This is a genomic window from Vibrio floridensis (genome assembly GCF_021852965.1).
GTDB lineage: Bacteria > Pseudomonadota > Gammaproteobacteria > Enterobacterales > Vibrionaceae > Vibrio > Vibrio floridensis.
Genome location: NZ_JAKGCY010000010.1, coordinates 115,344 through 158,620, shown reverse-complemented (window position 1 = coordinate 158,620; position 43,277 = coordinate 115,344). Strand labels below are relative to the sequence as shown.

Genomic DNA, 43,277 nt, shown 5'->3' with positions numbered 1-43,277 from the left:
GGTTGAAAGCACCGGTCTTGAAAACCGGCGTACGTTAATAGCGTACCTAGGGTTCAAATCCCTATCTCTCCGCCACTACATAGAAAGCCTGCAAAGTAATTTGCAGGCTTTCGTCATTTCTGACATTTGATAAATAATACTAATCTAAGAAAATATGATCTGATTGAGGCCATTCACGATAGGACTTAGTCGCTATGGACAGCCTCAATAATATCGATTTTAAAAAGCTCGCAAGCCAGCAGAAATCTATTTAGATGAAAATGAGGCTGCTGGCCTTTGCTCATTTCAAAGATAGACGCTTTCGCACCCAAATCGCCAAGTTTCTTAAGGTGAAACGAACCAGTGTTAATAATTGGGTTCAGACTTTTCTTGAAGAAGAATTAGAGGGCCTGAAGGAAAAACCAAGAGCTGGATGACCTACCGGTGCCTATATCGTGAAAGAATTTGCTCAGCACTACCACCCTGACTTTATCTATTACCTGCTCGATCACATGGGCTTTTCATGGATAACTTCCCGCTCAAACCACGCTAAGCAATCTCAAACAATACAAGGCGATTGAAAAATTAAATTTCGAAACGATCCTTAAGGCCCCAGGACATATCGCTTTAGAGAATGTTGATGCTTGGTTTCGAGATGTAGCCAGATTTGGCTACAAAACAACACGGTTATGCTCCTGGAGTAGCAGAGTGTACTAAGATTTATTCGGCTATCTTAGGCAGTTTATTCAAGCTCCAACTCGCAAAATACTCTGACAGCGAGCGTATATCATAGTCTGTTTTAATAAAGAAAATGCCGCAAAAAGCGGCATTATTGGATGTTGAGTGAGTTGATTAGGCTGTAGCTGTTTCTAAATTATCTCGTGCTCTGGTGATATATCCTTTCATCAACATCGCCACAGCTAATGCGATGACAAATGTACCGCCAAAGATGTAAAGCGTAAGCTCGTAGCTTCCTGTCACTGATCTTAGGTACGCAGCGATTTGCGGTCCTGCCAAGCCAGCAGCGGCCCATGCAGTAAGGATGTAACCGTGAATAGCACCAAGTTGTTTGGTGCCAAATAGGTCGCCAATAAAGGCGGGCAGAGTAGCGAAACCGCCACCATAGCAAGTCATTATGGTGAACAGCACCACTTGGAAGAGTAGAACGCTACTGATATTTGGCAAAGTCGCAAACAAGACGATTTGCAGCAAAAAGAACGTGATATAAGTATTGGCACGTCCTAATGAATCAGACAGCGTTGCCCATCCCAAGCGCCCGATTCCATTAAATACCGCCATTAGACCAACAACAGCCGCCGCTTCAGTCGCACTTAGTCCAATCGTTTCCTGCGCTAGCGGGGATGCGGAATAGATCACCCCAATACCACAGGAAATATTAATAAACATCATTATCCACAACCAGTAAAAAGGGACTGTCTTAACGGCTTCATTCGCGGTTTGTTGAGTCAGATCTTGCACTACGCGTTTAGTTCCGGCTGCTACGGCTTCTTTCATACCTTCAGGCATCCAACCTACAGGTGGTCGCTCTAGGTAAAGAGCAGAAAGTGCCATCACTGCCATGTAAACGAGACCTGAAGAGTAAAAGGTAAACGGAATAGAAAAGTTTTCCATTAAGTAGCCAAATACCGGGCCACCGATCATTGCACCGAAGCCAAAGCCCATAATGGCGAGACCTGTCGCAAAACCACGTCTATCCGGGAACCATTTGACTAGGGTTGAGACCGGTGTGATATAACCGATCCCCAAGCCAATCCCTCCAAAGACGCCGTAGCCTAGCCAGAGCAAGTAAATATTGCCAATAGAGGTACCAAAGCCAGCGATCAACAACCCTATTCCCCAAAATGTTGCGGCTAGCAATCCTGCTTTTCTTGGGCCATGTCGCTCAACAAAATGTCCCATGATCGCTGCAGAAAGCCCTAAAAAGAAAATAGCGAGACTGAAAGTGCTTGCAACGGCGGAACGGTCCCAGTTAAAGGTCTGTTCCAAAGGGAGATTGAATACGCTCCATGCGTAGACAGAGCCAATAGAACCGTGAATACCCACGGCTGAAGCGGCAATTAACCACCTATTTTTCATATCGAAGTCCTGATTAGATTAATAAATCAGATAAATATGTTAGTTATATAAATGTTAGTATGGTTGATTTGCGTCAATTTCAATTGATGATATATATTGTTACACATTCTTTTTGCTTAGATATTTAGAGAAAATAAACCATTGGTGGCTATGAAATACTAAAAAGATCGAATGTTTATTTTTTGGGGATTTGTATTATTTCATTAAAAACAAATAGATAATTTGCTTTTGGTTGATTGGTTTTAATTTTGAAATTATTTTCCAACTGTTGAATAGAAATTAATTTCATATTTAATTGTTAATGAGAAAAAACTCGAGCGACATTTGATTTATTCATTTTTTTAACATGAGGCTATAGAAGAATAGTACGATTTATGGTGTTGAAAATCATATTTTTAGTATTTAATTCTGCTAGTGTCATATATTCGATGTGTTCATTTAAAATTAATCGTTGTTTTTTTATTATTGTTCTGTCTGTGTGATGTTTAATCTAAATACATTTAGTAACAGTTAGAATGTTGCAGTGTGAGTTGGCGGATTTTTGGTTACATCAGTTGCTCTCTCAGAAACGACAGAGCCTCACAGCTGGAGGCTCTTGTAGATGTTAACCTGTGTTTTAAAACGCTTGTGGAGCGAAGCCCGTCATGGTTTCAAGACGAAGTTCTTTACCCATTTTTGTCATAGGGTGAACGATAACAAGCCCTTTCACTCGTTTTTTGAGTTTGCCAATGTCTGCCTGTTCTTCTTTTGTTATTTCACGTGAGAATGGGAGATCGAGGATGCTTTTACGCTCTTTATTCATTTCGTACTGTTGCTTGTGCTTTAACTGAGAAAGCTTTTTAGACAGCTGATCGACTTCATCGGTGAACTTTGTGATCATTTCCTGATCGCCGCGAGATCGAGCTGCATCAAGCTTACGTTGAAAGGTATCTAAGCGGTTGTGCAGTTGTTGGATGTCGGATTTAATACTCATGACGATAGTCTCAATGATAAATGGGCGTGAAGTATATCACAGTACAAAAAGTGGTATCTATAGCCAAATTTGCGCGGAAGATGTCGACACTTTCCATCGATTTAGCTTGGTAAAGAGCTTTAGCGGAACTGGGCGCGAAATTCGGAAGGGGTCATGGATTTTACCTTCTTAAACTGACGATTAAAATTTGAGAGATTGAGAAACCCTGTTTCTTCCGCGATCAACTGAATTGGCAGTTCGCTTCTCACCAACTGTTCGCATGCTTTACCAATACGATACTGTTTGAGATGTTCCGAGAAACTACACCCATAGTGCTTTTCAAATAAACGGTAAGCAGAACTCTCACTCATATGAAGTGTAAGGCACAGGTCGTCGATGCGGATTGATTTGGCAAAGTTGTTCTCAATAAATTGTTTCGCCAGTAGAAGGCGTTTGTTTGTCGATTCGTGCTCGCTGCTTGTTTTTAGTTGGTAAGGTGCATGAGAGACTCGCTTGAACAGCGTATCTTCAGCAAGCATTAGAAGAGCCTCGATGACGCCAAGTGCTTGAAATTTTCTGCTCTTTTGAGAGAGAGAACTTAGTAGTTGCGCTGCCATTAAAGAGCTTTGCTCACTAAAGCGTAAACCGTATTTTGATTCTCGTAGCATACGCAGTAAGGAGTGTGCTTCAGGTATGGTTTTAATCACGTCTTCGATCCATTGGTGACTAAACCAAATGATGATAGTTCTATGGGGGGAGTGATGTGCATGGTTGACCGTCCCTGTGACCATGTGTGGTAAGCCAGGTCCGTAAAGCAACAACGTGTTGTGTGTTGCTCTTTCAATGGCATCTCCCGCAAAGTACTTTCTATCGAAGATGCTCTCTGGATCTGAATATAAAACCAGCTCATATTCAGCGTGATAGTGCCACGGACAGGCAAAATCAGCGATTGGTCCATCACAACGATATTCTTTCACCAGCCAGGTAAAATTACTTTCGCTGAGGATATTTTCTATAAAAGGTTTCATACAGAGCTCCGTAGAGAGACACAATTCGCTCAAATTCAGAGTTACAAATGACTGAATAGTATTACTGATAGGCGGATTGACACCACTTTATTCAGCTTATAGTCGTTAGACTAGCCCTTAAAATGTATTCTTTGAAGTCAGCTGGAAAACCACATGTATCGTGATCGTACCGCAGTTTTATTTGTTCTCACCGCGACAATAATCGGGTTGTGTGGAGCGTTCTTCTACCCGTTAACGAGCTTGTTTCTCGTTGAAAAACTCAATGCGACACCTGTGATGCTGAGTTTGTATATGGTGGTAGCGGTAGTCAGTTCGGTCGTTGTATCGCAATTTATTGCCGTGAAATCTGATCGCGGTTGGAAGCGAAAAAGCATTCTTATTCTTTCGGTAAGTTGCCAATTGGTCACGATCAGCAGTTTTATCTTTATTGATGAATATTTTGTCGCCGTTGCGGTGGTCGCTTTGTTGGGGAGCATTAGTGGCGCTGCATTTGGTCAGCTTTTTGCCCTCGGTAGAGAATATGGCGATCGCCACGTGGCGGATAGTGCCAGTTTCGTCTCGACCATGCGGGCCGGTATTGCGATTGCGTGGGTGTTTGGTCCTCCGCTGGCATTTTTGCTCAAAGCGAGTTACGGTTTTGAAGCCTCCTTTTCCGTTGCCGCGATCATCATTGCGACATCAGTGTTCGTGATATCTATCGGTATACCTAATGTAGAGCGCAAACAAAGTCAGCCAATAGAGTCTACAAGGCCAAAGAAAAAAGGGATAAGTTCGCTCAATCCGTTGGTGGCTATTTATTGCCTTATTATTGTGCTGGCGTTTGCTGCCAACAATCTTTACATCGTTTCGATGCCGTTGTATCTATCTCAAGAGCTGAAAGTTGACGCAAACTGGCTTGGTGTTCTGTTTGGTGTCGCTGCGTTGTGCGAGATTCCGGTGATGTTGTGGGCTGGAAAGTTAGCCAAGAGATGGAGCGCATTAGCCGTTATGAAAGTGGGTATTGCTTCAGGTGTGCTTTTCTACGCCGTGATGTTAGTGGCTGCCGACTACACACATCTCATCGCTGCTCAGCTACTCAATGGTATTTTTATCGGTACGTGCGCAACGCTGGGGATGGTTGTCATGCAGGATATGATGAAAGACAAGTTAGGTACTGCTTCAACTTTGTTTTCCAACATGTTGCAGCTAAGTATGCTGGTGTCGAGTTTGTCGGTCGGCGTGGTTGGTGAACTATTTAATTACTACAGCAGTTTTTACGTGAGTTTGTTTGGTGTCTCTTTAGCACTGATTTTACTGATCTGCTGCCAAACTAGACTCTCTGCTTCGGCTAAGCTTGTACCCAACTCAAATTAGCCCTTAGAGAATCAATGGTAGTATTGCCGATAAATGGAGTCAGTGATGCCGGAGATTTTCATCTCCATCAGCTCTTTTTGAAAACGAAACGCGAGGCAATCCGAGGCGATCACTGTAGGGAAGTTGATAACGCTTTGTGGCTGACGGCCATCAAAGCTTAGATTAGGCACTTCCGAATAGTGGGAAGAGTATCGGGAAAAACCCAAATAGATGGGTTGGATGCCTCCGCAACAGTCTGGATGTACTTTCACATCTTGAGGTTGTTCTTGTTTTAGATAGTAGAGCAGAGATTCTCGATTATAGATGTAAAAGTCCCCCCGCTTTTTACGCAGTAGTTCGAAGGCGTCTGCAATGGTCATTTCCGGTGCGGAGTAGATAGAGACGCCTTTCAACCCAGTAGCAAAGCCGGGAGATCCCAAAGCTTGTACAACGGTGTAGCCATCAAGCTGTGATAATGCCGTTATGTCGGGAAAATCCACACGTGACACCCCTATTTCTCCCCCCGGAAAACCATTTTCAATGAAATAGGTATAACGTGCTCGTGTTTCGTTGTAATTGAAAGCGGGATAGAAGTCGATATCGCCAGCCTCTAGTAGTTTAAGAATGCGGTTTTTGGGGCCCCTAATGATCTTGAGCTTACAGCCTATGCGTTCTGCGGCTACCGAATAAAAGTCTAAATAAAGGCCACTGTTATCGGGTGACTCTGCAATGAGCGGTAAGCGTTCATTGGTTCTATATCCCATGGTTAGCGTGCAAGACAATGCGACCTGGGAAAACATCCATAAAACCATGGTGCAAACCAGCCAACGATATAAATTAAAGAAAACAAAGGAGTAGGGAAATGTGCGTTGGTGTGTCATTGGCATTTTCCAGCAAATCTCACTGACTATGCATAAAGCATAGCGCATACTTGATGTTTTCTACCACGCAGTTGTCCGTTCTTTTGCTCGTCCGGTATAGTGTTGGAAACGCTTTTCTTAAATGGTGAATGATGCGATTACTGTTGATGCTATTGATACTCTGCATTGGCTCTGGCTGCTTTGCAAGCGAGCAAGTTGACTGGGTAAAAGTGGATAAATCAAAACGGAGACTTTACCTCATGTCGGGTGAGGAAGTGATACGTGAGTATCGAATTGCGTTGGGTAAGCAGCCAAAGGGGCATAAGCTTCAAGAAGGGGATCAACGCACCCCAGAAGGGATTTACACGCTGGATTATGTGACAGAAGAGTCTGCCTTTTATCGATCTGTACACATCAGCTACCCGAATCCGTTTGATAGCTTGCAGGCAAAGGAAAAAGGGTTTTCTCCTGGTGGTGACATCAAGGTGCATGGCCTGCGTGATGGTGAACAGCGAGATCCACGATTTGTGCAAAGCTTTGATTGGACGAACGGCTGTATTGCGCTCACCAACCAAGAGATGGATGAGTTTATCCGTTTAGTTAAGATGGGCACCCCGATCCATATTGAGTGGTGATTTTTCTGGTTGTCTCATTTGCATTGCGAATGCCTGTGCTCCCGTCTTCAACCCCTATCGCCAACAATCTGATTTTCTTTGTGATTAATGGCCATTAAATTCTCATTTATTGGGAATTTATTGGCCTACTGTGTCGCGATATTGGCGGCGTTTTGGCATTATGTTTTTGCTCAATAAATATCCTGCTTATGCTGGGAAATAATAACCAACGAAGAGAACCTTCTTCAAACAAGTAAAAGAGTAAAACTTTTGAATTCTGAACGTAAAGCTGCCAGCATTTTAATTCTTGCAACGATCCTTTCTGCCTTTGGGTGGATATTTTCTAAAGAGACCATACAAGGGCTACCGCCATTTGGTTTTATTGGCCTGCGCTTTTTAATCGCTGCACTCTGCTTGCTCCCTTTTTGTTATCGCTCTCTGTTTAAAGCCAGTTGGGGGGATATTCGCTCCGCAGCGTTAGTGGGATTACTCTTAGCCACGGCCCTGATGAGTTGGATTCACGCTATTTCCATCAGCGACACCTTGGGGGAAGGGGCATTTATCCTCAGCCTCTCCATGTTGATGGTGCCATTTGTTGCTTGGGTGCTGTTTAAGCAAAGACCCAAACGCATTTTCTGGGTCTCTTTGCCGATTGCCGCGTCGGGGTTGGCTTTCCTCTCTTTGGCGGATGGTTGGCAGAGCTCGGTCAGTCAGTTGTGGTTTCTGTTTAATGCGGTCGTTTTGGCTTTGCACTTCAATATCAATAGCAAATATTCGCAAACACTCCCCATCTTGGTTTTAACCTGTATTCAACTGTTTGTGACGGGATTGATTGGTTTGTCGGCCAGTGTGCTCTTCGAAAGCGTGCCGACTCAGATAGATCCTACTATCTGGGCTTGGTTTGCGGCGAGTACTATTCTTGCTACTGCCTTGCGATACGTGATGCAGACAATGGCGCAAAAGCAGATCAATCCTGGTAATGCGGCGCTTATCATGATCCTCGAACCTGTTTGGACTGTGATACTGAGCGTACTGTGGTACAGCGAATCTCTATCCTCAAACAAGTTGATCGGCTGTGGTTTAATTCTATTCTCGCTCATCTTGTACCGAACCGATGGTAAGCTAAGCTTGTTAGTGAAGAGTCGAAAATCTGTATAGAGAGAGCGAAAATTCGCCAATTTATCGACTCATATGTCGTTAAGAGAATGGAAGCTAGATGTTTCAACTTAATTATGTCTTATTGGCCAAATAAAATGGAAGTTAGCGGCTTAATCAGCATAAAATTGTGATCTAAGTTGTACTATGTCAGGGAATGGATGATGAAAATCGGGGTAATTGGCGCTGGCTCAGTGGGTGTGGGCATTTGTAACTATCTTCTCACGATGGGAAGTGTCAGTGAATTGGTGCTACTGGACCAGAACTTAGAGCGTGCAGAAGGGGAAGTGTTCGATTTTCGCCATACGGCTGCGCTCACTTTTTCAAAAAATACGCATATTCTCCCTACAAAAAATTATCTCGATCTCTTGGCGGCAGATATCGTTGTGATTACCGCTGGAGCACAAATTAAGCAAGGACAAACTCGCATCGACATCGCAGAAATCAACGCAAAAATTGGCGTTGATATTGCTAAACAGGTGGAACGAGTTGCACCGAACGCCATCTTAATCGTGGTTTCTAACCCTTGTGATTTGGTCAGCCACTTCATCATAAAAAATACGACATTTAAACCAAGTAAGGTGATCAGTAGTGGTTGTGTGATTGATACAGCTCGTCTGATGACGATCGTTGCCAACCGAGTGCAGTTAGACCCTAAAAATGTTTTCGGTTACGTATTGGGTGAACATGGCAGCCACTGCTTTACACCAAAGAGTCTGATTTCCATCGCAGGGCAACCCGCAGACTACTATTGCGATACCAACCATATTAAACGTATCGATGCTGACGAACTGCTTGAGTCGGTAAAACAAGCGGGATACGAAATATTTAAACGCAAACACAACACCACACATGGCATTTCTGCCAGTGTCTTTCGCATCATCCAAGCGATTATGATCAACGAGAAGTCGGTCCTACCGGTTGGGACTATGCTCACTGGCCAGTATGGCCTTCATGATGTACTGATAAGTTTGCCGACGGTAATCGGCCGTCAAGGTGTAGAGAAAGTGCTGCTTCACCCGTTTAGCCCAGAAGAAGCGGCGAGACTGCATGAGATAGCCAATGCGGTAAGTGCCGTTGTTGATCAAGTAGCTGAAGCGACAGGTTTGAATGCCTAAGCTTTCTTAAAGCATGTTGGAGAACGCCAGCAAATTTGCTGGCGTTTTCGATCTTATGAAAAAGAAAGGAATTGGCAATTTGTATGTTTGGATTGCAGGACAAGTTGTGGATGAAATCTTCATTTTTTGCTCAACTTAACGAGTGTTTTTGAGCACAAAAAAGTCGTGCTAGCACAAGCATTTTCCTCTCAGCCCTTGGTTATCAACCCTGTTTTTTCCGATAACAAATTTTTATCTTAATGAATAATTAATTTTTCTTTCAAATCATTAACAATTGCCTAATTATGCGCGTGACCCCCAGCATGGTGCTGGTATTGTTTGGACAGCAAACTATGAAGTTATTAGTCAAAGGATTGGTTCTGAGCGCGCTCGCTTTTACCTCAGCTTCTCAAGCTGATAATGAGGTAATTAACGTTTATGCTTGGGGAAGTTACTTACCAGAAGCCTCTTTAAAAGCATTCGAAAAGCAAGAAGGTGTCACGATTAATTATTCAACATTTGAAAATAATGAATCGATGTATACCAAACTCAAACTATTGAAAGGCTCGGGTTACGACGTCGTTTTTGCTTCCGCCTATTTTATTGAAAAAATGGGGCGTGAAGGCTTACTTGCAAAATTGGATCACAGCAAAATTCCTAACATGCAAGACACAATGGACGGTCTGCTCGGTCAAGCTCACGATCCTAAGAATGACTACTCTCTTCCTTACATCTGGGGGATTACCGGAATCAGCTACAACGAAAGCATGGTTGACGCACCTGTCACCCGTTGGGCAGATTTGTGGGACAAGAAATACGCACAGCAAGTAATGTTGATTGACGATATTCGTGATGTGTTTGGCATGGCGCTAAAACTGAATGGTTACAGCATCAACACGAAGAATGAAGAAGAGATCAAAAAAGCATACGACTCTTTGGTGGCGTTAAAAGGCAACGTGTTGTTGTATAACTCAGATGCTCCGCAAGTACCGTACGTTTCAGGTGAAGCTTCAGTTGGTATGCAGTGGAATGGTAACGCTTACCAAGGCCAGGTTGAGATGCCAGAGCTGAAGTTTGTGATGCCGGAAGAAGGCGCGGTGATGTGGATGGATAACTTTACCATTCCATCAGGTAGCAAACATAAAGAGATCGCGCATAAGTTTATCAACTTTATGTACCAGCCAGAGCATCAAGCAGAGATCGTAAATAGCTTGGGATATGCCTCTGCAACGAAAGCTGGACGTGCACTATTACCGGATGAACTGAGAAACAACCCAACGATTTTCCCAGCAGATGAGGATGTGAAGAAGGGTGAGTTCATTAACGACGTAGGCCCAGAAGCGTTGGCCATTTACGAGAAATACTGGCAGCGTTTAAGAGCACAATAAGCCATTATTTACTAAGGAGCGCAATGCGCTCCTTTATTATTGAGCACTATTCGCCTTGTTCTCACCCCCCTCATCAGCCAGATGAACTCTAGCACTTACCCTTTACCCAAATTTACATGCTGGCGACGTTGATTTACGTTAGGATTGTTACTCTAAAATAACCTTATAATTTAAGTGGATTTGGTTATGGACAGAGTAAAACAATCGATAGGGATAGCCGTCGTCATCGTGACGCTTTTGTGGTTGCAAGCCGAACCTTCGCTTTTCTCTTCACAAAATGTGTTTCAATGGCGCTCAGCCTTCGTTCAATACTCCGGCATCTTGGCACTTATGATGTTCTCTGTCGCTATGGTGCTCGCGTTGCGCCTTCCGACCATTGAGCGTTGGACTCAGGGAATCGACAAAGGGTATCGGATCCACAAATGGTTGGGTATTGCGGGTTTATCGCTCGGTGTGTTTCATTGGTTTACCTACCATTTACCTAAATGGTTAATCTCTCTCGACCTGCTGGAAAAACCGGTTCGCTTCGATGGCAGTGGCCCACATGGCCAGCTTTCTGAATGGGGCGTTTGGTTAAAACAAGCGAAACCTGTCGCTATGGCGATGGGGGAATGGGGATTTTATCTGCTGATTGTCTTAGTCGTGGTGTCGTTATGGTCGGCCGTGAAGTACAAATCCTTCCGCTTGAGTCATCAATTGATGCTAGTCGCTTACCTGTTCATTGCCGCGCACGCTTTTATTTTGCTGAAAAAAGCCTATCTGGGCACGCCTATTTATTGGGTCACGTTATTGTTTTTAAGCGTGGGAAGCTTGGCTGCGCTCTACAGTTTATTTGGATTGATAGGTAAGAAAGTACGCTATGCTGCCCAAGTGACTCGAATCCATTATTGCCCGAATAGCCAAACGTTGGATCTGACTGTCGCAGTTGAAAACCGATGGAAAGGACACAAAGCAGGTCAGTTTGTTTATCTACGTTTTGCTGGTGAAGAGCCTCATCCCTTTACCATTGCCAGTGCGGCGCAAGGCAATCAACTGCGTTTTCTTATTAAAGAACTGGGCGATTTTACCACCGGTTTACGCGATCGAATCCGCGTTGGTGAGCGGCTTGAAATCGAAGGGCCTTACGGTCAGTTTGATTTCTCGGCAAATAAAGCGCAGATCTGGATTGGTGGTGGCGTTGGGATTGCCCCGTTTATGGCTGGTTTAGACGCCTTAGCGGCAATAGAACATTCCCGGCGCGTGCATCTTTTCTTCTGTTGCCAGAAAGTGGATCCGCAGATGTGTGAAGAACTTAAGCGTAAAGCGCACACCGCTCACGCTTCACTGACCATTATCGATGCGAGCGTGGACCCATTATTGACTGCGGAAGACATTGCTAAGCAATGCGGTGACCTGCGCGACTATGATTTCTACTTCTGCGGGCCTGTGGCGTTCTCGCATGCCTTAAAGCAAGCGCTAAAACTTTATCGGGTCGATATCCATCAGCGCTTCCACGAAGAGTGGTTTGTGATGCGCTAACAAGAGAAAACGCAGCTTGAAATGGCTGCGTTTGTTGATTTAAACGGTGCTGATATTGAAGAAACCACGCGTCGTTTCCATTGGGGTAAATAACGAAACGTCTAGGAAACAAGGGAAGAGAGCATCTCTTCCCTAAATGACACAGATTAACACCGATTTATTGGTGTAGATTTAGATGGGTTTTAGAATAAAACGGTAAGGTGAATATCGAAGCCACTGCCATCAAAAGTCTCGCCTGTTGAGGAAACTTCATACTCGATATTGGTGTATTTTGCACCAACCGCGATTTGGCCAAGAGCCCCAGGCGCAAACGCGTATTCATATTGCACCACCAAGCCGGCTGCATCATCGAATTCTACTTCGCCGCTGCAGATCCCGCTTACATTACACTCATAGCTAACCGCGGTGTGATAGGTAAACCCGGCACCCAATTTGTGGTTGCTTAAGCTCTTGAAAACTGTGAACTCAACAGGAACTCGGCTGAATGAGATATCACCGTTTGACGCATCAATGGTGTCAAATTTGTAACCTAGGGTGCCACGCAACAAGAAATCTTGTGGAAGCGCTAAATCCGCCCCGCCAAAAATAGAGATACCTTCGTTCGCTTTTATATCATCGCTATCGCCATTGACGAAAACGCCTTCACCCAGTTTATCGCCTCCAAAGCCATATCCAATGCCGACTACTCCTGTCAATACATTCGCACTTGCATACGAAGAGGCCAATAAGCCCAACAGAAAAACTTTAGATAATGCCAACTTTTTCACACAAATTTCCTTATTGATATTTAACGTATTTTTAATAACTATGCGATTGAAATAATAGGTATATTTTATGTGCATAGAGACAGGCGAAAATACCACAATACTCATTTGTTGCATTTATGATTTATCAAATACTTATCAATTGTCACAAAGATATTCTTATTGATTATTTTGTTTTTATTCATTGATTTAGAGCTTCATTATTTAGTTTTTTGTTGTGTGTTGATTCATGAGTTGCACTTGACATCTCGTTTGTTCAATTGTTAACCTCTCGCCATCCTTTCTTGCGGAGATAACGCCTACATGAACATCTAACTTCCCTATATTCCGATGATCTTTATTCATTCGGCTCTTGGAGTTAGTCGGCGTTATTGCGTTTCTGTTGTACATCTTGTTTTCCTATGCTTCGATTTTCGTGTAGGTGCCTTTGAGGCATAACACGAGAGGACATGCGTAATTATGCTTACTGACTTCTTACCTTTCTTTGAATCGTAAGGGGGTCTCTATGCCCGTTATTCACGCTCAGCAACTGAGCTATCAATTAAACAGCGGTGAATGGTTATTTCACCATCTTGATTTTCAACTTGCCGAGGGACGAACGGCATTGGTGGGCCGAAATGGTGTGGGTAAGTCTGTTCTGCTGCAATTGCTGGTGGGGCAAAGAGCGCCCACGTCAGGGCACGTGGTTGCTCATGGACGAATTGGCTACTACTCGCAACAAGCATCCGATCAAAAGCCACAAGGCTCTATTGCACAATACCTTGGTATCAGCAAAAAACTGAATGCCCTCAAGCAAATAGAAAAGGGCAGTGTGGATCCACTCCATTTTGAACAGCTGGAAGAAGATTGGCAGATTGAGCACACCACGCAAGCTTTGCTTGATGAGCTCAGGATCACGCAACCACTTGATGCCAGTTGCCAGCAACTTAGCGGTGGACAGCTTGCGATGCTTACTTTAAAGCGCTTGTTTTTGGGGGACAATGAGGTGTTGATCCTCGATGAGCCGAGCAACCATCTCGACCACATTGGTAAACAATGGTTGATTGAGCAAATTAGGCACGAGTCGCGGCCAATCTTGTTGGTGAGCCATGACCGCGCTTTGTTGATGGCGGTTGATCGAGTAGTGCGTTTGACGTCAGAAGGGTTGCACTGGTTTGATGGTCACTATGCACAATATCAGCAGCAATGGCAGGCGCAACAAGAGGCGGTGACTCGCAAGCTCAATCACCTTCAACGTGAACAAAAAGCGATACAACGCGAGATACAAAAGAGCAAAGAGAAAGCGCAGAAGCGAGAAAGCCAAGGTAAGAAAAAGCGTGCGTCTGGTAGCCAACCCAAAATATTGACAGACGGCATGAAAAACAGCGCTGAAAATAGCCGTGCGAGTGCCAATATCAAGGTGCAAAATCAACTTAAGCGAAATCAGCATCTGCAACACAATTTAAAGCAGAAGTTGGTGCTAGAAGAAGAGCCAAAGTTGTACTTGTCTGAAACGCATGAGCACAAAAAGAGGACGTTACTGAATGTGACGGATTATCGAACGCAAGGGCTCACGCACACACCTCTCTCGTTTCAGCTCAAACAAGGAGAGCGCTGCCGTTTGTTTGGTGCCAATGGCGTGGGGAAAAGTCGGCTACTGAAAGCGCTGACAGGTCTTCACGAGGAATACAGTGGTGAGATTTGCCGTTATGCGCCTGCGGTTTATCTTGACCAACATTACCAAATCATCAATCTTCAGCTCTCTTTGCTGGAAAATCTCACCCACTTTTGCTCAGGGATAACCAGCAATGAGGCTCGTCTGCTGCTTGCTGGGATCGGTTTTCGTCGAGATAGCGTTGATCGGCAAGCGGCACATCTAAGCGGCGGTGAGAAAATGAAATTGGCGATGTTGATGGTAAGCCATGTACCCAACCAGTCTCTGCTACTGTTGGATGAACCAGACAATCATCTCGATTTGGAATCCAAACAGGCATTGGCTCACGCGCTGGCCCACTACCAAGGCGCACTCATTTTGGTGAGTCACGACGATCATTTTGTCGCTGAGGCGCAAATTACGCGGAGTTGGCATTTGTAACAAAAAGCCAGCCACCTGAGGTGGCTGGCGTTATCTTTACCCCGTAAATGTGGGCAGCATGTTGGCCATGGCCAGCATATGGAAGATGGCGGTTAACACACCAAAACCCAGTACCAGAACGAGGACTGACATGCCTCCTGGTACCACAAAGCCTTGATAGCCATTCTCCATCGAACGAGATTTGTAGGCGAGCAGTACTGGGATAATACAAGCCCAGACGGTGGCCGCCGCGCCAGCATAACCAATGGCAATAATGAAGCCAAACGGGAACAGTAGCGACAAGATCAACGGTGGAAGAAACGTCACCAGCCAAGTTTTGCTTCTGCCACGTTTGCAGTTGCCAAACTTAAACAGATCAGCCAAGAAATCAAACACCCCTAATCCAACGCCAATGAAAGAGGAGAGAATCGCCGCCATCGAGAATGCGTTGATCGCTTGCGAGACCTTCTCTGATTCAATCACCGAACCCAGCGCTTTGAGCAACACATCGACATTGCCACCTTGTTCGATCACCGAGCCAAACTCTGAGCGAGGTAAGTTGCCGAAGATGCTCAGTAACCATAAGAAATAGAGGCTAAGCGCAATAATCGTTCCGCCAAGAATGGCGTATTTGGCTTTTCGTTCTTCGCCGTAATAAGAGCGCATAGAAGAGACGGAATGGTGATAACCAAAAGAGGTTAGAGCAACGGGAAGCATCGCCATGGCGTAGGGAGCGTAATCGGCATTCTCATTGATGGTATCGAATAAAACGGAGGTTTTGACGTTGATCGCTAACCCAGAAACGCCAAAGATAAAACTGAGAACCATAAAGACAATGAGAATGACCGAGATACGGTCAACCGCGCGTGTTGAATGCCAAACAAAGGCCGAAAATACCGCAACGAACAAGATAGAGGCCACTTTACTGTCTATTTGCAGAACATCTTGCAAGATAAGACCAGAAGAAGTGATGTAAGCGTACAGCAAAATGCCACCCACAAAGTAAACCATCAAATTGTTGAACCAGTTTACTTTGCTGCCGAGCATATCTTTGGTGACAGTATTGAAGGAGACCCGCAGTTCGTAGTGTTTAAACGCTTCGAGCAGTAGCCAACCAGATAGCGTCATGACGACCATGGTAAGAGTGAGAGCCAATAGAGACCAGAGCGTCCACGCGCCAGCCCCTGCACTGGGGAGGCCGAGCATTCCAGCGCCGACACAGACGCTGGCAATAATGCACGCTCCCCCAATTAACGAGGGTTGCTTTGACATGATAATAATCCTTGAGTTTCACGTTATTGTTTAATTTATCGTTATCTTTTTTTGGCCAAAAAAACGCAGCCACGGTAGGGCTGCGTTTTGGCGAGTGTTATGCGTCGATTTCTTTCAGTCGCGCGGTAAAGTGACGAAGGACCTGCGGCTCATAGGTGAACTCGAGTCCTTTGACGTTTGCCGCATTCGCTTTGACTTTACCAAATGCTTCGATGATGAAATCCATGTGCGTTTGAGTATACGTGGCGCGTGGAATGGTTAAGCGCAGTAACTCTGCAGGACACGGGTGCTGCTTGCCTGTCGCGGGATCGCGCCCGAGTAGCAGCGAGCCGATTTCGACCGCGCGGATACCCGCGACTTTATAAAGCTCGCACGCTAAAGCATGGGCAGGGAACTGATCGGCAGGAATATGAGGAAGCAGTTTACCCGCATCAACAAAGGCCGCGTGCCCACCAGCTTGCTGGCAAACCACACCAATGCTTTCGAGGCCATTGACCAAATATTCCACCTGGTTAATTCGGTAGGCTAGCCAGTCTTGGCGCATACCATCGTATAGACCCACTGCTAAGCGCTCCATCGCACCGCCTTCTAAGCCACCATAAGTGGGGAAGCCTTCTTGAACCACACACAAGGTGCGGCATTCAGTATAAACATCAAGGAAGCTTTCATCTTTGAAGCAAAGCAGACCGCCCATTTGTACCATGGCGTCTTTCTTCGCTGACATGGCCAAACCATCAGCGTATTTGTAGCTTTCGCGGGTGATTTCCTCGATGCTCCAGTTTTGATAATCCTTTTCGCGTTGCTGAATGAAATAGGCGTTTTCGGCAAAACGGGCAGAGTCCATGATCACTGGGATATCGTAACGTTTAGCAATCTCGTACACCGCTTTTAAGTTGGCAAGTGACACCGGTTGGCCGCCAGCAGAGTTACAGGTAATGGTGCTGACGATGTATGGCACATTGGCTGGGCCCGCTTCGAGAATCGCCTCTTCCAGCTTTTCTAAATCAAAATTGCCTTTAAAGTCGGCTTTCACGCCAGTATCAAAGGCTTCCTCGGTGTAGACGTTTTTCGCCACACAGCAGTTAATTTGCGTGTGACCTTGGGTGGTATCGAAGAAGTAGTTTGACAAGGCGACCATCTTAGAGCGATCCAATCCCTTTTCGATTTCACGTTTTTTGATCAACACAGGAATGTAGATCTGCTCTGCACCACGGCCTTGGTGTGTCGGAATGGTGAATTCGTAACCAAAAATGTCTTTTACGGCGTTGGCCAATGCATGATAACTGCGGCTGCCACTGTACGCTTCATCACCACGGAACATCGCCGCTTGCATATCTTGAGTGATGGCCCCTGTGCCACTGTCGGTCAGCAAGTCGATAAAGACATCTTCACTATCCAGTAGGAAAGGGTTCATGCCCGCTTTTAAAATTGCTTCTTCGCGATACTCGCGAGTGGTGCGTTTTACTGGCTCAATAACGCGAATACGAAAGGGTTCTGGAAGATGCTTAAAATTATCCATAATAGTTTCCTGAAATTTTAAATATACTTATTACCTCAAGAATAGTTTGTTAATTCTCGAGTGTTTTAAATTGATTGAAAATACCAGTGTATAAACGCGAAATATCATATTAAGCGCCAGGCTAATAACTGGTAAGAACAAGTGGATAAATTAAAATTCAATGACTAGAAAGTGTACTAATAAACTAGTATGCGAGTTTTATTGCATTAAGTAATATCTAATGTATTGAAAATTAATTTAATTGTAGGAATTAAGCAGGAAAGAAGAACGCGATTTTATAATCGAGTGTAAACCAGAGACTAGAAGTGTTGTGTGTGGTCATAATATTCACCTAATTGAAATGAACCATTTCAGACTCATAGTCATTATGTATGAAAAAATTCCCCCGTCATCATTGTGATTATAAAAGTGAGAGATCTTAGACAAAATAAAAGTAATAAAGGGGTTAGTTAAGATAAAATCTTTCGTTGCCTTACCTAATTTAGTCGGTAAATAAATGAAAAATATAAACAAGATCGCCAGACACTTAGTCTGGCAAACTGGTCAACCCAAGAGATCACTTTGGATGAGGTAAAGCAATCATGTGTTGTAATATGTAGGAATTCATCGCATAGGTTGCCAACTAAAGCTCTTTCCATTACTCAACGTAGCTAGTAGCGTGTGGGGCGTTATGGTGTGTCCGTGTGTTAACCTAAATGGTTGTGTGCTGAAATTGGCGATCAAGATTGACCCGTCACTAAAACGTGTTTGTTGCACTTGGCCTTGCTTATCCAGCCAGCGAAAATCAATCAAGGCTTTATCCCACAACTGCTCATGCAAGGGCAAAAACCCTTGTTGATAGTGCTTAAGTTGCTCGATACGCGCGGAGTTTTTACGCGTTTCATCACGGCTTAAATGCACCATCGCCGGAGTGTTAAACAGCATGGCACGCAAATCACGCACGGCTTTGACATTGGAAAACTTTAAACTATCGCTGTGCCAGTGGTGGCTACTGATCAGCTCATCATGAAACACCACTTGATAGAGCGGCACTTTGTACTCTGGGGCAAACAGTAAGCTGCGATAGGGCTCTTTAACTTGCGCTGATTTAAAGAAAAAATCCGGCTTTTCATCGGGATACCACTTGCCCAAATAATAGGGTGACTGTTTGTCACTCTTCATCGCTTTGTCTGTCCAGCCAAAGCCGACCGTTTCCATACCATGAGCAAACACCAGCCCTTGAGTGGTCAGGGCATTGCCATCTTCCGATCCCAAAATCAGCGTCGGCGTGTTTGCAATATCCTGCATTCGGGTGTTAAAGGCGGCTAGCATCGCGGTTTCGTTGCTGCGCGAGCGGTAATCTTCCCGCGCCATGGCGGTGCCATCCACATCGAGAAACAGGCTGTTAAAGCGCCCGAAATGGAGAATATCTTGCACGCGCTGTTTAACGTAACCGAGTTCACAGGCGGGATTGAGATAAAAGCCGTTACCGCGAAAGCCCAGTTGTAACGTGCCATCGGCTTTTTCAATCGCGCAGTTTTCGCGCATGCGATCCGGCAGCTGCGCGGTCAGCCAACTGTCGTTGATGCCTTTTTCAATCGCGGTGTTGTATGAGTCATACACGCCAATCAAATAGCCGGCTTGTTTGGCGCTATCGACCACTTGCGGCTGATAAAAGGCTGGCATCCAGTTATCAAGACCTAGCCAGAGTTTGCTTAATCCTGCTTGCTGAAGGGTGCTGATCATGGGTTGCGCTAACCCTTGTCCCCATTGATCGCTTGGTTTGAGGTATGCGCCAGCGTGTTCAGTCAGCCACGCTTTGCGCTGCTGCGCGGCTTGGTACTGCGCTTGAATCGACAATGGGTCGGCGTTGAGCTTTTGGTTTAAGGCTTGGCTTATCTCTCCGACCAGTAATTTTTTCTGATACTGATTAAGCCAGTCTGGGCCTTTTTTTAGGCTCGCCAATTCCTTTTGTAATTCTGGTGAAGGGGTAAACTCAGAGCGCCAAAACCAATCGCGCAGTCCCCACCAATCCACCACATCTTGCACTGCGATTAAATCACGCCCGAATAGATAGACGTGGCTTGCGCCAATCATTTTTTCGATCTGCGGATTTGCCTTGCGTTTTTCCGCAAGTGAAACACGCAGCCCCGCGGCTTCGCGCCAGTCGCGATACGCTTTGGCTCCGGCCAGCATCTCATCGCCCACGGTGATGCGCACGCTAAAAGGCTCACTTTGGTTCAGCAGGGTAAACCAGTGCTCCGCTTGTAAGTCCAACTTATTTTGCTGCTCACTAAAGTGCAGCTGGTTATTGGTGGCGTTGAGCAGTTGATAGCTGATGAAGCGTTCGCCCTGCTGCGCGCTCCAGAACGGCATTTTGAGATCTTGCGTGGTATTGGCGCCCGAATGATTGTCTATCAAATAGCGTGTCCAAGTCGGGTTATCGGTCGGCACTCGCATTCCTTCGTCAAACGGCAGTAACAGCGTTTGGGTCGATGCTTCACTGAGATCAAACCAGCGCAGTGCTTGAGGTGCTTGGCGTTCAATCCCACGAGCACTTGGCCAGCGAAAATCGATGTTCAACCCTTGTTGCAACTGCGCAGACACTTGCACGCCACTTGGCTTGAGTGTCCATGAGGCTTGCTCGGCGCTTTGGGTTACTTGCGTTGCCTGTTGCGTCTGCCCGTCAATCTGTAGGCTGCCTTGGTTGATGGCGAAAGTTTGCGAGTCTTGCTTGAGGCTGATGGCCAGTGTGTCGGGGTCAATCTGCCAGTGCTGATCGCCCTGTTCTAAGGTCAACGCAAAGCTCTGCGCGCTCACCAGCAGCAGTAGCCCCAGTGGGGAAAAGGTCAATTTCATATCGGTCTCCTATCGAGTAACCCAGATATTTAACCTTGTCTATCGATGAGTTTTGTCACCAGTATGTCTTTCCCACTTTGCCTGAACAAAGTGAAAGGTGGTTTAGTCAATCGGTATCGTCAGGCGCTGCATTTGCTCCACGCGAATGGTGCCTTGGTATTCACTTTGGATAACGCTGAGGCTACGCCAGCGCGCTTGAGAAGGGGCGGTGGGTGGGGCAGGAGGCTGATCACGGTTGACGGTTTGTGAGTGTAGCAGAGTAAAGTTTTGATCAAAAAATTGCCAACGAGCTAGTGACGATGCGCAGCCCGAAGGCGTGGCGGGGAAGCGGATAGTGAGATCGGCCGTGCTGGATTGTTCAATCCACGGTGTGTTGGAAGGAGCCGAAATCAACAGCGCCATGCGCTGCTCGCCCAGCGTGAGCCAATAGACACCTGCGGCATACGGCGAAAGCAGATCGCGACTTTCCACTTCGGCGTAATCGGCCGGCGCAAGCTCTGCCGCTAACAAGGTTGCACCTTGCGCAGAAGCCAGACGCACCGCCAGCGGCTGGGTGAGGTTTTCGGCGCTCAGCCTCACTTGGTAGCCTTGAAAGGTCTGATTGAACTTATGAATAAACGTCACCGCAATCGCGAGATCGTTAGGCGATGTGCTTGGAAGTGCTTGTCCGCATTGGGTTTGACTGAGAATGGCCTCTTTAATTAGTTGCCAAAAAGGCTCGGCTACGGGCGTGGTAGACAGTGTGTGGATGAGCTCGTGCCACGCTTGCGTGGGATGCCCATCAACCAATAGCTGGTAACTGCTTTGCAGCGGTGTGGTGCGAAACCAAGGATGGGTGGGGCTTGGCGGCGTTTCCGCTAGCGCGGCGCCGCTTACTAACGCGCTGAGCATACCAAGTCGCACAATGTGATTGCGAAAAGAGGCGCAGATCATACGGCGGCTCCTTTGAGGCGATAACCGACGCCGCGCAGTGTCTCGATATCCAGTTGCGGCAGTTTTTGTCGCAAATGCAAAATGTGGTTATCCACGGTGCGCGTGGTCGGGAATGATTGATAACCCCAAATAAGATTGAGCAGTTCATCACGGTGATAAACGCGCCCCGGATTTTGCAATAGCATCAACAGCAGTTGAAACTCTTTCGGTTTGAGCTCAACCGGCGTTTGGTTATGCAGCACAGATCGATTAGCCACATCGACCACAATATCCGCGTAGCTGAGTACGCTACTGCCGAGCGGGCGCAGTTGCGCTTCGATGCGTGCCAGCAACTCTTGGTGGGAAAAGGGCTTGAGCACATAATCTTTCGCGCCAGCTTTGAGCCCTTCAATCCGTTGTTCCACTTCAATTTTGGCGGTCAGTACGATCACCGGCAGGGCTTTGAGCATCAACCAGTGCGGCAGATGTTTCAGGCTGTCACCATCGTGCAATTGCCGATCCAAAATCACCAGATCGGTACTGAACCAGTGCTTTTCGACCTGTTGGCTCTGCGTTATCCATTCGCATGCATAACCATGGTCATGCAGATAATCGCGCAGACCTTGGCCGAGTAAGGTGTCATCTTCAATCAGCAAAATACGCTTCATAGCGGCAGCTCCAAAATACAACGGGTTGGATGACGACGGATAACCAGTTTGCCGCCCATTTGGGTGATGAGTTTTCGCACCAACTGTAAGCCAACGCCCATGTTATCTGTGTTTGGGCGAGAGTGAGTGTCTTGATGCCTCGAAAGTCGTTTGCACAGACGTTGGTAGAAAGAGGGAAATTCACCGCAATCTTCCACTTCAATGCGCAGTGTTTGTGCAACCACACTCACCGTCAGGCGAATGGGCGGCACGCCATGCTGCTTGGCATTGCTGAGTAAGTTGGTGACGCACAGCCCAAGCCAGTAATAAGGTAGTGCCAGTATTGAGTCGTGTTTGAGATGAAGCTCAACCTCAAAGCCCTCGATACAATGCTCGATGAAGTCACTCAACTGCGCTGGATGGCGCGCCATGCTGTCGTGGCTTGGGCTCAAGTAGTGGCGACTTGTCTCGCTCAACTGCGTCAGCCGTTGATGGTCGGCCATTAATCGCCATAAGCTCTCGTGCGCCTGAGGGGATAATTGATCAAATTGGTTGCGTAGTGATTCGACGGTCAACCCTAAACTGGTGATGGGCGTGCGCAGTTCGTGAGTCAGCAGTTGCAAAATAAAGCGCCGCTCGCGCCCTTCTTGATAGCGCAGCCAAAGTGAACGAAGCGCCGCGCCAAATGCAAGCAACACGCCGATAACCAAACCGCTATACAGCAGCGCATGATTGCTAACGCGCTGATTAAAGCAGAGGTTGCTGTAACGCTCATCACAACGCTTTTGTGCTTGATAAGGCTCCAGCGTGAATGGTAATGGTGCGGTGAGTGCGTGCCACTGCACGCTCGAAAGCACATGCCAGCCCGCTTCACTGCTTAGCCACAGCTCATCATTTGGCGCAAGATAGAGACGAAAACCATTGAGCAGTGCATCCACCCCTGCACCGCCCGGTCGTTGCCACAAGGCATGCAGCGGATGATAGCGGCTCGCCAAAGTAAAACGTGTTGGATGCGTCGAAGCAAAGCTTGCCTGTTCTGAATCCGGTAAGTGTTCAATATAGCGATCTGCGTAGCTGCCTCCCGCCGGATGTTGCCACGCAACACGTTGAAACCACTCTGCGCCGAGCGGCGTTTGGCGACATAACGCCAACTCAAATTCGACAGCCTTCGCCAAATACAGCGAAGAGGAGTTTCGCGGTTGGCACTGCTTGGCCATGGTGGCTAAATCCGCGATGTCTTGCCAAGTATATTGAGTAAAATCAGGATATTGACTGTGGCTGCTGAGCAGCGGAAATGGGTATTGATTGAGGGTTTGGCTAGTCACCAGTGGCGAGCTTTGCTGCTCAAGTGCTGCGCGATAAAAAATCGACCATCGCTGAGTCTCAGATAGATCAACATTGGCCAGTGCGGGCACAGTCCATAAGCCATACATTATGAGGGTTAACCAACGGTAAGTCAGCATCAAGGTCATGATCTAAACACTTAGAATTGGGTTCATGCCAATAGTAGTGTCTCAAGACGGATATTTGTAATCTCTATGTCAACAAATGTGTTGTTCAGAGCAAAACGAGCGGCAGATTTTTCGCTTTAGGTAGGAGGCCCACCGCTCGATTGGTTAAAAGTAAAACGATGCGCTTATAACTCGATGCTTTTCACCATACCCGCTTCGGCGTGACCAGGGATGTTACAGGCAAACTCGACTTTGTTATCACCATGGAAATGCCACAACAGCTGTTTGGCTTTGCCTGGTTGAACCGTCACAGTACTGCCGCTGTCATGTGCATGGCTACCCATTTGTTTCATCATTTCACGGTGTTTTAGCTGCTCTGCCGCGGAGCCAATTGAAAACTCATGGTCAATTTTGCCTGTGTTCATCACAACGAACTGCACCACGTCGTTTGGCTCAATCGTCACTTCTTTTTTGAAGGTGATTTTCATGTCATCACTCAACATCACGTGCACCACTTTATCAGGCTTCGCCCCTTTTGCTGGCATGCCAACGTCAGACATGCCTTCCATACCCATCATTGATGAGTGATCCATTTTCATGCTGCCTTCTTTCATGTTGCCGTGATCCATTTTGCTGTGGTCCACTTTTCCATGATCCATCTTTGAATGGTCCATTTTGGAGTGATCCATGGTGTTGGCCAATGCCGCGGTGGCAGAGAAAGTCAGTGCGGCTGCAATCAGTGTTTTTGTCATCTTGTTCATGGTGGTTTCCTTTTTAAGTCGTGTTCTTTTGTTTTCTGTTGTTGATTGTTTTGCTAAGGGGCAGTAAGCAAGCACTGCCCCTGATTTTTTATTCGGTTTTGGTCAATTCGGCGCTCTTCCATAACTTAAAGATGGCAGGGAGAACCAACAGCGTTAGCAGAAGTGCTGAAGCCATGCCACCAATCATTGGGGCCGCGATACGCTGCATCACTTCAGAGCCCGTGCCTTCACCGTACATGATTGGGATAAGGCCAATGATCACCGTTAGCACTGTCATCATGACTGGGCGCACACGTAAGCCAGCGCCTTCGCGGATCGCGTCGGTGAGATCTTGTGCAACGAGTGACAGTTTGTGTTCTTCAGCGTGAAGCTTTTTGTAATGCCACGCTTGGTTTAGGTAGACGAGCATGATGACGCCGATTTCCACCGCTACTCCGGCCAGTGCGATAAAGCCGACCCCCACCGCAATGGAGAAGTTGTAACCGAGGTAATGCATCAGCCACAGTCCGCCCACCATCGCCAGAGGGAGCGTCGCCATGATGATCAGTACTTCGCCAACGCGACGGAAGCTGAAGTACAACAGCAGCATGATGATGGCCAGCGTAATTGGCACCACGACACTGAGTCGCTCTTTAGCACGTTCCATATATTCATACTGACCAGACCAAGCGAGTGAATAGCCTGCGGGAAGTTCAAGCTGCTCTGCCACCACGGTTTGCGCTTCTTGTACGTAAGACCCCAAATCGCGACCATCAATATCGACAAACACCCAGCCGTTTGGACGCGCGTTTTCGGTTTTGATCATCGGTGGGCCATCTTCATAGCGAATGTCTGCCACATCGGCGAGTGCAATGCGTGCTCCGTTGGGCGTTACCAGTGGTAGGTTTTGCAGTTTGACCACGGAATCACGGTAGTCTTGCGGATAACGCACATTGATGGGGTAACGCTCCAGACCTTCAATGGTTTCTCCTACGTTCATGCCGCCAACCGCGGTGGAAATCACTTGTTGAACATCTTTAATGCTCAAACCGTAACGTGCTGCTGCTTTACGTTTGATGTCGATGGTGACATAACGTCCACCCGCAACACGCTCAGCGTAAACAGAGGCGGTGCCTTGCACGCCTTTGAGGATCGGTTCGAGTTGTGAGCCGATCTGCTCGATCACTTTCAAGTCAGGACCGGCGATCTTAATGCCGATCGGTGTTTTGATGCCTGTGGCAAGCATGTCGATGCGGGTTTTGATGGGCATCACCCATGCGTTGGTTAAGCCCGGGAACTGAACAAGGTTATCAAACTCCTTGCGAAGTGATTCTGTCGTCACGCCTTCACGCCATTGGTCGCGCGGTTTGAGCTGGATAACCGTCTCGATCATCGTCAGTGGCGCGGGATCGGTTGCGGTATCGGCACGGCCAATTTTTCCCCACACCGTTTCCACTTCCGGTACGGTTTTGATCAGCTTGTTGGTTTGTTGCAAGAGCTCACGCGCTTTACCGATGGAAATGCCCGGATAAGTGGTTGGCATGTACATCAAGTCGCCTTCATCCAATGGCGGGATAAATTCACTGCCCAATTTACTGGTTGGATAGTAAGCCGAGGCCATCAGTCCCAACGCCAGCACGATCATCGATTTTGGGTACTTAAGACTTAAGCTCAGCAGTGGGCGATAGAGCGAAACCAATCCTTTGTTGACCGGGTTTTTGTGTTCAGGCAGTACGTTACCACGAATAAAGTACCCCATGAGCACGGGTACAAGTGTAATCGCTAGACCCGCTGCCGCCGCCATTGCGTAGGTTTTGGTGAAGGCAAGTGGCGAGAACATCTTGCCTTCTTGGCCTTCCAGTGCGAACACGGGAACAAAGCTTAACGTAATGATAAGCAGTGAGAAGAACAGCGGTGCGCCGACTTCTTCGGCCGCTTTACCAATCACTTGCCAGCGGTTTTTATCCGTAAGCGGTGTGCGTTCAATGTGCTTGTGGACGTTTTCGATCATTACGATCGCCCCATCCACCATGGCCCCAATCGCAATGGCGATGCCACCGAGAGACATGATGTTGGCGTTAATTCCTTGCCAGTGCATGACAATAAAGGCAGAGAGAATACCGACAGGGAGACTCAGTGCGATGACCAAGGATGAACGGATGTGGAACAAGAACAGCGCACAGACCACTGCCACCACAATGAACTCTTCGGCGAGTTTTTTCCAAAGATTTTCAACCGCCGCATTGATCAGGGTCGAGCGATCGTAAGTCGACACGATTTCCACGCCTTCTGGTAGGCTGCGTTGCAGGTCTGCCAATTTTGCTTTGACGTTGTCGATCACTTGGCTGGCGTTCTCGCCAAAACGCATCACGATCACGCCACCCACAGCTTCCCCTTCACCATTAAATTCAGAGATGCCGCGGCGCATTTGTGGGCCAATGTTGATATCGGCAATGTCACCGAGGAGCAGTGGTGTGCCTTTATCGGTCACTTTAAGCGGTAGGGACTGAATATCCTCAACGCTGCTGAGATAGCCCGTGGTGCGCACCATGTGCTCGGCTTCTGCCACCTCAATCACGGAGGCGCCCGTTTCTTGGTTGCCGTTCTGAATCGCCATGTTGACTTGCTGCAACGTTAAATTGTAAGCACGCAATTTCGCAGGATCGATCTGCACTTGGTATTGTTTGACCATGCCGCCAACGGTGGCGACTTCCGACACTCCTTCGACGGTTTGCAGCTCATACTTTAGGAACCAGTCTTGTAGGCTTCGTAGCTGAGCCAAATCATGCTTACCTGTTTTGTCTTGCAGTACGTAGCTGTAGATCCAGCCTACACCTGTCGCATCGGGGCCGAGTGTCGGCTTGGCATTGGGTGGCAGTTTTGGCGCCACTTGGCTTAAATACTCCAAAACGCGAGAGCGCGCCCAATACATGTCGGTTTTATCGTTGAAGATGATGTAGACGTAGGAATCACCAAAAAACGAGTAACCGCGCACCGTTTCTGCCCCCGGCACCGCTAACATGGCGGTGGTGAGTGGGTAGGTAACTTGATCTTCCACGACCTGCGGCGCTTGACCTGGGTAACTGGTTTTGATGATCACCTGGACATCGGAAAGGTCGGGTAGGGCGTCAACGGGCGTGTTTTTAACGCTGTACAGCCCGCCCAGAGTAAGAAATAGCGTGGCTATCAACACCAGAAAACGGTTGTTGAGAGACCAACGAATGATCGCTGCTATCATTATTGACCTCCCATCACTTCAAGCTGTTTCAACTGGTAGTCAGAGCCTTCTTTGGCGACTAGAAAGCGCACTTTTTGCCCCTCCTCAAATCCCGACAAGTTGATTTCGTCACCCACAGAGAAGTTGATTTCGCCTGCTTGCCAGTTCCACTCTGTAACGGGAAGGTGACTCAGCGTGACCATGCCAAAATCCGCCATCAACATGGAGATATCCCCACTGAGCCAAACTTCAGACGCAATGACGCTGTTGTCTGCCTTGATAGCGACGATTTGGTATTGGCCGTCGTCGGTTTTTTGCATTTCGAATTCGATGGCTTGTCCTTTGGCAAGACCCGTTAAATCCACCCCTTGCGCGGCGTTGAAATTCATCGTCATGCCGGGCCAGTTCCACTCTGGTACAGGCTGGTGGTTAATGGTTAACATGCCGTGTTCGACCATAAGATCGGTGATTTCACCTTTGGCCCACGCGGTTTCTGCTGGCGCTTCAACACCATTAATACGAGAGAGGTCAGCGCTTTGGCTCGATTCCGAATCAAGCATAAAGTGCGCAGAGGTGACAATGCGATCCCCTTGGTTTAAGCCTTGGAGCACTTCCACTTTGTCATCGGCTTCTCGGCCAGTTTCGATGCGTGCTGAGCGGTATTTGCCCTCACCTTCCGCCAAAACCACGCGCGTCATGCCACCTGAGCGGATCACCGAAGATTTTGGTACAGTGAGCACTTCGGAGTCGCTGACGGGCTGCAAGGTAATGTTGGCGAACATGTTTGGTTTGAGTTCGCCATTTGGGTTGGCAAACTTAAGACGCATGCGCAATGTGCGTGTTTTCGGATCAAGAATTGGGTAAACGTAGTCGACCTCACCTTGCCAAGCTTTGCCGGGCAGTGCATCCAACGTCATGCTCGCTTGGCTACCATTAGTTAACCAGTGTGCTTGTCGCTCGAACACTTCCGCATCTACCCACACTTCATTAAGAGGGCCGGCACTGATGACCGCTTGTGCGGGTGACAAGTAGCCACCCTCGCGAATGTTGAGACTGGCGATAACGCCATTAGCGAGCGCTTTGATCTCGATGGTTTGTGATGCTTTACCACGACGAATCACTTGGTTGATCTGTTCGCGGTCGACGCCCAAAGAAAGTAATCGCTCAGTCGCGCCTTTAACCAGCCCATCACGGCCAGTGCGTTTGGCATTGAGCAGCTCTTCTTGCGCTTTGACTAGTTCAGGAGAGTACAAGGTAAAGAGAACCTCGCCCTTTTTCACCTGCTCACCCACGGCGTTGATATACAGTTTTTCCACCCAACCGGACACGCGCACGTTGGTCTGCCACAGCTGACTTTCGTCAAACGCTATGTAACCCACGGTTTCGATGCGTGGTGATAGCTTGGCCAGTTCGACTGCGGCCGTTTTTACCCCTAGGTTGTTTTCAACTGAAGGGTCGATCTTCACCGTTCCGGGCTTGTCGTTTGCCCCAGCGAGATCGTCGGCATAGACGGGAATGAGATCCATCCCCATAGGTGACTTGCCGGGTTTATCGCGTTTGTAATTTGGGTCCATTGGCGCAACCCAATACAGCGGCTCATTACTTGCTTTGATGTCGGTAGCAGCCATGGCACTCATGTCATGACCATTGAAATATTGGTTAGCCGTAAAACCGAGTGCACCGCCAATCAGTAGGGCAACCGTTGCGATTTGTAGTGATTTCATTCTGTAATTCCTTGGCAAATTAGCGACGGTTCACGTCAATATCAGCGAGTTCGGGTTGGGCGACGGTATAGGTGAAGCCGCCAAGCAACATCGCAAGATTACTGTTCACTTGATTGAGGTCGGTGAGAAGGCGCTGCGACTCCAACTCCACTGCCAACTCATCTCTGGTTGCAGCGATCACGTCGTTAAATTGTGCAGTGCTGTTTTGGTAGCCCCGTTCAACGGCTTTGGTGCGCGCTTTGGCTTGTTCAAGTAAGGTATTTTGGTAGCGTTCAAGGCGCTGTTCGAGATTGCTTCTATCCACCAATAACGCGTTCACTTTGGCGTTCATCTGTGCCAGGAGGAGATCTTTTTGCGACTGAGCCGCACCCACTTGATATTGGGCCGCAGCGTGCGCTCGGTCTTGACGATTTCCGGTAAACAGTGGGATATCCATTGTGAGATACGCGCTAACCAGATCGGAGGCGGGTTCCCCCTTCATATTGTTGGCTTGGCGGTAGGCATACATCACTTCGACACCAAATTGAGGGGTGTAAGATTGCTCGGCAAGTTCTACTTGCGTTTGGCTGACCGCAATATTGGCATTGGCCATTTGCACCATCGGATGTTGGGCCAATAGGGCGAAGTGCTGAGTCGTGGATGACGCCGACAATAAATGCTCTAACGTATCCCAATTGAGTTGGTTACTCGCTTTGAGATCGCGTTGTTGATACAGCCATTCGCTGCCGAGCCATTCGGACATTTGTGACAGAATGCGGTGTTGCATCTGCTGGTTGGCTTGCAGCTTTTCTTCTAATTGGCTGACTTGCAACTGTGCATTGAGCAGGTCCTGGGCTTCACTCTTACCAATCGAATAGTTGGTGCTAATGAAACTTTCTAGCTCACGCATTAAGCGCTGATTTTCAAGCAAAACGCGCTCTGCTTGCTGTTGATAGCCGAGCTCCAGCCAGAGTTGGGTGATGCCATTAGCTACTTCGCGCTCTCGCGCTGCCACTTGCAAAGCCATGCCATCTGCTTGTTGTGATGCCTTTTTACTTTGCAACTCAAGAGTAGAACCACGTTCAAATTGCTGCATTAGGCCGACAGAAATGTTGGTCATTGGGTCTTCGTCGAACTTAAAGCTATCGACAGGTAAACCACCAAAGCCCACTTTCAGTTTGGGATCCATCAAGGTAGAGGCTGCAACGCCACGTTCCCGCATGGCTTGTGATTGGGCAAAAATCTGCTTGCGGCTGGCGTCATTCGCCAGAGCCTGTTCAATCAGCAGGGTTAAAGGATCGCTCTGTGAGAGCAACTGACCTGTTGTGGCAGTTGAAGACTGCGCCATCACTGGAGTTGCAACCAGAGCGGAAACGCTGATACACAGCGCCAATAAGCTTGGTTTCATTTTTATAATCCAATCTGCACGTCAAAAAGCGACGTGAAAATACACACCACAGCTCGTTAGAGCTTGTGATACGACATATTGATGATCGGATTAGGCTATTGGGGGCCGATAGAGAGATTGCTGTCTTTCAATAGACCAAGCCGTTGATTCACGAGGGATCAGCGCCATGTGATAAGAGACAGGTAAGGAGTGCGCAGTTTGAGGCAAAAACGCAAAGACACTGACACAAGCCGCAGTACAGCAATTGTGTATCGATGGGGCGTCTGTGGCGCAGTGGTTGGTTGGCGTCTTAGCTGCTTGATTGCTTTCGGCTTGAGAGTTTGCCGATTGATGGCTTCCAGAGTGCATCGCGTGGGGATCAATCACCTTCACGCTCATACCACAATCGGATGTCATTGTGCTTTGAGACTGCACTGCGCTTAGCATCTGAAAAGTCATTAAAGGCGCGCTGGAGGCAAAACTTGAGCTCAGCATGGCAAACATACTGATAAAGGTTATCCAGAATATGCGAAGAGAAGAGAAACGCATGTCGTGCCTTTAATGAAAAACTTAGCGCCACTCTAAAGCTTTACCCTAGGGTAAGGTCAAGCGTAGATTACTTAAAGTTTGATATCACAGGGTTTGTGAACCAGTGCAGACGTGCCACGGTTTTGCTGCTAACTTATTGGTCAGACCAGAGGCTTAAGGAAAGAGCCTTATCAGCGCTGTAAACAGGCGCGAATGCAATAAAAAGGATATTTTGTGCAATTACATACGATTAAAGGCTATATCCAAATCATGTACTTGGCGGAGTACGCGGACAAACTGCTGCTGCTTGACGGTGCAAGTCGAGCGGATATTCCTTATCTGCGCCGTTTCATTGAACAGGACTTAGGGCGTTCTTTTTGTGATTTGAAAGTGGTTGTGGTGACACACATGCATCCAGATCATGCGGGTGGTGCGCATCGATTACGTCAGTTGACGGGATGCCAAGTCGTGGCGGCAAATCGAGATCTCGATTGGTATCATGGTGTTGATGGCTGGTTGATGCATCTGGCTGACTTGCTGTTGGCAGCGTGGATGGCAAATCGGTTAAAAAAGCCATGGCGCAATCTATGGTATTCACGTGCGTTAAATCCGGATCACAAGCTCAATGATGGTGAATGCATTCCGGAGTTTCCTGAGTGGGTTGTGCTTGAAACGCCCGGTCATACCGATCGAGATTTGTCGGTGTATCATGCAGAAAAGGGGATTCTGTATGTGGCGGATTTGATGGTTGAAGTGAAAAAAAAACTCATCGCGCCATTTCCCATTTTCCATCCCAACCAATATCGCGCTTCATTAAAGCGAGTTTTTCACATGCAGCCGACAACCTTGCTGTTAGCGCATGGCGGAGAGCGTAAGTTTGATCTCGCCGCATACCAACATATTTTGGACACCACCCCCCAGCGCCCAGTGACTCACTGGCGAGTGACAAAAATCAAGCTACGTGGTTTGTGGCGTTCGCTTTGGAAAAAGAGCCAATAAAAAACGGAGAGCCGAAGCTCTCCGTGGAATGAGATAACAAATCTCGTTAGTTGGCCAAAATGTGTGACTGGCTTGGGTCAACCAATACGCGATCAGCCATGCCTTGGCGACCCAACAGCATCATGTAAGTCATGTCTTGGCGATTACTCAAGGTAATGTCAATTGGCCACTCTTGATCAGCGAGACGAAGAGTCGTTGTGATCACACAGCGATGTTCATACGTGCCGTTTGATGATTTGACCTTTCTATTGCCTTTCAATCTAGCGATGCAGCGTACCGTTTTTGCTAGATTGTAAACATCTGGGTGAAGATCGAACTCAACGTACTGTTTGCCGTTCTTCTTTATACAGATCAAATTATCCACGTGCAGAGAAGAAGTCTGCGCGCCAGTGTCAATACGTGTCTCTAGGTGAGTAATCCCTAACTCTGGTAAGCAGACAGCTTCAGTATTTCCGATGATCAGTTTCTGAGTCATAGTCATTATCCAAGCTTGCTTCGCAATTTTAAGAATAGTGGAAGTCTGGCTTCCACCGCGTCATTAACCTCTACCTTTGGTACGGTTTGAATTTGGTTTGGCGTTCTTCTCGATAAATTCGTAAATCATTCCAGCGATGTCTTTTTTCGTCGCTTGTTCAATGCCTTCTAAGCCAGGAGAAGAGTTGACTTCCATAACCACAGGGCCATTTTTAGATTGAAGAATATCAACACCACACAAGTTTAGCCCCATCACTTTCGCCGCATTAATGGCGGTTGCGCGCTCTTCTTTGCTCAAACGAATCAATTGCGCGCTGCCACCACGGTGTAAGTTAGAACGGAACTCGCCTTCTTTCGCTTGACGTTTCATCGCGGCAATCACTTTGTTGCCCACAACAAAACAGCGAATGTCTGCACCTTTGGCTTCTTCAATGAACTCTTGTACCATAATGTTAGCTTTTAAGCCCATGAAGGCTTCAATGACACTTTCTGCCGCTTTATTGGTCTCAGCCAATACTACGCCAATGCCTTGCGTGCCTTCCAGTAACTTAATCACCAAAGGTGCGCCGCCCACATTGCGGATCACGTCTTGGATATTGTCTGGGTGGTGTGCAAAACCAGTACGCGGTAAGCCAATACCTTTGCGAGAGAGCAGCTGCAAAGAGCGCAGTTTGTCACGAGAGCGACTGATGGCGACCGATTCATTAATACAGAAGGTGCCCATCATTTCAAACTGACGTACCACCGCCGTGCCGTAAAAAGTCACGGACGCACCGATACGAGGAATAATGGCATCATACTCTGGCAACTCTTCACCCTTATAGCGGATCTTAGGGTTGTTACTCGTAATATCCATATAGCAGTGCAATGTGTCGATTACATCGACCACATGTCCACGTGCTTCACCAGCCTGTTTGAGGCGCATGGTGGAATACAGATTCTCATTACGAGAAAGAATAGCAATACGCATGGCATTTCCTTAGTAAGTCAGTACCAGTTATAAATAATTGTAGGATAAAGCGAACAGGTTTAAATGATGTGACATGAGCCTAATAAATAGGTTAACCCGCCGCTAATACGATTCAGGAGTGTGGTAGAACACCACATCGTTTAGAGGTGCGCACCTTAGTTTTTTTTATTACTTGATGAAAACGAAAAAAAGTCATCGTCAAGACAAAAAAAATCTATCGCTATTACGCCCTTGCTGTATCGAAGTGTCAAGAGCTGAAATCAAAAACTTTGTTTAATGTCTAGGGTTTAGATTGAGGGAAATATAGACATCCAGCCATCTATCTTGAGATCTGTGTCGCATAAATGGCGGTTGTTATTAATAAATGAGATTTTATTGGCGGGCTTATAAAATAAAACCCCGCCTGGTTTCCCAAGCGGGGTCTATTCTCTTTCGCAGCAATCCAGCTACTGATAGTGCTCCCTGCATCTATCCATGATATTGGTTAAATCCTTTAACCTAATCCTTTGTCCATCGCCTTCCTAGCGGTGTCCTTCCTGGCCTGTCATCCTGACGGGCGTAACTCTATCCCAGAGTGTCACTTCCTTGCTGATAACTCGTCCTAAGTCATCAAATCTTCATCCTGAAGATACCCAATCCGTTAGGCTTTGTTCCTGTTCCCGCCAACATCCTGTTGACGAAGACAGTATTGAATTTTTGCGGATGGACAGCAATTGGCTAACAAGGTTTTTTTTTCTGTAGTTTTAATGGATTAATTTATTAATTCAATAAATACATGCGCTTATGTATTTCCCTTCTCTTTTCTCTTGTCGATAAAAAGTAAAAGGCTTACATCCTTTGTAAGAGATCTCTCACAAGTGTAGTGGCAAATATCTCTATTCATTCAATGCGACCGCGAGGGATTTTTTAACCGACTTCACAATTCTGTTGGCATGGGTGTGAGCTCGTCCTAATCACAATGAAAAAAAGGGATGCTTGTTAAAGCATCCCAAACTAGCGGGCAGTGGTGCCCAGCTCTATGCCGCCGAGTTGGCGTTACTCAGCACATTTTGATGCCATCATGTTCAATGGCGCTCCTTGTTCGTTAAACTGTAAACTCCACACATAAAGACCTTCATCCATGATGGTAATGGTAGTGTCTTTGCCATAGCCACCGTAGCTGAGTGCACTCTCTTGGCCAAGCATCAAACTCTGTCCCGTTGCGGTAAACTGTGGTTCCCAAGTTTTTGTGGCATATTGCATGCGGTAGCTACCGGGTTTCTCCGTGGTCACGACTTGATAGACGCCGCTGCCTTTGTAGTCGAATTGACGATGCGTTTGGTGTTGCCAGCCGGAATCGCTGAAATCGCCGACCACATAAAGAGTTTGCTTCATTGGGCCTGATTCATTGACGCTAGGGTTGTCACATTGCGCCATAAACCCCTCACCCACGCCACTGGTTGAAGCCGCTGTTTTTTTCGTTGGGCCTGCAGCAGAAGGCAGATTGACTTTGAGGAAGCGTGCTTCTAATGGGGCCAAAGTAATCTGATATTGACCGTCGGTCAGTGTGATTTCTTCGTCATTGATGAGGTCTGTTAAGCTGCCCTCAGAGCCGGCTTGGATGGCATCGAGCGATACGTGTTGCAAGTTCTTACTGATGTTTGCCACGTAGATGATGGCTTCATCATCGGTGCTTTTGTGGTCTGAATAGATTTTCGCATCCGCGAGCAGATTCACTCGTTTTCCTTTGGAGAGTGCAGGATGTGCTGCTCTCATCTCCATCAAACGTTTGACGTAGTGTTTGAGCTCTTGCTCGTTGGCATTCAGGGTCGCGGTCACGCCTTCAATTTTGCCACTTGAGCGCGCCACGTGATCATCGCATAAGCCTTTGACCGCACAATCTAGTTCCACTTTTGCTGCGAAGTTATCGACTTGGTCACCGATTTCGTCACCGTAATAGAAAGTGATAGGGCCGGTATACGCGGCTTGAAAAGCAAACACCGCTTTGTGTCGTAGCCAATACTCTTCGTCTTGTGGCTGAGCAATATTGCCACGCTGTAGGAGGTCGCCAAAGCGAACCAGGTCGTGGTTGCCGATCATCAGATTCGGTTGGGCATGCTCAGGATAAAGCCCATGGAGATTCATGCCTTCTGCTAGCCATTGTCCCGATTTACCGCCAACACCCGCTTCATTCACACCAAAAGTCTCTACCAAACGGTAGCGGACCGGAAAATCAAACGCGGAGCAAAGGGCCGGACTTTCATTGCTGCCATAGCCGGTTTCAATGATGCGGTTTTCTCCCGCCCAGATTTCCGCCACCATGTATCCAAGCGGATTGACGGTTTCGCCTTTGCTGTTGGTGTACGTCACGGCTTTAGAAGCGTTATCTACCGTTTTGCGAATCTCCACCCAAGCCTCTTTTGGTACTTGATAGGCTTGGTCTAAACGCCAACCATCAATCTTCAACTCTTTGATCCAAAATTCGGCCACTTCTTGATAGAAGGCGAGGCTCTCTGGATAGTCGACCGGGTTGTTGCTTCCTGCAGGCAGCTTGCCTGTGGGGGATGCCGCTACATTGCCTTTGTGATGACCAAATACGCCATCAAAGAACACGTACAAGCCACGGGCATGCGCTTCTTCGACCAAACGTTTAGCGTCTTGCATCGTGCCAAAACGCGGATCGACCTCGAAGTAATTGGTGGCAAAGTAGCCAGTGGCATCAAGGCGATCTGCCCAATGGTCTTGCCCTGCTTTAGGCTCGGAATTGAAAATCGGTGTCAGCCAAATGGCGTTCATCCCTAGTGACTGGATGTAATCAAGAGAATCAATGATGCCTTGAATATCGCCTTGGTGATGACTGGTTCCATAACCAGTGCCATGGCCAATTTGATCATCGCCGTTGACAAAGCTCTCCACCATCACCTGATAGATACGTAAGTCATCGGCTTGCTCCGTTGCGAATATGTCGCAGCGGTATGGGTTGTCGATAACCGGTATCTCAATGTTAGAGGAAGTATTACAACCAATGAGTAAAGCGGTGGTTATAGCCAATGGGAGCGTTGTCAGTGCCAGTTTCACGTTGATTTCCTTGTTAGATTTTTATCCAAGTATTGATGAATAATTAATTAATATAATCAGCCTCTTAACGTGAAATTGAGGAGGAGATAAAAGGATGAGAGATCGGAATCACAACGATTGGCCACTTTTGTTATACAAAGCATCTAGCCGGTCACGAAATGGGCAGGTGTATAAAAAAACACCTTCTAAAAAAGAAGGTGTTTTTGTCGTCAGTGTCACAAAGGTGTTTTTTTGAGCACTGGCTGCAATCTTATTATCGGCTGCGGTTGTGGTATCGCGCAGCTTCCGCCACTTCGACCGGCACGATGGTTTGGCCAATCGGTGCCAGTGAGATCACCGCCAGTTTGAGATGTTGCAGCGCGAATGGAATACCAATGATGGTAATAAAACACGCTACAGCAGAGAGAATATGACCAATGGCCAGCCACACGCCTGCGACCAAGAACCAAATCACGTTGCCAATGAGCCCTAGTGGTCCTGTGCCAATATCGCGCTTATTGGTCAGTTCGTCACGATAGACCGCCTCTGAACCAAAAGGAAAGAAGGAGAAATTACCGATGACGAAGCACGCTCTTCCCCACGGGATCCCGATGATACTGATAAAAGCCAAAATGCCGAAAAACCACCAAGCGAGCCCCATAAAAACGCCGCCAAACAAAAACCAAATAATATTTCCGAGAGTTCGCATATGTGTTCCTAAACCCAGTGAAATGAAGCGTTGAGTATCCATAGACTAGATTAATCTGAGATGAACGAGAAGCGGGTAAGCCAAATAAAAACGTCATAAAACAAAGGGGGCCAATTTAGGCCCCTAGTATAATATTGCTCTTTATTTGTCCTTATTGAGCACGACACTGCATAAAGAGATCAAGGGTGGCATCGTACTCACTGGTACTCACATCCATCACGCCGAGCAGTGAATGGAAAATGTAATCATGCGAGTAGGTATCGGTTTGCTTGGCTTGCTGCTTAAGGCAGTCAGCATTGATCTGTTTTGTCTGGGCAAAACCCGGTGACATCCAAAGCATCAGCGGTACTTTTGTTTGGTATTCCGGGGCTAAACTGTAAGGCATGCCATGTAGGAACAAACCATTCTCGCCAAGAGATTCCCCGTGGTCAGAAACGTAAATCAGCGCCGTGTTGTAACGCTCCTCAAGTGCCTTGAGCTTATTGATGGTTTGGCTCAATACATAATCGGTATAGAGGATGGTGTTGTCGTAAGTGTTGACGATCTGTTCTACCGAACAGTTTTCGATGTCGGCACGCGGACAATCGGGCATAAAGGCCGCTTTGTCTTTCGGATAACGTTGGAAATACGTTGGGCCGTGGCTGCCAATCAAATGTAGAGCCAACACACGGTTCCCCTTTAGATTCTCGACATCCTGTTCGAAGTTTTCCAGTAACGCCATGTCATAGCAGGTGCTGCCATTACAAAGCGCATCTTTACGAGAGCGATCGACGGTAAACAGAGGAATGTTTTTTGCCACATCTTTGTCGCCACCGTCATTTTCTTTCCACAGAAGTGACACACCTGCACGGTTTAAGATGTCCAGTGCATTGTCTTGATTATCTGCCGTTGGGCGATCAAAGTTTGAGCGTGTCATGTTAGAGAACATGCAAGGTACGGAGACTGCGGTTGCGGTGCCACATGAGCTGACATCTTGGAATGAGATCATGCCCAATTCGTTGGTGTATTGGTTTGTAGGACGGGCATAACCGTTCGCTTGGTAGTTTTGCGAACGTGCCGTTTCACCGACGACAAAAACCAGCAAGGTCGGCTTTTGCTCCGCTTGTTGTAGAGCCTGTTCTGACTGTTTGGCATCAAGGCCCAATTGGCGGTAGGGCTGCGGTGTGGAAAAGTAGGTATCGCGAACATACTTTGTGGCACTGTACACATACTGAGTCGGGATGATCATCTTTTTCAGATGGCTATTGTTTCGCCCAATAGATGCGTAATCTTGGTAATAAAGGCCTGCAATCACCGCGATCACGGCCAAAGAGGCGAGCATACTCGCTGCTTTCTTCGCCACCATGTGCAGCGTAGAGCCTGATAGGCTCAAATTCAGTTTGCACACCAACAGCGCAGGTACTACGCCCATCAACAAGGTCCAGATGACAGAATATGTGCTGAGGTATGATCCTGCTTCGCTGCTGTCTGTTTCCATGATGTTGGCAATCATGCCGTAATCAAACAAAGTGCCATAGTTGTAGCCGGCATAGCTTACCATCGCAGAGAGCAGAAGCAGCACCGCAAAGAAAGGCTTACTTAGCCAAGGCCAACTGAATAAGTTGAACAAGAAGTTCAATGCCGCAAGGAAGAAGATAGGGACTGAAATTACAAAACCCACCTTGACAGAGTCGAGGTGGCTAATGATGCCGAACAGTTCTTTGTAAATCGGCAAATTAACGAGGGTGGCGAAATAGATCGCCAGCACCAAAGTGAATGTGGTGTAAGAGCATTCACGATTAAACAAGGTTTTGATTCGATTTATTGTGGTCACAGCAATACACTCGCCCAAACAAACAGCGCTAGTGCTAAGGCGACGAAGACGGCAGCAGAGCCGATGTCTTTCGCTCGGCCGCTGAGTTCATGCCAATCGTCACTAATGCGGTCTACGACGGCTTCTACCGCAGAGTTGATCAGCTCAACAATAACCACCAACAATAAGCTAGAAACCATGAGAATTCGCTCAATGGTCGTCACTGGGAGGAAGAACGCGGTGATGGTTAGCGCGGCGGTCAGAAGAATTTCCTGACGAAAAGCAGCCTCGTTAATCCATGCGGCTTTCAAGCCTTTCATTGAATAGCCCGTTGCGTCGACAATACGACGAATACCTGTTTTTCCTGGTTTCAAAATATAACCCTACTACTTGTTATTAATGGGAAGCTCAAAGCTGGTTGTGGCAAATGAGTAGTTAGCGGTCGCTAAGCGACTTCAACGCTCGTCAACTGCGCGTTTCGGCACCAGTAACGTAAGAATCACAACGTAAAGTTGCCCTTGTTATCACTTCTATCAATGACTAGGTTGAAATGTACAGCGTTTTATTATGGAAATCAGTCACGCACGTGTAATGAATTGTCGCGCTTTGTAAGATTGGTAAGGTGAATGATGCCGAGGGCATCATTCTGTGTTAGAGGGAAAAACGAATGATGAAGCAGGCACCGCCCAGCGGGCTATGGGCAACGTGTGCACTGCCGTTGTGAATCTGGCAAATCTGTTTGACGATCGCCAATCCCAAGCCATAACCGCTGGTGGATTTGTTACGCGATTTGTCGGCGCTGTAAAAGGCATCGAACAGGTAAGGCCAATCTTGTTCGGCGACGCCTTTGCCATCATCGTGTACTTGAAATTCCAACTGCTCGGCAGTGTGTGTCACTTGAATGCGAACTTGTGTTTGGGTGTAGCGCATCGCATTACGCACCAAATTGTCGAGCGCTCTTTTCACAAGGTGAGGATCAACATTGGCTTGATCACAACAGCTGTCGATCTGTAAATGGATGGGATGATAGGTTTCGCTCTGCCATTTTCTCACGAGGGTTTCACACCAAGGCTGGAGAGAAATCGCCTGTGTGTGCAACTGAGCTTCGGGCCTTTCCATTTTTGCGTAGTAGAGCATCTCTTCTACCATGGCTTCCATTTCATCAATGTCTTCCACCATGCTGGAAACCGATTTTTGTTGCTTCTCGTTGAGTGGCGAGTCGGCAAGTAAATCGGCTTGCCATTGCAGACGAAAAATGGGTGTGCGTAGCTCATGAGCCACAGCATTAGTCAAAACCTTGTTGCTGGTGATCAGGTTGGCGATCTTATCCGCCATGACGTTGAAGCTTTTGTTCAAGGAGCCGACGGAATACCGGGCGGTGGTACGGGCTCGCGCGGACAAATCACCCGATGCAAAAGCCAATGTTACGCGTTCTAACTCACGAACTCGGCGGCTTAGAAACCAAATCAAAATGACGCAATAGATAGCAAAGCCGATAATGAAGAACACCCAAACTAAATTACCGCTAAAATCGATGGCTTGCCTTAACGGTGATTGCAGATCTTCTTCTAAGTGATAGATGGTCGAGTTGGCGGAAAAGCGCATCCAAACATCAAAATCATCATCCAGATAAACCAGCATTGCAGGATCAACAAAAACAGCAGCAATCTCTTTTGGCAGCTGCTTTTGCTCGTAGATGGTTAAAATAGAACGCGTGGCTTCGGCGTAATTTTCCATCGCTTCGGTGAAATAGGCTTGGCCTTTTTCCTGATACAGCGGTGTTAGTAGATCATGAAACGCATTGATCTCGAATTCTGTCAGTACACGATCGTAGTCGGTATTTAACTGATAGACGATAACCTCGTAGCCCCATAATGTGGCAAAAAACAAAAGAATCAGGCCAAAAAAGGCTTCCAGATAAATGCGCTTCATTTTCGGTGTTTATTCATTCCATGTGTCTGGCATAAACATATAGCCCTTGCCTCGAACCGTGAGAATTTTCTTTGGTGGTGTGGTGGTATCGTTGAGTTTTTTCCTCAATGTGACCACACGATTGTCAATGGTGCGATCCACGCCATCGTATTCGATGCCTCGCAAAGCCTTGGTCAAAGATTCCCGCGACAGCACTTGTTCTGCTGATGTGGCCAGCAGCCAGAGCAAATCAAACTCGCCATCGGTTAAATTGATGGTTTGATCGGCCAGCTGGCACTCTCGACGAATACGATTGAGTTTTAGCGCACCGTATCGGCAGTTGTTGGCGTCTTGGTTAACGGCCACCTCTGGTCGTCTCAGTAGCATCCTCACCCGAGCCAGCAAAACGCGTGGTTTAATGGGTTTATTGACAAAGTCATCCGCGCCAATTTCCAACGCAGCAACGTGATCGAAATCGTCATCGCTGGCGGTTAACATCAGGATTTTTCCATTATAGGCGTCGCGAATTTGCCGACACACGCTCAACCCATCTTGACCAGGTAACATCAGGTCAAGCAGGACGAGTGCAGGCTTTTCGTTGAGGATCGTTTCAGGTGCATCCGTGCCATTATCAACGGTGATCACTGAAAATCCTTGTGACATAAAATAGTCACTTAACATCTGTTGGAGCTTGATGTCATCTTCAACAATGATCAACTTCTGGTCTTCTACCATGGTGTCATTCTATGCTTTGTTTTGTTGTTATATTGAGTACGTCATCAGAAGTACTGATATGAAACGAGAAATTATACGACTCACTTCACCTTTTCAAATATAAATGACCACCAAGGAGATTGACAGCAGGAGGTTATCAGAATGGGCACAAAATCAATGTCGTCGTTTTGTATGACTTTGTCATGATCTTGAAGGGGCAACAGACAATGAGGCGCACACCTGAGCGCTTAATGCGCTCAGGTGTGCTTGGTCAATTGAAGAGGGAACTGGCGGTGAGTTTAGTAAGCTACGCCAATGCGTTGATTGAGGTACTGGTTCGTTTCTAATACATCGAGCAAGGCCGCTGCGTAATCTGCCACGGAAATTTGGCTCTTACCTTCGTCGTCGCTGAGCAGTTGATCGCCTCCGACTCGGTAGTGATGACGTTTTTCCCCAGGAAAAAGCTCCGCCGCAGGGCTGAGAAATGTCCATGCAAGAGGGCTGGACGTTGAGCGAAACTGCTCTAGTGCCTCCACTTGTGCCAAGGCTTCCGCTTTATACTCGGCTGGAAAATCGGGTACGGTGACGAGTTTGACATCGGGTGCCACTTCTAGCGAACCCGCTCCGCCGACCCAAAGCAAGCGCTTAACACCGACGTTGGCCAACTGCGTCAGTAACAATTGAGCGGTTTCAGCCACGATGCTGTGATCGTTGTTTGCTCTGCCACCAACGGCGGCAATAACGTAATCGGCATCTTGAAATGTTTGCGCCAGGTTGTGTGGCTGGCGAACGTCAAATGGACGTTTCTCTACATCATCGCGTTCAATGGCATTGGGATTGCGAGCGATAGCAATCACATCATGACCGCGTTCGTGTGCTTCGTTGACAAGAGTACTGCCGATCCAACCTGTTGCGCCTAATATTGCTATTTTCATTTCTCTTCTCCGGTTCTATGAGGTTTCGTTATGGAGAGAGTCTACTCATGAGATATATCGGGATAAATAAACTTAAATGATATAGATTGTTTCAATAAACCGATCTAATAGAGATGGAAATGGACAGACTCGACGCCATTAAAAGTTTTATTGAAGTGGCCAATTGCCGCAGTTTTACCCAAGCAGCGGAAACCTTATCGCTAAGTCGGCTTCAGGTGACTCGGCATGTTCAAGAAGTAGAAAGCTGGCTTCAACAGCGCTTACTGCATCGCACGACTCGAAAAGTCAGCCTGACGCACGCAGGCGAACAAGCCTATATTCGATGCCAGCGCATTTTAGATGAAGCCGCGGCTTTGGAGTTGGATGCGGTTCAAAGCCGAGATTCGCTAACGGGGTCGATTCGCATTTCTGCTCCGATTGGTTTTTCGCAGCACCATCTTATTGATGCGGTCAGTGCATTTACCGAGTTGCATCCGCTTGTAATGGTTGACATCTTGGCCTCTGATCGCTTTTCGCAATTGGTTGATGAGCGCGTAGACGTCGCCTTGCGATATACCGATCAACCCGATGAGACGTTAATTGCGAGAAAACTGATGGATATCGATGCGGTCGTGTGTGCGACACCAGGGTATTTGGATGAGCATGAGCCCATTGTCGTGCCGGAAGATTTAGCCAACCACAATTGC

The 43,277-nt window shown here is 47.3% G+C and carries 37 protein-coding genes (1 of these 37 only partly in view); 11 read left to right on the top strand and 26 right to left on the bottom strand.

The annotated features are described in order from the left end of the window. Positions 1–254 precede the first annotated feature (254 nt). Together LZU85_RS21185 and LZU85_RS15290 are read left to right on the top strand one after the other, a co-directional pair. Positions 255–416, top strand: a complete 162-nt coding sequence (locus tag LZU85_RS21185) for a helix-turn-helix domain-containing protein (RefSeq protein ID WP_176299721.1) — start codon at positions 255–257, stop codon at positions 414–416. Positions 417–434: 18 nt separating this feature from the next. Beyond that, positions 435–560, top strand: a complete 126-nt coding sequence (locus LZU85_RS15290) for a winged helix-turn-helix domain-containing protein (protein ID WP_237287547.1) — start codon at positions 435–437, stop codon at positions 558–560. Between the two features lie 271 nt (positions 561–831). Here LZU85_RS15290 and LZU85_RS15285 read toward each other — a convergent pair whose 3' ends face one another. The 3 genes from LZU85_RS15285 to LZU85_RS15275 form a co-directional block, all read right to left on the bottom strand. After that, a complete protein-coding gene (locus LZU85_RS15285; protein WP_237287546.1) occupies positions 832–2,076 on the bottom strand; it encodes an L-lactate MFS transporter in 1,245 nt (414 codons plus the stop codon). Positions 2,077–2,692: 616 nt separating this feature from the next. After that, positions 2,693–3,049 (bottom strand): YibL family ribosome-associated protein, encoded by a 357-nt coding sequence (locus LZU85_RS15280; RefSeq protein ID WP_237287545.1) that lies wholly within the window; start codon positions 3,047–3,049, stop codon positions 2,693–2,695. Positions 3,050–3,168: 119 nt separating this feature from the next. Beyond that, entirely contained in the window at positions 3,169–4,056 is an 888-nt protein-coding gene (locus LZU85_RS15275; protein ID WP_237287544.1) for a helix-turn-helix domain-containing protein, read from the bottom strand. Between the two features lie 153 nt (positions 4,057–4,209). Between LZU85_RS15275 and LZU85_RS15270 the strand changes: the two genes are divergently transcribed. Continuing rightward, positions 4,210–5,409 (top strand): sugar efflux transporter, encoded by a 1,200-nt coding sequence (locus LZU85_RS15270; RefSeq protein ID WP_176299717.1) that lies wholly within the window; start codon positions 4,210–4,212, stop codon positions 5,407–5,409. 11 nt (positions 5,410–5,420) lie between these two features. Here the strand turns inward: LZU85_RS15270 and LZU85_RS15265 are convergent, their stop codons facing one another. Beyond that, complete coding sequence (locus LZU85_RS15265; RefSeq protein WP_237287543.1) at positions 5,421–6,188, bottom strand: substrate-binding periplasmic protein; 768 nt, start codon at positions 6,186–6,188, stop codon at positions 5,421–5,423. Between the two features lie 212 nt (positions 6,189–6,400). Here LZU85_RS15265 and LZU85_RS15260 point away from each other — a divergent pair, with 212 nt between their 5' ends. The 5 genes from LZU85_RS15260 to LZU85_RS15240 all read left to right on the top strand — a co-directional run bounded on the left by LZU85_RS15260 (position 6,401) and on the right by LZU85_RS15240 (position 12,020). Next, positions 6,401–6,883, top strand: coding sequence for a L,D-transpeptidase family protein (locus tag LZU85_RS15260; RefSeq protein ID WP_176299722.1), 483 nt, complete (start codon positions 6,401–6,403; stop codon positions 6,881–6,883). Between the two features lie 249 nt (positions 6,884–7,132). Next, on the top strand, positions 7,133–8,020 hold the full coding sequence (locus LZU85_RS15255; protein WP_176299716.1) for a DMT family transporter: 888 nt from the start codon (positions 7,133–7,135) through the stop codon (positions 8,018–8,020). A gap of 161 nt (positions 8,021–8,181) precedes the next feature. Beyond that, complete coding sequence (locus tag LZU85_RS15250; protein WP_176299715.1) at positions 8,182–9,135, top strand: lactate/malate family dehydrogenase; 954 nt, start codon at positions 8,182–8,184, stop codon at positions 9,133–9,135. A 332-nt stretch (positions 9,136–9,467) separates the two neighbouring features. Beyond that, positions 9,468–10,502: an ABC transporter substrate-binding protein gene (locus LZU85_RS15245; RefSeq protein WP_176299714.1), complete on the top strand. Its 1,035-nt coding sequence runs from the start codon at positions 9,468–9,470 to the stop codon at positions 10,500–10,502. A 186-nt stretch (positions 10,503–10,688) separates the two neighbouring features. Next, complete coding sequence (locus LZU85_RS15240) at positions 10,689–12,020, top strand: ferredoxin reductase family protein (RefSeq protein ID WP_237287541.1); 1,332 nt, start codon at positions 10,689–10,691, stop codon at positions 12,018–12,020. Between the two features lie 182 nt (positions 12,021–12,202). Here the strand turns inward: LZU85_RS15240 and LZU85_RS15235 are convergent, their stop codons facing one another. Further along, the gene (locus tag LZU85_RS15235; protein WP_225470382.1) at positions 12,203–12,892 is read right to left on the bottom strand and encodes a hypothetical protein; all 690 of its coding nucleotides are present in this window, start codon (positions 12,890–12,892) and stop codon (positions 12,203–12,205) included. Between the two features lie 397 nt (positions 12,893–13,289). Here LZU85_RS15235 and LZU85_RS15230 point away from each other — a divergent pair, with 397 nt between their 5' ends. After that, positions 13,290–14,858 carry an ATP-binding cassette domain-containing protein gene (locus tag LZU85_RS15230; protein WP_237287540.1) on the top strand — a complete coding sequence of 523 codons (1,569 nt, stop codon included), beginning with the start codon at positions 13,290–13,292 and terminating at the stop codon, positions 14,856–14,858. Positions 14,859–14,894: 36 nt separating this feature from the next. On the opposite strand, the gene LZU85_RS15225 is transcribed toward LZU85_RS15230, so the two are convergent. The 12 genes from LZU85_RS15225 to LZU85_RS15175 all read right to left on the bottom strand — a co-directional run bounded on the left by LZU85_RS15225 (position 14,895) and on the right by LZU85_RS15175 (position 31,027). After that, positions 14,895–16,109 (bottom strand): aromatic amino acid transporter, encoded by a 1,215-nt coding sequence (locus tag LZU85_RS15225; protein WP_011081772.1) that lies wholly within the window; start codon positions 16,107–16,109, stop codon positions 14,895–14,897. A gap of 97 nt (positions 16,110–16,206) precedes the next feature. Further along, complete coding sequence (gene tnaA, locus LZU85_RS15220; protein ID WP_011081771.1) at positions 16,207–17,628, bottom strand: tryptophanase; 1,422 nt, start codon at positions 17,626–17,628, stop codon at positions 16,207–16,209. Between the two features lie 250 nt (positions 17,629–17,878). Further along, a complete protein-coding gene (tnaC, locus tag LZU85_RS21180; RefSeq protein WP_123776204.1) occupies positions 17,879–17,950 on the bottom strand; it encodes a tryptophanase leader peptide in 72 nt (23 codons plus the stop codon). A 281-nt stretch (positions 17,951–18,231) separates the two neighbouring features. Next, complete coding sequence (locus LZU85_RS15215) at positions 18,232–20,466, bottom strand: glycoside hydrolase (RefSeq protein ID WP_176299710.1); 2,235 nt, start codon at positions 20,464–20,466, stop codon at positions 18,232–18,234. 102 nt (positions 20,467–20,568) lie between these two features. Next, the gene (locus tag LZU85_RS15210) at positions 20,569–21,399 is read right to left on the bottom strand and encodes a DUF2861 family protein (RefSeq protein ID WP_176299709.1); all 831 of its coding nucleotides are present in this window, start codon (positions 21,397–21,399) and stop codon (positions 20,569–20,571) included. Continuing rightward, positions 21,396–22,046, bottom strand: coding sequence for a response regulator transcription factor (locus tag LZU85_RS15205; RefSeq protein WP_011152559.1), 651 nt, complete (start codon positions 22,044–22,046; stop codon positions 21,396–21,398). Before LZU85_RS15205 ends, LZU85_RS15210 begins: the two co-directional genes overlap by 4 nt. Next, a complete protein-coding gene (locus tag LZU85_RS15200) occupies positions 22,043–23,497 on the bottom strand; it encodes an ATP-binding protein (RefSeq protein WP_176299708.1) in 1,455 nt (484 codons plus the stop codon). Before LZU85_RS15200 ends, LZU85_RS15205 begins: the two co-directional genes overlap by 4 nt. A gap of 164 nt (positions 23,498–23,661) precedes the next feature. Then, positions 23,662–24,228, bottom strand: a complete 567-nt coding sequence (gene copI, locus LZU85_RS15195) for a copper-resistant cuproprotein CopI (protein ID WP_237287549.1) — start codon at positions 24,226–24,228, stop codon at positions 23,662–23,664. Positions 24,229–24,325: 97 nt separating this feature from the next. After that, positions 24,326–27,454, bottom strand: a complete 3,129-nt coding sequence (locus LZU85_RS15190) for an efflux RND transporter permease subunit (protein WP_237287536.1) — start codon at positions 27,452–27,454, stop codon at positions 24,326–24,328. Next, positions 27,454–29,157 carry an efflux RND transporter periplasmic adaptor subunit gene (locus LZU85_RS15185; protein ID WP_237287534.1) on the bottom strand — a complete coding sequence of 568 codons (1,704 nt, stop codon included), beginning with the start codon at positions 29,155–29,157 and terminating at the stop codon, positions 27,454–27,456. The genes LZU85_RS15190 and LZU85_RS15185 overlap by 1 nt, the downstream gene beginning before the upstream one ends. A 19-nt stretch (positions 29,158–29,176) precedes the next feature. Then, complete coding sequence (locus tag LZU85_RS15180) at positions 29,177–30,544, bottom strand: TolC family protein (RefSeq protein WP_237287533.1); 1,368 nt, start codon at positions 30,542–30,544, stop codon at positions 29,177–29,179. A gap of 90 nt (positions 30,545–30,634) precedes the next feature. Next, positions 30,635–31,027: a hypothetical protein gene (locus tag LZU85_RS15175; protein WP_103277179.1), complete on the bottom strand. Its 393-nt coding sequence runs from the start codon at positions 31,025–31,027 to the stop codon at positions 30,635–30,637. 258 nt (positions 31,028–31,285) lie between these two features. Here LZU85_RS15175 and LZU85_RS15170 point away from each other — a divergent pair, with 258 nt between their 5' ends. Continuing rightward, positions 31,286–32,050 (top strand): MBL fold metallo-hydrolase, encoded by a 765-nt coding sequence (locus LZU85_RS15170; RefSeq protein ID WP_237287532.1) that lies wholly within the window; start codon positions 31,286–31,288, stop codon positions 32,048–32,050. A gap of 46 nt (positions 32,051–32,096) precedes the next feature. On the opposite strand, the gene LZU85_RS15165 is transcribed toward LZU85_RS15170, so the two are convergent. From LZU85_RS15165 to LZU85_RS15125, 9 genes are all read right to left on the bottom strand, one after another. Then, positions 32,097–32,525 carry an ATP-dependent zinc protease family protein gene (locus LZU85_RS15165; RefSeq protein WP_176299703.1) on the bottom strand — a complete coding sequence of 143 codons (429 nt, stop codon included), beginning with the start codon at positions 32,523–32,525 and terminating at the stop codon, positions 32,097–32,099. 63 nt (positions 32,526–32,588) lie between these two features. After that, complete coding sequence (rimK, locus tag LZU85_RS15160; protein ID WP_176299702.1) at positions 32,589–33,494, bottom strand: 30S ribosomal protein S6--L-glutamate ligase; 906 nt, start codon at positions 33,492–33,494, stop codon at positions 32,589–32,591. Between the two features lie 1,035 nt (positions 33,495–34,529). Next, positions 34,530–36,551: an alpha-amylase family glycosyl hydrolase gene (locus tag LZU85_RS15155; protein ID WP_237287531.1), complete on the bottom strand. Its 2,022-nt coding sequence runs from the start codon at positions 36,549–36,551 to the stop codon at positions 34,530–34,532. Positions 36,552–36,804: 253 nt separating this feature from the next. Next, entirely contained in the window at positions 36,805–37,239 is a 435-nt protein-coding gene (locus LZU85_RS15150) for a YccF domain-containing protein (RefSeq protein WP_011151663.1), read from the bottom strand. Between the two features lie 151 nt (positions 37,240–37,390). Then, on the bottom strand, positions 37,391–39,052 hold the full coding sequence (locus tag LZU85_RS15145; protein WP_237287529.1) for a phosphoethanolamine transferase: 1,662 nt from the start codon (positions 39,050–39,052) through the stop codon (positions 37,391–37,393). Beyond that, a complete protein-coding gene (locus LZU85_RS15140; RefSeq protein ID WP_011082289.1) occupies positions 39,049–39,405 on the bottom strand; it encodes a diacylglycerol kinase in 357 nt (118 codons plus the stop codon). The genes LZU85_RS15145 and LZU85_RS15140 overlap by 4 nt, the downstream gene beginning before the upstream one ends. A gap of 277 nt (positions 39,406–39,682) precedes the next feature. After that, positions 39,683–40,963 carry an ATP-binding protein gene (locus LZU85_RS15135; RefSeq protein WP_072615870.1) on the bottom strand — a complete coding sequence of 427 codons (1,281 nt, stop codon included), beginning with the start codon at positions 40,961–40,963 and terminating at the stop codon, positions 39,683–39,685. 9 nt (positions 40,964–40,972) lie between these two features. After that, a complete protein-coding gene (locus tag LZU85_RS15130; RefSeq protein ID WP_237287527.1) occupies positions 40,973–41,677 on the bottom strand; it encodes a response regulator in 705 nt (234 codons plus the stop codon). A gap of 278 nt (positions 41,678–41,955) precedes the next feature. Beyond that, entirely contained in the window at positions 41,956–42,591 is a 636-nt protein-coding gene (locus LZU85_RS15125; RefSeq protein WP_237287526.1) for an NAD(P)-dependent oxidoreductase, read from the bottom strand. A 119-nt stretch (positions 42,592–42,710) separates the two neighbouring features. On the opposite strand from LZU85_RS15125, the gene LZU85_RS15120 reads away from it, so the two are divergent. Then, positions 42,711–43,277, top strand: partial view of a LysR family transcriptional regulator gene (locus LZU85_RS15120; RefSeq protein ID WP_237287524.1) — the 5' portion only. It continues 336 nt past the right edge of the window; the window shows 567 of its 903 coding nt (coding positions 1–567); the start codon lies at positions 42,711–42,713; the stop codon falls past the right edge of the window.

Excerpts from the sequence above, each read along its gene's own strand:
- LZU85_RS15285 (WP_237287546.1), bottom strand. The coding sequence starts at position 2,076 with ATGAAAAATAGGTGGTTAATTGCCGCTTCAGCCGTGGGTATTCACGGT.
- LZU85_RS15180 (WP_237287533.1), bottom strand. The coding sequence starts at position 30,544 with ATGAAACCAAGCTTATTGGCGCTGTGTATCAGCGTTTCCGCTCTGGTT.
- LZU85_RS15280 (WP_237287545.1), bottom strand. The coding sequence starts at position 3,049 with ATGAGTATTAAATCCGACATCCAACAACTGCACAACCGCTTAGATACC.
- copI (WP_237287549.1), bottom strand. The coding sequence starts at position 24,228 with ATGACAAAAACACTGATTGCAGCCGCACTGACTTTCTCTGCCACCGCG.
- LZU85_RS15275 (WP_237287544.1), bottom strand. The coding sequence starts at position 4,056 with ATGAAACCTTTTATAGAAAATATCCTCAGCGAAAGTAATTTTACCTGG.
- rimK (WP_176299702.1), bottom strand. The coding sequence starts at position 33,494 with ATGCGTATTGCTATTCTTTCTCGTAATGAGAATCTGTATTCCACCATG.
- LZU85_RS15200 (WP_176299708.1), bottom strand. The coding sequence starts at position 23,497 with ATGACCTTGATGCTGACTTACCGTTGGTTAACCCTCATAATGTATGGC.
- LZU85_RS15240 (WP_237287541.1), top strand. The coding sequence starts at position 10,689 with ATGGACAGAGTAAAACAATCGATAGGGATAGCCGTCGTCATCGTGACG.
- LZU85_RS15210 (WP_176299709.1), bottom strand. The coding sequence starts at position 21,399 with ATGATCTGCGCCTCTTTTCGCAATCACATTGTGCGACTTGGTATGCTC.
- LZU85_RS15205 (WP_011152559.1), bottom strand. The coding sequence starts at position 22,046 with ATGAAGCGTATTTTGCTGATTGAAGATGACACCTTACTCGGCCAAGGT.
- LZU85_RS15150 (WP_011151663.1), bottom strand. The coding sequence starts at position 37,239 with ATGCGAACTCTCGGAAATATTATTTGGTTTTTGTTTGGCGGCGTTTTT.
- LZU85_RS15165 (WP_176299703.1), bottom strand. The coding sequence starts at position 32,525 with ATGACTCAGAAACTGATCATCGGAAATACTGAAGCTGTCTGCTTACCA.
- LZU85_RS15125 (WP_237287526.1), bottom strand. The coding sequence starts at position 42,591 with ATGAAAATAGCAATATTAGGCGCAACAGGTTGGATCGGCAGTACTCTT.
- LZU85_RS15270 (WP_176299717.1), top strand. The coding sequence starts at position 4,210 with ATGTATCGTGATCGTACCGCAGTTTTATTTGTTCTCACCGCGACAATA.
- LZU85_RS15245 (WP_176299714.1), top strand. The coding sequence starts at position 9,468 with ATGAAGTTATTAGTCAAAGGATTGGTTCTGAGCGCGCTCGCTTTTACC.
- LZU85_RS15260 (WP_176299722.1), top strand. The coding sequence starts at position 6,401 with ATGCGATTACTGTTGATGCTATTGATACTCTGCATTGGCTCTGGCTGC.
- LZU85_RS15215 (WP_176299710.1), bottom strand. The coding sequence starts at position 20,466 with ATGAAATTGACCTTTTCCCCACTGGGGCTACTGCTGCTGGTGAGCGCG.
- LZU85_RS21185 (WP_176299721.1), top strand. The coding sequence starts at position 255 with ATGAAAATGAGGCTGCTGGCCTTTGCTCATTTCAAAGATAGACGCTTT.
- LZU85_RS15225 (WP_011081772.1), bottom strand. The coding sequence starts at position 16,109 with ATGTCAAAGCAACCCTCGTTAATTGGGGGAGCGTGCATTATTGCCAGC.
- LZU85_RS15135 (WP_072615870.1), bottom strand. The coding sequence starts at position 40,963 with ATGAAGCGCATTTATCTGGAAGCCTTTTTTGGCCTGATTCTTTTGTTT.
- LZU85_RS15250 (WP_176299715.1), top strand. The coding sequence starts at position 8,182 with ATGAAAATCGGGGTAATTGGCGCTGGCTCAGTGGGTGTGGGCATTTGT.
- LZU85_RS15235 (WP_225470382.1), bottom strand. The coding sequence starts at position 12,892 with ATGAGTATTGTGGTATTTTCGCCTGTCTCTATGCACATAAAATATACC.
- LZU85_RS15175 (WP_103277179.1), bottom strand. The coding sequence starts at position 31,027 with ATGTTTGCCATGCTGAGCTCAAGTTTTGCCTCCAGCGCGCCTTTAATG.
- LZU85_RS15190 (WP_237287536.1), bottom strand. The coding sequence starts at position 27,454 with ATGATAGCAGCGATCATTCGTTGGTCTCTCAACAACCGTTTTCTGGTG.
- LZU85_RS15130 (WP_237287527.1), bottom strand. The coding sequence starts at position 41,677 with ATGGTAGAAGACCAGAAGTTGATCATTGTTGAAGATGACATCAAGCTC.
- LZU85_RS15185 (WP_237287534.1), bottom strand. The coding sequence starts at position 29,157 with ATGAAATCACTACAAATCGCAACGGTTGCCCTACTGATTGGCGGTGCA.
- LZU85_RS15265 (WP_237287543.1), bottom strand. The coding sequence starts at position 6,188 with ATGTTTTCCCAGGTCGCATTGTCTTGCACGCTAACCATGGGATATAGA.
- tnaA (WP_011081771.1), bottom strand. The coding sequence starts at position 17,628 with ATGGATAATTTTAAGCATCTTCCAGAACCCTTTCGTATTCGCGTTATT.
- LZU85_RS15230 (WP_237287540.1), top strand. The coding sequence starts at position 13,290 with ATGCCCGTTATTCACGCTCAGCAACTGAGCTATCAATTAAACAGCGGT.